A 57,534-nucleotide genomic window follows, 5' to 3' on the forward strand; every position below is an offset into this window, starting at 1 on the left:
GTCAGGCTTCTATCCCAACGCCCCGGACTCCTTGAGTCCGGGGCGTTTTTCTTTGCGTGATCCAAACCGCGCCAGCTAGCGACACCTTCGGAGGGCTACCGTCCACGCGTCCTCAGTCTGAGTCGAGTTATCCCCAAGCGGTTTCATTGAGTTGGGCACGAGTACAAAGGCGAACTTGCTGTGGATAACTCATCGGCAAGCATTGACCCGATGACGCTGATCGCGGACAAATTTCCGTCAATTCCTCTCTAATTAGGAGGAATTAGGGAAACCCTCCAAAACGCTGGATGATTCTGGGCTCACTGTCTACCTTGTCAGTGCCATGAATGGAATAGTCGCCAAGGAGAATCACGTATGCGATCCGATCTGCTGAAGAAGATGGCCATGGCCATGATGCTGGGCATGATGGCGTTTGGGGTGGTGGCATGTGATAACGACGAAGGCCCGGCCGAGGAAGCTGGCGAATCGGTTGACAATGCCGTCGACGATGCCGGCCAGGCAATGGAAGATGCCGGAGATAACATTCAGGACAAAGCAGAAGAGCAGTAACTCTGTCATACCGTGCTGATACGGTGGGATTAAAAAAAGCCGGGCCATGAGCCCGGCTTTTTCATTGCTATCGTAGGTTAACCGATCAGGTTCCTGGATTCTGCTCGATTCCCTGGACATACCAGGGAGCCCCATCTCGCATGTCCCGTTTCAGGTGCCAGGTTTCGTTGAACTCGGTTTCCTCACCGTTTTCCTCGAGGATTCCGTGGAAAATGACGCTAGCTTCGGCTTCGTTGTCAAATTCCTGAACGTTGCCTAGCTCGACGAACAGGCGCACGACTTCCGTGCGGTTGTTCGCTGGCTGCTCCATCCGCTCCGCTTTCAGCACATTATAGAGTTCCGGCGTCACGTATTCCTGGATGCGGCTGAGATCATTATTATCCCAGGCCCGCTGCAACGTCATGAAATGCTCCTTGGCTCCCGCTAGAAAGCGTTCACGATCGAACCATGCCGGCTCACTGCCAATCCCGGAGGACGACTGGCTGGAAGAGCCACCGCCCATGAACGGCGTCGGCTGGGCGCGAGACGCTTCGCGAGAATGAGGATCGCTGGCATGCCCGGCATGGGCGTGTCGCCTGCGTGCGGCGAAGAAGCGAAGCGCGATCCAGAGCACCACGGCAATCAGCAGAATGTCGAACATTCGAATGCCATCGAAGGCGCCACCGAAGAACAGCGACGCCAGCAGGCCTCCTGCCAGCAATCCGGCAAACGGACCGGCAAAGCGTGAGAGCCCGGCGCTTGGCTGACGTGGCGGCGTGGCGGCACTGCTACGGGTGGTCGAAGACGCCGTTGGTTGTGCCGAGCGCGAGTAGGAACCGAAGCTCTTGGCCCCGCCGAAGCGCTTGGCCTCGGCGTGGTCGATCGCTGTGGTAAAGCCGAGCAGGCCAACCAGCAGCATGATGAATAGGTTTCGCACGGATGGATCTCCAGTATGCGGGGCATGGAACCGACGAACGTGAAAACGTCACGGCTCGCCGCAGGTTAGCGGTTATCGAACGTTCAGTCGCGGTCCTTCTCGCGGCGCCGGAAAACCGGCTTGTCGGGTTGGGACTCGTCGGCGGCGTATCGGTAGCCTGCGACATCGAATTCAGTCAGCGCATCGGGTTCGCCGACCCGCTCGCGGATCAGCCAGGCGGCCATCAAACCACGTGCCTTCTTGGCATAGAAGCTGATGATCTTGAACTGTCCGTTCTTCTCGTCCTTGAACACCGGCGAGACCACGTCGGCCTTGAGCTTTTTGAACGCGATCGCCTTGCTGTACTCGTTGGAGGCGAGGTTGACCAGCACAGGACTACCGCTTGCGGCGACGGCCTTGTCCAGGTCCTGGGTCAGTCGGTCCTGCCAGTAGGCGTAAAGATCCTTGCCCGCCGAATTCTCGAGCCGAATGCCCATTTCCAGGCGATAAGGCTGAATCAGATCAAGTGGCCGCAGCAAGCCGTAGAGACCGGAGAGGATCCGCAAGTGGTCCTGGGCAAAGGCGTTATCGGCCTCGTTGAAAGTCTCGGCTTCCAAGCCGATGTAGACGTCGCCCTGAAACGCCTGCGCCGCCGGCTTGGCATTGTCCAGCGTGAACGGTGGTTTCCACTCGGCATAGCGCGCGGCATTGAGGCCGGCGAGCTTGTCACTGATGCCCATCAGCTCGGACAGCTGTTGCGGGGAGTAGCCGCGCAAGATGTCGATCAGTTCCCGACTCTGCTTGAGGTAGTCGGGCTGGGTGACGTGCCGGGTGGTCGAAGGCGTCTCGAAATCCAACGTCTTGGCCGGGGAGATGATGCTGAGCATGCATGCCTTCCTTTATAGAAAATTGCAAATCAGGGGCAGGGGTTGGAGATGCGACGATGTACGTTTTCGATTGCCTCGAGTACCTCGGCGGAAAGCTCGAGCGAGTCGCTCTCGATATTGGCATCGAGTTGCTCGAGCGTCGTGGCGCCAATGATATTGCTGATCACGAACGGGCGGGAAGTGACGTAAGCCAATGCCATCTGCGCCGGGTCGAGTCCATGCTCGCGAGCGATGCCGACGTACGCTTGCACTGCCTCCTGAGCGAGTTCGGAGGTGTAACGCGAGAAGCGTTCGAACAGCGTCAAACGGCCCCTGGCCGGGCGCTGGCCATTCAGGTACTTGCCCGACAGCACGCCGAAGGCGAGAGGGGAGTAGGCCAGCAGGCCGACCGATTCGCGATGGGCGATCTCGGAGAGGCCGATTTCGAAGCTGCGGTTGAGCAGGTTATAGGGATTCTGCACGCTGGCAACGCGCGGCAGACCTTGCGTCTCCGCCAGGTGAAGGCAGCGCATCACGCCCCACGGGGTATCGTTGGAAAGGCCGATGGCGCGGATCTTGCCGGCATCCACCGCCTCCTTGAGTGCGCCCAGGGTCTCCTCCAGCGGCGTGGCGTTACTGTCGTCACCCGGCAAATAGCCCAACTGGCCGAAGCAGTTGACGTGACGGTCGGGCCAATGCAACTGATAGAGGTCGAGATAATCGGTCTGCAGGCGCTTGAGGCTGGCGTCCAGCGCCTGGTGGATCTGCTCGCGGGTATGCCGCGGGCCGCCACGCAGATGCTCCATGCCACGGCCGGCGCCGGCGGCCTTGCTGGCGATGATCAGGTCGTCGCGCTTGCCGCGACGCTTCAGCCAGCTACCGATATAGGCTTCGGTACGCCCCTGGGTTTCCGCCTTCGGCGGTACCGGATACATCTCGGCAGTATCGATGAAGTTGATATCGGCGGCGATAGCGCGGTCGAGCTGCTCGTGGGCTTCGGCTTCGGTATTCTGCTCGCCGAAGGTCATGGTGCCGAGACACAGGCGGGAAACCTGCATGCCGGTCTTGCCAAGGGGGCGTCGCTGCATGTTGCGCTCCAGAAATTAGCGTCGAAAAACCTATGTTAATGGGGCCGTCACAAGGCGGCAAACCGCACTTGAAACGCAGGGGTTGAGTCGCCAACTGGGTAGGCGTATCCTTGCGGCCTTTCGCTGCTTGGCCTCGGCCGAGCGAGCCTGCGAAGCAGTCGATTCCGACGTGATAGATAGCCGTGTTGCAGCAGAACAAGAGGCGTCCAGATCGACAGGGTAGCCCGGACCTCCATCGGTCTTGTCATCAAGGTCACTGTCAGTTATGCCACAGACGTTTTCTCTCTTTACGCGTTTCGAGTTTCATCTGGCCACTCAGCTCTGCCATACCCGCTGGATGACACGCTCGCCCGGCAAGCAGCGTCTGATGCTGCGCTGGTTCAAGCGCTGCGCCGACGCGGGCCACGTGCCGGCACGCTCTCTCTACGGTCGTGTCCTGCTGCACCGTGGCGTCTCTCCTCGGGACAAGTCCACCGGGGCGCGTTACGTGCTGCAGGCGGCGCAGCAAGGCGATCGTCATGCCCAGTATCAAGCGGGGCGCATCTACGAGTTGGGCTGCTCCCAGTATCAGCCCAACTTTCAGCACGCGGTGACTTGGTACGCCCGCGCGGGGGAGAGTGGCCACGGCCTGGCCGCCGAGCGATTGGCTCTCGCCTATCGTCAGGGCGAGCTGGGGCTGCCGCACGATCCTGCGCGTGCCGACGAATGGGCCCAGCGGGCGCGAAACTGCGCGGAACACGACGTCATCGAAGAACCGCAAGCAGCGCTCGTCACGCACTGACGATCGACCAGCAACCGAGGCGGTGCCGGGCTCCGCTACTTTCCCGATGGCGGGATGAACTCCCGCGCCAACGCTGTCATGATGGCGCATCATCGGCGTCGCAAGATGAGACGGCATCATGAAGAGGGAGCCCGCAACGTGTTGCTGCCCACCCTGCTAGACATCGAGGCATCCGGTTTCGGTCGTGGCAGTTATCCCATCGAAGTCGGCCTGGCGCGCGCCGACGGCAGTCGCTGTGCCTTCCTGATTCAGCCTGCCGAAAGCTGGACCCACTGGGATCCCAAGGCCGAGTTGCTCCACGGCATTTCGCGGGCACGTCTGATCCGCGAAGGTCACCCCGCGATCGAGGTGGCGCGCTGGCTCAACGGCGAACTCGCGGATGTCGGCATCGCTTACAGCGACAGTTGGGGATACGACAACACCTGGTTGTCGCTGCTGTTCGATCAGGCCGGAATGCTGCCGCGCTTTCGGCTGGAGGCGTTGCGGCGCCTGTTGTCGGAAAGCCAACTGGCGCGCTGGAACGAAACCAAGGAGCGCATGGTGAGCCTGCATGGCATTCGCCGCCACCGTGCCGGTGACGACGCCCGCCTGTTGCAACTCACTTATGCCGCGACGCAAAGCGCCGCCGAATAGCGCCCGCGGTGGCCGGTCGGCGTTCAGCCCTGACCGCCGACGCTCAACAGCACCTTGCCGATGTTGGCGTTATCGATGAGATACTGCATCGCGCTCTCGGCCTCCTGCACCGGCCACGTGCTGGCGATCAACGGCTCGATCTCGCCACTGGCGAGCTTTGGCCACACATGAGCGTAGAGAGCATCGAGTATCGCCCCCTTGGCTTTGGCCGAACGCGAACGCAGGGTCGAGCCGATGATCCGCTGACGCTTCACCAGCAGACGCCCGAGCGATACCTGGGTCTCGGCGCCGCCCATCAGGCCGATCAGCACCAGCCTGCCGTCGACATTCAGCACCGCCAGATCCTGGGCGATGTAATCCCCGCCCACCGGATCGAGGATCATGTCGGCGCCCCCCCACTGCTTGACCGCATCGACGAAACTGCCGTCGTGGCGATTCCAGCCGGCATCCGCTCCCAGGCGATAACAAGCCTCGAGCTTGTCCGAACTACCGGCGGTCACGAAGCAAGGATTGCCGAACGCCCGGCACAGTTGAATCGCGGCGGTGCCGACACCGCTGGCAGCCGCGTGTAGCAACACGCGCTGGCCGGGCTGGACCGCGCCTTCCATGTAGAGATTGAGCCAGGCGGTGGCGAACACCTCCGGCAGCGCCGCGGCTTCCCGCAGCCCGAGGCCATGCGGGATCGGCAGCACCTGGGCTTCGTTGACCACCACCTGTTCGGCGTAGCCGCCACCCGCCAGCAGCGCGCAGACACGGTCGCCGCGACGAAAGCGCTCCACGCTCCTGCCGACCTCGACCACCGTACCGCTGACTTCCAGTCCGGGGATCTCGGACTCCCCCGGCGGGGGCGGATAATTGCCGGCACGCTGCATGAGATCGGCGCGGTTGACCCCCGCCCAGGCGATATCGATGCGCACGTCCTCCGCCTCCAGAGGGCCCGGGTCCTCGTGCTCGCGCCAAACCATCCGCTTCTCTTCGATCGCTATGCCTTGCATGTCTCGCTCCTTGACGATGTTTCATCCACTTTAGGGGCTGCCGACGTTTCATGCACGACCGTGCCGAAACCTCAGCGGCTCCTGTCCAGCGCCATGTCCTTGTCATATGGCGACGTCATGCTACGGCTCGCTGCCGGATAGAGGGATACGCCACATGATCGATACCGCCGCCTGGAACGGGCCCCTGGCACGAATGGCGCCATGGGCTCGAACTGGGCCGCAGCTTCGTCCAGCCGCGCTACTGGGGGCGCCGCAGCCTGGACTACCTGTGGCAGGGGCTGGGTGCTTATCTACGCCGTCATGGCGAGGTGCGCTGGCTGTTCGGGCCGGTGACCCTGTCGGCGGCGCTGCCGTTGCGGGCCCGCGAGTTGCTGGTCAGTTACTACCGGCACTATTACGGCGATCTGTCGCAATGCGTACAGGCCAAAGCGCCGTTCGCGCTGTCGAGCGCCGCCCGGCTGGAAGCGGAGCGACTGTTCGACGGTCATGACCGCGAAGGCGATTTCCTGCGCCTGCGGGAGCAACTCGAGGGGATGGGAGTCAGCGTGCCGGTGCTCTACAAGCAGTACTGCGAGGTGGCCGAAGTCGGTGCCGTGCATTTCATGGACTTTGGCGTCGACGCTGACTTCGGCTACTGCCTCGATGGCTTGGTGGTGGTCGATGTCTCCCGGCTCAAACCGGAAAAGCGGCGCCGTTACCTGCAGGAAAAGCCGCACACCGAGGCCGGCGAGATGACGACGATTCCGGAATCCGGCGTCACGCCTGCCCAGCCGCAGCCGCTGACTTGAGCCGGTCGAGCAGCGTCTCGATATCGCTATCGGCCACCAGCGCCCGGCGCGTTTGCCTATCCAGAAAACCATGCTCGACGGTGCTGTCGAGGAAAGCGAGCAGCGGAGAGTAGAAATCGGCCACGTTGAGCACGCCAATCGGTTTGGCATGCAGGTCCAGATAGTACCAGGTCCAGATCTCGAACAGCTCTTCGAGCGTGCCGATGCCGCCGGGCAGCGCCACGAAGGCGTCGGCGTGAGCGGCCATGGTCGCCTTGCGCTCATGCATGCTGTCGACCCGGATCAGGCGGGTGAGGCGCTGGTGAAACACCTCGCGCTTGACCAGATGCTCGGGCATCACGCCGGTGACTTCGCCGCCCTCGGCCAGGCAGGCGTTGGCCAGCCGACCCATCAGGCCATTGCGGGCACCGCCGTAGACCAGGCCCCAACCGCGCTTGGCGATCGCGGCGCCGAGCGCTTCGGTGGCTTCGATGAAGCGCGGATCGTTGCCCTCGCGCGAGCCCAGGTAAACACAGATTTGCACGCTATCACTCCCTCGCAGAACGGATGGAAAACGGAACCCATGAAACGGCGATCAAGGGATGTCGGCGGCGACGCCATACTCGGCATCGAGCCAGCGGCCGATCGCGTTGTCGCCGCACAGATGGTGGGCATATTGCGTGTGCAGGCAGCGCACCTGATCCCAGTTGGCGATGCCGCCGACGCCGCGTTCACGCATCAGCCGGGAAAAACCGCGCCGCTCGACCGTCTCGCGCTGTTCATCGCTCATGAACTCCCACCGCTGGCGCACGTAATCGGCGTGGCTGGCATGGTAGCTGGCGAGCCATTCGGGATCGGTCTGCAGACGCGCTTCCAGTTGTTTGATCACGCCGCTGGCCTCGAGCCGTGAGAGCACCACCTTGAGACGCTCGCAGGAGAGCCAATAGAGCGTCGGGAAGGGCGCGTCATCGACGATCGGCGCCATGCGCAGCACCAGCGGGCGGCCATGGCTGTCGGTGGCAGCGACCGCTTCCAGGCCGCGTGGCTGGCGTCCCAACTGCTCGCTGATCACGCTCAATTGTGCCTCAGTCGGTGTCTGATCGGTGCGAATCACCATGCTGAAAATCCAGTATGACCTTGTTGGAGCGAGCCACGGCGCGGTAGAAGGCCTGACTCAACTGCATCGGCGTGGGTGAATAGGCGTATTCGTGCAGGCTGTGGTCGCGGGCCCGCTCGACCAGGGCCGCATGCAGGCGATTGAAGGGCGCATCATAGTCGTAGGGATCCGGGCCCGGCAAACGCAGATGGGGAAAGTCCGCCAGACGCTCCATGAACCAGTGCTCGAGTGCCGCCTCGGCCGCGCGATGGCGCTCGCGATCGTCGGGGTCGATCCATAGGTCGAAGTCGATTGCCATCGGGCATCAATGCCTGGCCAGCGCACTGGCACGAGCATCCGTCAGCGCCACCAGATCCGCCGGCGCCAGCGAGATCTCGAGACCGCGCCGGCCGCCACTGACATGCATGACCTCGAGCGCCAGCGCACTCTCGTCGATGAAGGTCGGCAGACGCTTCTTCTGACCCAGCGGACTGATGCCGCCGACCAGATAGCCGGTGGTGCGTTCCGCCACGGCAATCTCGGCCATGCGCGCCCTGCGTGCTCCGGCGGCCTTGGCCAGCGCCTTGAGGTCGAGCATGGCATCGACCGGCACCAGTGCCACCACCAGGCGTTCGTCATCCAACTGGGCGAGCAACGTCTTGAACACGCTGGCGGGAGGCAGTGCCAACGCCTCGGCGGCATCGCGCCCATAGGAAACGGATTCGGCGCCGAGTTCGTAGCTGGTCACCTCGTGGGCGATACCCCGGGCTTTCAACAAGCGCACGGCGGGCGTCATGCGGAGCGCCGTGCCGGGGTTCGAGAGAGTTGCCGAAACTGGGCCGGTGTTTCTATGCTGGTCACGCTATGGAGACTCCTTGCCGTTGTGCGCTGTGCGGGCGCGCCACGCCGTTGACGCGGCATCATCTGATTCCTAGAACGTTGCACCGCAAACCGCGCTATCGCAAGCGTTATGGACGCGATTATATGCAGACGGCGGTGCTCTGGATCTGTCGCCCGTGCCATTCTCATCTGCACCGGACCCTGAGCGAGCGTGAACTGGCCGATCAGTATGCAAGCCGCGAGGCGCTGCTGGCGCATGCCGACATCCGTGCCTTTGCCGAATGGTTGACGTCCAAGCCGGATGGTTTCGTTCCCAAGCGCCGAGCCCGGCGTCGACGTGGTTGATCAGCGACCGATTCGCCGGGCAGACTCCTATATCAGCCGCTGGCCCCGAAAGTCCTGCCAGGCGTCTTCCAGCGGGGTGGCCAAGGCTTCGCGCAGATGCTCGGGCAGGGCGGCGCGAGCGCTCTCCAGAGACTCGAATTGGCGATTGCGCAGCCAGCAATAGGCCCAGGCACAGGCCTCCTCGTCGTCCCGAGGCTCGGGCCGGGCCGGCATCTGTACCAGCAGGAAGAGCGCCGTTCTCGCCGCCCAGCGCGGCGGCATGGCATCTCCGCTCCAGGCCATCAGCGTACGGCCGTCGGGGGTCGCTTCCGGCTCACCGAGTTTGGCGATACGCGCCGTATCGGCCAGAATCATCGCCAGTCGGTCGGGATCGGCCTGCCCCAGCAATAGCCAGTGCCCGACCAGTTTCGAACTGCCGGCCATGACCCGGACATAGAACGAACGCTCCGCTGAGGGGAGTGGCTTCGAAAATCGTTCGCGCATGTCCGTTCCTTTACCGATGACAGATGAGAAAACGCTCGTGAACTTCGATTTTGCCACGCACATCGACCGCCGCCAGCATCCGACGAAAAAATGGCAGCAGTACGACGAGGACGTGCTGCCGCTATGGGTTGCCGACATGGACTTTCGCTCGCCGCCGGCGGTGCTCGAGGCACTGGCGCAGCGTGTCGAGCACGGCGTGTTCGGTTACGGCGACGTCTCCGAGGAACTGCGGCACACGCTGTGTCAGTGGAGCCGCCACCACTACGACTGGTCGATCGACGCCGACTGGCAGTACTGGGTACCGGGCGTGGTGCCGGCGCTCCACCTCGCCGCCATGGCGTTCAGCGAACCGGGCCAGGGCGTGCTCACCGCGACGCCGATCTATCCGCCATTCTTGAGTGTCGCCAAGCATGTCGGCCGCGAATCCCAGACTTTCGAACTGGCCGAGCCGAATGCTCCCGGCGAGCCGTGGCAGCTGGATCTGGCGGCGCTCGAAGCGGCCATACGCCCCAATACCCGCGTGCTGCTCTGGTGCCATCCGCACAATCCCACCGGGCGGGTGTGGTCGGCGGAGGAGCTTCGAGGGCTGGCCGAACTGGCGGAGCGTCACGATCTGATCCTCGATCCGGCGCAGCCGCACCGACCGCTGGGTCGCCTCTGTCCCGAACTGGCCTCGCGGCTGATCACGTTGTGGGCGCCTTCCAAGACCTTCAATATCGCCGGGCTCTCTTCCGCCTGCGCGATCATCGCCGATGGCGACCTGCGGCGGCGCTTCAAGGCGGCCGCCGGCGGCTTGCTGCCCGGTGTCAACGTATTGGGGCTGAGCGCCTCCCAGGCCGCCTATGCCGCATGCGAGACCTGGCGCCAGGCGCTGTTGCATGAGCTGCGCGGCAATCTGGCGCGGGTCGAAGCCCATGTCGCCCGCTGGCCGGGCGTCTCGATGACGCGGCCCGAGGCCACCTACCTGGCCTGGCTGGATCTGCGGCGGAGCCCGGTGGCCGACGATCCGCAGCAGCGTCTGCTCGGGGAGGCGCGGGTCGCGCTCTCCGATGGCGCCGACTTCGGCTGGCCGGGATTCGTGCGGCTCAATTTCGGCATGCCGCGCACCTGGCTCGAGGAAGCGCTGATTCGGCTGGACGGGGTGCTGGCCCACTGACCGAGGGCCGGACATGAAGATGCCCGGCATCCCCAGAGAGAACGCCGGGCATCGGACATGCCGAAGTCCTATGATCAGTAGAGCATCGCGAACAGGCGGCGGCGGTAGGCCACCGTCAGCGGATGCTCGGCGCCGAGGGCATCGAATACCCGCAACAGGGCCTTGCGCGCGGCGTCATCGCCATAGGTGCGATCACGCTTCATCAGCGCCAGCAGGGCTTCCAGACCCGCTTCGTACTGGCCATCGGCGACCTGGCGCATGGCACGCTGGTACTGCGCTTCGCTGTCGTCACGCCCGCCGAGTGCGTCGATGTCGGCCTGGCTCCAGGCTTTCTCGCCGAACTCGATACGCGCCCTGACGCCGCGTGCCTTGGGCGCATCGCGGTGCTCCGGTGGCAGGTCGTCGAGAAGCTGCCTGGCGTCCGCCGTCTGGCCCGCCGCCACCAGCACGCCGGCCAGATCGATCCGGTAATCGTAATGCTCGGGATACTGCTGGATCAGTTCCTGATAGATCGCCTGGGCGGTAGCGGTATCGCCGGCAGCCAGCGCGGCCTCGGCCTGCTCTTCGGGACTCTGTGCCGCCTCGGCCGGGGCTTCTATGTACTTGCCCAGCCACTCGCGCACCTGCTTCTCCGGCAGGGCGCCCTGAAACTGATCGTAGAGTTGCCCCTGGGCGATCAGCTTGACATCCGGGACCGAGCGCACCCCGAGCTGCGAGGCGATCTGCGGGTACTCTTCGATGTTGAGCTTGGCCAGCACGAAGGCGCCGGCGTACTCCCTGGCGAGCTTTTCCAGTACCGGTTTGAGGTTCTTGCACGGCTCGCACCAGTCAGCCCAGCTCTGCAGCAGCACGGGACGTTGCATCGAGCCTTCGAGGACGACCTGCTGAAAGTTCTCCAGCGTGACGTCGACGATGACGTCATCGGCAGCGACGCCCGTGTCGGCGCTGGGGGCGCTGTTGTCGGGGCCGGTGAGTGGTGCGCCCGTGCGGGGATCGACGATAGCCATGCGGAAAACCCTTGATGTCCGGTTCGAGATTGGTGAGTGTTATGTGGGTGACGCGCCGCCGATTCAACCCCGGCGGCCTAGATAAACATAAGCTTCGGTCCCCCTCCCTCGATGAACCTATCCCGCTTGCTGAAGCGTGCATCCCGAATCGGGCTGACGTTGGCTGGCCTGCTTGTCGTCCTGCTGCTGGGGCCGGCCTACATGTTGGCTTCTCAGCAAGTTCCCCTGCATGGTGACTGGCATACCGCCGGGCGAGATTCCAGCGGCCTGGCGCCGGACCCGGCCAGGGTCCACCAGGCCGTGGTGCAGGTCTATGCCGCCCGCGCCTTCGAATGGCGTGGCGCCTTTGGCGTGCATACCTGGATCGCCACCAAGGCGGCGGGAGCCAGTCGCTACCGCGTTTATCAGGTGCTCAGCTGGCGCCGGCCGACGGTGGAAAGCGGTTACGCGTCGCCGGATCGCCAGTGGTACGGCAACCCGCCGACGTTGCTGGCGGACATCCGCGGCGAGCGGGCGGCGCGTGCCATCGCGGATATCGAGGCGGCCGTGCCGAACTATCCCGAGGCCGATCGCTACCGGATCTGGCCAGGGCCCAACAGCAACACCTTCGTCGCCTGGATTGTGCGCCAGGTGCCTGAGCTGTCGGTCGATTTCCCGCCCAACGCCCTGGGCAAGGATTACCTGCCCGGCGCGATGATGGCGACAACGCCGACCCACACCGGCTATCAGTTCTCGCTCGGCGGACTGTTCGGCCTGCTGCTGGCGTGGGACGAAGGCTTTGAGCTCAATCTGCTCGGTTTGACGGTGGGGGTCGACTGGCAGTCGCCGGCGCTCAAGCTGCCCGGCATCGGGCGGGTCGGCATGGCCCAGCCGACCGGCAACCGGGGGCAGCGAGAGGTCGATCAGGATGCGCCGCTCGCTGCGGCTGCTTCACGGTAGTCGGCCGATACATCTCACCTGAACGCATTCGGTGCTGTGACTAGCGCTTCGTCCACGTCAGTTCTTGCAAGACTCGCAATGCCTCTTCGGCCTTTTGTGAGGGCACGAAGATATGGTCGTGGTAATAAGCCGCCACGACATTGGCGCTTATGCCATGTGCGGCCAGCTTCGTCGACACCGCTGCCGTCAAGCCTACTGCATTCAGGCTGGAATGAACGCTCAGGGTTATCTGCCTGAAGCGGCTGTCGATGTTGAATCCTTCCTGCGCGGCGACTTCGGCGGGAAGAATGAGCGTCAGACCCTCCGTCTCCCGGAACGTCGCAAGCGGGGCGAGATGGTCATAGTCAGCCGGTCTCCCCGGCGCGCAACAGAATACATACTCTTTCTCCTGTATTTCCGGAGACATGGAGTTCAGCAGTTCATCCAGCTCGACGACTCCCGCCATTGGCGACACTTCCTCTATTCGATTGATTCATCAACAATGTTGGCGCGCAGCATAGCGCATCGAGCCGGAGAGGGCGCCAGCGGGGGGCCTGAACTGAAGAGGCTTACCTGGAAATGGGCACAAAAAATCGCCGGGAGCGATTTTTGACGTCGCGCAGCGACGGCCCGAAGGGGGCCTGCCAAGGATGGCGGGCACAAAAAAGCCGGGAGCGATTTTTGACGTCGCGCAGCGACGGATGCCTGCCAGGGATGACGGGCACAAAAAAAGCCGGTGCCTGAGGAAGGCACCGGCGAAAGAATGGTGGTAGCGGGGGCCGGATTTGAACCGACGACCTTCGGGTTATGAGCCCGACGAGCTACCAGGCTGCTCCACCCCGCATCAATGTGGCGCAAATTATACGGAAGTATTAGTGGTTGTCAATACCTTGATGCTGTTCCGTATGGCCGAGGCGGGCCAGCAACGCATCGAAGGATGGCGCGTAGCGCTCCCAGGTCGCGGCGGACAGGGGGGCGATCGAGAGCAGTCGCAACAAGGTCTGTTCCAACTCCTCCGGCGGCGTGGGCGGTCTGCCCAAACCGTCGTTGAGGCGGGCGACCTGAACCTCGAGCCTCAGCGGCTCCAGCTCGGCCGGGATGGGCTCTCCCGCCAGCAGCGCCAGCTGTACCAGGCAGCGCTGCACGGCTTCCTCGGCCTGGGGCTCGGACTGCTCGTGTCGCTGCGCCTCGCGGGCTTGCAGGGCCTGCGCAACGGGCGCGGGGGCATCGGTGACCGGTTCCTCGGCGATTGCCTGCGTGAGCCAGCGGCGATACTCGGGCCATTGCCGGGCCCGCTCGACCAGGGCGAGGCGATCGAGCGTTACCTCGCGCGCATGCACGATGCCCTGCCAGCGCTTCTCCATGCCTTCGCTACGCCGGCTGCGCGGCAGCGGCGCCAGGCGCTGCGCCTCCGCCAACGCGGATTCGAGCACGTGTCGCTCGTCGGCGCGCGTGGGTTGCCAGGCATCGAGGTGATCGATCAGGGTCTGCATCTCGTCGAAGCGTTGCTGCTCGCCGCGGATGCTCTCGCGGGCGGCAAAGATGGTGTCGCAGTGGTTGCGGAACTGCCGCCACAGGGTCTGCTCGACTCCCTTGGGCGCGCGGCCGAGTTCGCGCCAGCGCTGCTGCAGGGCCTTGGCCTGTTCGGCGCGCTGCTGGGCGGGCGCGTCGTCTTCGGCCAATCGACGCGCCTGCTCGACCAGCTCGCGCTTGTGGCTGGCGATGTCGCCGGCGCGCTCGTCGATCAAGGATTGCAGCCGATGACGGAGCCGGGCATAGCGTCTGCCGGTCGAGGCGGCCTGGCGGCGCGGTACGGGCCAGTGCTGATCCCACTGTTCCTGCGCCGCGTCGCGGATACGGCGCAGACCGTCCGGATCGGCATCGGCGGCGGGGTTGTCGAGCAGTGTCTCCAACTGCTGACACAGCGCCTCCCGGGCAGCGAGATTGTCGCGCTCGCGCGCGGCGAGTTCGGCTTCCCATTGGGCCAGCTGTTCATGCAGGGCATCCGAGGCGGCGCGGAAGCGCTGCGCCAGTTCCCGCGTCGCGGCGGCGTCTCCCAGTTGTCGCCACTCCCGAATCAGTTGCTGATGCTGACGGTGACGCTCGGCATCGCTGCGCTCGCGCGCCTCGACCAGCGCCTCGATCATTGCCACCAGATTCTCGCGTTTGGGGGCGGCGACGAAACCGCGCCAGTCACGCAGTTCGGCCAGGCGCGCGGTTTGCTGTTTCCAAGCCTGCTCGAGCGCCGGGGGCAAGCTCTGACCGCTGCTTTCCAGGTGCTGACGTAGCCGGCGATGGCTTTGCGAGGCAGGGCGGTAGCGACCATTGTCGAGATCCTCGCGCAACTGCTCGAGCAGCGCCTCGATCTCGGCGACGGACCAGTGATCGTCGTCGCCGCCGTCATTCGGCGTGGCATCGGCCCTGCGCTGGTTGGTCAATGCACGGCGCTGGGCGTCTAGCAGCAGCTCCGTCGGTGGTAGGGCCGCCGGCCAATCCAGGCGCTCGAGAATCGGACTGATGTCTTCGTCGCGTTCCAGGGCTTCCCGCAACGGCTGAGCTTGCTGTTGCAGCCGCTCCCAGGCTTGCCAGAGCGTTTGCGCTTGCTGATTCAGCGCCTCATAGCGCTGCTGGTAGCTGTCGCTGACGCCGTAACGGTCGGAGATGTCCTGCCAGCGCTCGCTCTGCAGCCGCCACTTGGCATGCAGTTCCTGCATGGTGTCCGACGTGAGCTGCGGTGCCTCCTGGACGATCGCCAACGCATGGCTCAGCGCCTCGAGAATACCTTCGCGGGTCATCTGGGCTTCGGCTTTCTCGCGCTGGATCCGCTCCGCTTCCCGGTGTTGACGCTCGTGTTCGGCGATTCGCTGGCGGCAGTGCGTCACGGCGGCGTCGAAGCGCTCGATCTGTTCGGTGCTGGCGCTGCTGGTCAGGGCCTCCCAGACATTGATCCAGTGCTTCAGGCGCGCCTCGTACAGCGGTTCCCAGGGCCGGTGTGCCTGCGCTTCGAGGGTCTCCAGCAGGCGTTCGCGCTCGGCTTCCGCGGCCGCCTGCTGTTCGGCGTCGGCGCGCTGGCGGGCGAGCCGTTCACGCGCAAGACGCGCGACCTGCTTGTCGCGTCGCGCGCGCTTGGCCAGCAGGCTCAGGCCTTCCATGCTGGTCACGCGCTCGGCCGCGGCATGTCTCACGGCGGTGATGCCGTTGTCGCTGGCGTGATCGATCAGCCGCGCCTCGTCGTCGATGCGGGCGAGCGCGGCCAGGCGCAGCGATTGGTTATCGCCCTGGCTCACCAGCGCGTCGAGCAGTGCCGGGTCGTCGAGCTGGTCGATCAGCGACAGACGCCTGCCCAGATCGGGGCAGGGAGAAACGCGGCCGCCGATCAGGTCGACCAGGCGTTGAAAGGATTCCTCGCTGGGTGCCCGACGGTGCCATTCGAGAAGACGCTCGAGATCGTCGAGGCGGTCGAGCGCAGCGCGACGTACATGCGCCGAGTCGTCCCGTGCAAGCGCCTCGAGCGCCACGAGATCGCCCGCGTCCAGCTGTGAGGCGGCGCGAGCGCGGACGGCGGGATCCTTGTGCCGCCAACGGGGAGAAAACAGACGTTGAAAGAGTCCTGGCATGGCCGGTGTGGCATCCTGAAAACGACGGGCTGGCGGTGGCCGACGCACATTCGATCCGGCGTCGACGGCAACTGTCTATCTAACCATTTGACGGCCGGCGGTAAAAGAGCGCAGAGCGGGTGGCGTCGGCCGTCGGCGACACCTGACAAAAGGTCTAGCTGGCCGTATGATCGGTTGCAGCGACGTCCGCCCTCGCTTAGCTTAGGCCTGTGAACGCTATTCACACGGCGCATGGCGTTAACAGACCCTAACACCCATTTCCCCGCTGCGGAGTTCGGTCATGAGTCTCAACAGGGATCGGGCAGAAATTGCCTTCACATTCAAAGGCGGCATGCTGCCCATGACGGTCATGGAACTGGCCAGTGGCGACCCGGAGCGCATTCGCGCCCAGTTGGCCGGCAAGGTCAGCCAGGCGCCGGCCTTTTTCCAGCATACGCCGGTGGTGCTGAGCGTGGAGCAGCTCGACGAGCCGCACCTGGCGCTGGAGCGCATCTGCGCCGTGTGCCGCGCGCACAAGCTGCTGCCGGTGGCGGTGCGTGGCGGGGCGGACCCGGTCAAGCAGTCGGCCTGGGCGCTGGGGCTGGGCTGGTTCCCGCCGCAGGAGACCCGCCCCCGAGCGGTCGACAGTAAGCCGGCGGAAGTTCCCGTCGAGGCCGAAGCCGAGTTGCCGACGCCGGAAGCGACAGGGCAGGCCGGTGGCCGGATCCATCGCGGGACGGTGCGTTCGGGGCAGCAGGTTTCCGCGCCGGAGGGCGATCTCGTGGTCATCGGCGCGGTCAATCCCGGTGCCGAGGTGCTCGCCGCCGGCAGCGTGCATGTCTACGGGCCGCTACGCGGGCGGGCCCTGGCCGGCATTCACGGCGACCGCGAGGCGGGTATCTTCTGCCATGACCTGCATGCCGAGCTGTTGTCCGTGGCGGGAACCTACAAGCGTCTGGAAGACATCGATCCGCGGATGTTGGGCCGCTCGGTCCAGGTACAGCTCAAGGAAGACCAACTCAGGATTTCGGCGCTGGTCTAGACCAAGGACGCGCGAGTATTTAATGCAGCATCTCCCGGGGTGGCGTGGGAGCGATCAACAACCTATTGGGTAACAGGAAGTTCATCTTGGCCAAGATCATCGTTGTAACCTCCGGTAAGGGTGGCGTCGGCAAAACGACCAGCGCAGCGGCCATTGCCACGGGGCTGGCCTTGCGCGGCAACAAGACCGTGGTCATCGATTTCGACGTGGGTCTGCGTAACCTCGACCTGATCATGGGCTGCGAGCGTCGCGTGGTCTATGACCTGGTCAATGTCATTCAGGGTGAGGCCGGACTCAACCAGGCGTTGATCCGTGACAAGCGCTCGGAGAACCTGCATATCCTGCCGGCTTCCCAGACCCGCGATAAGGATGCCCTGACCCTCGAGGGTGTCGAAAAAGTATTGGGCGATCTTTCCGAAGATTTCGACTATATCATCTGCGACTCGCCCGCCGGGATCGAGCGCGGCGCCCAATTGGCGATGTATTTCGCCGACGAGGCGGTCGTCGTCACCAATCCCGAGGTCTCGTCGGTGCGCGACTCCGACCGTATCCTCGGCCTGTTGTCCTCCAAATCCCGCCGCGCCGAGCAGAACCGCGATCCGGTCAAGGAACATCTGTTGATCACCCGCTACAATCCCAATCGGGTCGACGACGGCGACATGCTCAATCTCGAAGACATCCGCGAGATCCTGGCCATCGATCTGATCGGTTTGATCCCTGAGTCCGAGGCCGTCCTGCGGGCCTCCAACCAGGGGGTGCCGGTCATTCACGACGACAAGAGCGATGCCGGTCAGGCTTATGCCGATACCGTTTCCCGCCTGATGGGCGAAGATGTGCCGCTACGTTTCCATTCGGCGCAGAAGCGGGGCCTGATCGCACGCATGTTCGGAGGAGGGGCCCGCCGGTGAGACTACTCGATTTTCTCAAGGGCGAACGCAAGAAATCCGCCTCGGTCGCCAAGGAGCGGCTGCAGATCATCGTGGCGCATCAACGCGGCCATCGAGGACAGCCGGACTACATGCCGATGCTCGAGCAGGAATTGCTGGAAGTCATTCGTCGTTACGTCCAGGTGGAACAGGACGCCATCAATATTAGCCTCGACAGCGACAACGACTGTTCGGTGCTCGAACTCAACGTGACCCTGCCCAACCGCGGCTGATGTCGTCGGTCAGGGCAGGGCGCCGCATCGCATGAGTCGCGCCGCGGCCTATGCTAGGCTTGCCTTTTTGCGCAGGCGGAGAGCCCAATGGCCCGGAGCGGAACAGCCCAACCCCAGGCAGAGCTCACTTTTCTCTGGCATGACTACGAGACCTTCGGCGCCGACCCGCGCCGACATCGGGCGTCGCAATTCGCGGCGATCCGCACCGATGGCGATTTCAACGAGATCGGCGAGCCGCTGACGCTCTACGCAAGGCCGGCGGATGACGATCTACCGCATCCCCAGGCTTGTCTGATTACCGGCATCACGCCCCAGGCGGCGCTGCGCCGCGGCCTGCCGGAGGTCGAATTCGCCGCGCGCATCCACGCCGAGATGAGCGTGCCGGGTACCTGCTCCCTGGGATACAACAGTCTGCGCTTCGACGACGAGGTGAGCCGGCACCTTTTCTACCGCAATCTGTTCGACCCCTATTCCCGCGAATGGCAGAACGGTAATTCGCGCTGGGATCTGATCGATGCCGTGCGCGCTTTCCACGCCCTGCGCCCCGACGGCATCGAATGGCCCAAGCGCGACGACGGCGCACCCAGCTTCAAGCTCGAGCATCTCAGCGCTGCCAACGGTATCGCCCACGAGGGCGCTCACGACGCGCTGGCCGATGTGCGCGCCACGATCGGTCTGGCGCGGCTTCTGCGCAGCCGCAACCCCAAGTTCTTCGACTACCTGCTGTCGCTGCGTGACAAGCGTCGGGTGGCGGGCTTGCTCGACCTCAACGCACGCAAGCCGATGCTGCATGTTTCGCGTCGCTATCCCGCCAGTCGCGGTTGTAGCGCGCTGGTCGTGCCGTTGGCGATGCATCCGTCGAATCCGAATGGTGTGATCGTCTACGACCTGGCCGTCGATCCCTCGCCGCTGTTTTCGCTCTCCGCCGAGGAGATCCGCGCTCGCGTCTTCGTCAGCGAGAGTGAGCTGGCCGAGGGCGAGGCACGAATTCCGCTCAAGGTCGTGCATCTCAACCGCAGCCCGGTACTGTTGCCGATCGCCGCTGCCGACGAAAGCGTCGCCAAGCGTCTGGGTATCGATCGCCCGCTATGCGAGCGCCACTGGCAGGCCGTGGTCCAGAACCCGGAATCCGCCAGCAAGGCGGCGATGGCGTTTGCCGGCGCACCGGCCGAACCGCCGCGGGACCCGGATCTGATGCTCTATTCCGGCGGTTTCTTCTCGCCGCATGACCGCCAGGCGATGGAACGCGTGCATGCCACGCCAGCCGAGGCTCTCGGTGCGACCGTTTTCGCCTTTCAGGACCCGCGCCTCGAGGAAATGCTGTTCCGACTGCGGGCGCGCAGCTATCCGGAAACGCTGGAGAGCGAAGAGAAGTCGCAGTGGGAAGCGTTCCGCTGGGCACGCATGAACGATCCCCAGAGCGGGGCGTTGACACTCAAAGAATTCGCCCGCGAGATCGAACGTCTCAACCAGACGCCGTTGAATGACCGCGAGCGCCAGATTCTGGAAGAGCTGGTGATGTACGTCGAATCGATCATGCCGGAGCAGGCGTTCGACGCTTATTGAGCTACGGACTTGTGCCGGCTCGGGGCGCTGTAAAAGCGGCTACGAGCTACGAGCGGGACTTGCNNGCAAGTCCCGCTCGTCGTTTTTTTGCGGCTTATTTCGGCAGCGGCGCGAAGTGGCGTGTCAACGCATCCACATCGCTGGGTTGGTCGCCGGCATCGGCGCTGATGGTCAATGGCGCGCGACGGCGCAGTTCCTGCCAGGTCTCGCGGATGTCGTCGGGCGTCAGCGCTGCGACGTGCTCGGCGAGGCGTTCGCGGCGCGCGAAATCGACATCGGGGTAGGCCAGCGTCTGCCACAGTCGATCGGCACGTTCGGACAGCGACTGATCGCGTTGCAGGAGCTGCTGACGGACGGCCTGGCGATAGGGCTGGAGCTCGGCGTCACTGAGCGAGGCGATGTGCTGGTCGAACGTGTCGAGGAAGGCGTCGATTCGCTCCCCGATGATGTCGCTGCCGGTATTGGGCGACTGCACCAGCATCATCAATCCCGGCGCGTCCAGCAGCGGCGCGTAGCCCGCCGTGACGATATAGCCGAGCTGCTCGTCGGTGCGCAGGCGTGCGAAGAAGGGCGTGCCGATCAACTGGCCGATCACCGCCAGGCGTGCCTGGCTCTCCAGCGAGCGATCCGGCCCCTGCAGATAGCGCAGCAGCGCCGAGTCGCCCCGGGCGGTTGCCGGATGCAGCACCGGTGGCTGGGAAGGCACGGCCAGCGCGGTCAGGCGCGGAATGTCACTGGCGCGCAGCCGCGGTTCGAGCGCATTGGAGACCAGCAGACCCTCGCGCTTGGCCAGCGCCGCATCCAGGTTGCCCACCGCCAAGGCCTGGACGTAAAGCCGGCTCAGGAAGTCGCGGCGGTAGTCACGCACGTCTTCGACGCTCAGATCGTCGATCGCCGCGAGCATGGCGCGGGTGCTGACCTGGGGCCGCATCAGCGCTTCCCCCAGGGTGCGTTGCATCTGTTGATAGAGCGCGTCCCGGGGCGCGTTCTGCCAGCGACGCTTCAGCCCCTGTTTGACCCGTGCGATGCTGTCGGCGCTGATCTCGCCGCGCTGCAGTTGTTCGATCACCGTTTGCATCAACCTTTCCTGACGATCGCGCCAGCCGGAAAAAGCCAAGGTGATGCCACGACCGTGGGCATAGGCCATGAAATCCTGGCCGGCGAGCGTTGCCGGGTAGAAGCGCTCGTTGAGCCCATCGTTCAACCAGCCGGCCAGCAGTCGGGTCAGCACGGCATGGCGGGCATCGATGGAGGCCCCGGGATTCTGCAGGCTGAAGCGCCATTCGACCCTCGGGGCGCCGAACTCGCTATCGGCCTGGTGCCAGATCTCGACGTTGGGCGAGTCGACGATACGCGCCGGCTCGGCGCTGTCGAACGCCTCGACGCTCAGATCCTCGGCGATGTAGGGGTTGGGCGCCGGCAGGTCGAGGCCGTCGAGCGGCGTTGCCTCGGGCCAGTCCGAAATCCGCTTCAGGGTGTAGGGGGCGCCGAAGTACCGGGTCGTCTTCTCGCCTTCGACGTCGGGGCCGCTGTAGACCCGCAACAGATTGTCCGGCGTCAGCCGCGACAGGATGTCGTCGATCGCGTCAGCATCGAATCCGTCCATGCGATAGGGCGCGTACTGAACGTCCTCGAGCGGATAGTGGGCAAGGTTCATGGCCAGTCCGCTGACGGTCTGGATCGGCTCGCCGCGCTGCTGGAAGCGGAAGGTTTGCTGCGCCAGCCTGGCCTGTTCCGCGTAACGCCAGGCATTCATGCCGTGCTGGCGAATGCGCCGGATCTGATCGAACAGACTCGCCTGAATTTCATCGATATGCCGCTCTCCGCTCTCGGTCAGGCTGATCGAGATATCGAACAGCGCGTGCTTGCCGTCGGCGTGACTGGTGCCGGCGGAAAGCCCGTCGGCCCAGCCCGCTTTGCGCAGCGCGGCCAACAGGCTGCCTTCGCCTTCGTGACCGAGCAGGTTGGCCAGGTAGCCGTCCGGTTTCTCGGTGTAGTCGCCGATCGGATCGGCGATGGGAAACAGGAATTCGAGCTGGTGGCGGTCTTCGTTGGTTTTGACGCGCAGGCTGGCCGGTAGCTGGCCCTCGGTGGCCAGCGGCTGATCGACGACCGGTTTCTCCAGGCCGCGGTCGGGCACCGCGTCGAAGCGCTGTCGCACCTGTCGTTCCAGCGTATCGAGCGATTCGGGCGCACTCACCGCCAAATGCATGACGTTGGCATCGTAGTGCTGGTGATAGAAATCCAGCAGCGCCTGCCGCAGCGGGCGCTTGTCGCTGTTGAGCGTCTCCAGGCTGCCGACCGAGAAGTGGTTGATCGGATGCTCGGGATTGAGCGCCTTGCCCAGCGCTTCGTCGATGCGTCGGGCGTCGTCGTCGCGGCGTGCCTGATATTCGGAGTTCACCGCGTGACGCTCGCGATCGACGTACTCCGGGTTGAACTGTGGCGAAATGAAGAACTGCGAGAAGCGGTCGAGTGCCTCGGGGAAGGCCTGCGGCTCGACATCGAAGAAGTAGTTGGTGTCGCGGTCGGCGGTGAAAGCGTTGTGGGAGCCACCGTGCTGATTGATGAAGCGCTGATAGCCATCCGGATCGGGATAGCCTTCGGTGCCCAGAAACAGCATGTGCTCGAGAAAGTGCGCCAGCCCCGGCATGTCGGCGGGATCGTTGTCGCTGCCCACCGAGACGTCCATGGCTGCCGCGGCCTTGTCGGCCTCGGGATCGCTGACCAGCAGCACTTCCAGTCCGTTGTCCAGCGTGATCGCCCGATACTCGCGGTCGTCATTAGGGCTTTGGGTCAGGGGGCCCCGGATCGGGGCGACGGCCTCGGTCGAAGCCGCTGTCGTCTCGCCTGCCGCCTGGCTTTGGCAGCCGCTCAGGACAACGAGTAGACAGAGCGACACCAGCCACGCCCAGAGCGGTAATGGCTGGGCTTTGGTCTCACGCATAAAGACTCCTCAGGAAGATGGATGACGGAAAGATCGACGAAGGAAACGCTGCATAAATGTCTGCGCAGGCGAATCGCTGCGTTGCGCGGTGCTCGAAGACTTGCCTAACCCCATGTTATGTCTCGCCTTCTGCGCTCCGTGCGCCTTGCGCTTCATCCTGCTCGTCGATTTATTCAGCATTTCCCGAAGCCGATCTACAAGTTCATGGCGTCCAGACGTGCATCGGGCCGACCGGATAGGCACAGGCCCAATCCTGTTGCGCGGGATCGTTCACACGCTTTGATACCGGAAAGGCGCCCAACAGTTCCCTCGGCGCCGGTTCGAGCGAGCCGCGCAGCTGTTCCGGCCCGGTGTGTGGATCGAGCCACGCCTCGAGCCGCTCGGGGGCGAGGATGGCCGGCAGGCGGTCGGTGAGTGGTGCGATGAACTCGGAAGTCGGCACGGTGATCAGCGCGAAAGAATCACGCGGCTCGCCGCTGTCCAGGCTGTACTGGCTCCACAATCCCGCCAGCAGCAGCGGCGCGCGGTCGGTGCGCGTGACCAGATAGGGCTGCTTGCCGCGCAGGCCGGCCTGCCAGATGAAGACGCCGGTGACCGGCACCACGCAGCGGCGCTCGGCCAGGGCCTGGCGGAACATCGGACGTTCGTCCAGCGATTCCACCCGGGCGCAGTGAGGGGCATGATCGAGGACCTGGAGCCACGAGGGCGTCAGCCCCCAGAAAGCGTTGCGCAGCACGGTGTCATCGGCTTCCCGGCGCAGAATCGACAGCCAGCGGCGGGGCGCCAGGTTGGGGCTCAGCACCGGCTGGGCGGCCTGCGTGAACCGCGGCAATTGCCGATAGCGGGTCCAGTCATCGACATGTAAGCGACCGGCCATGGGCTCTCCTAGATCAAGCGGGCGGGTGATCGATGGGCGATGCCAGCCGGACGGACCAAGCCGCCGTGAATGATTTGGCCCAGGATAGCGGGATGCCGTCCAGAATGCCGCCCGGAGAAGCAAAAGTCTCGCGAAATCGTTGTGTTAATGACATGGTGCTTGCGTTTGCGCGGATTGGCGATATGCTGGAAAACGCTGTTCGATTTTAATTCGGCAGTTCGGTTTCAAATCGATAACAAAGATTTTCCGGTTTACGGAGATCGGCAGCGACTCAACATCATGCCGAGCGAGGAATTCGATGGCTCGACCGCGTCAGCACGCTCCCGAAGCACTCCATGCCCAGGTCATGGCGGCCTGTGATGCCTGGTTGCGCGACAACCCCGTGCACACGCTGTCGTTGCGATCTCTCGCGCGTGACGTGGGTTGCGCGCCAAGCACCTTGCTCAAGCTGTATGGCAGCTTCAGCAACCTGCTGCAGTACGTCAATATCGAAACGCTCGATCGCATGGGGGCCGCCGTCGCCGATCTGGGCGACGCGGAACCCGAGCCTCAGCTCCGGGCGCTGGCCACCGCCTACTGGCAGTTCGCGCGCCATGAGCCCTACCGCTGGCAGATGCTGTTCGAGTATCCGCTGGCCGAGGAGGGCGAGCTCGACGAGCGTCAGAGTCACATCATCGAAGCGCTGTTCCTGCGCGTCGAGGCCGCCCTCAAACGCCATCAGCCCGCTCTCGACGATGCCGGCGCCAGGCGCATGGCGCGGACGCTGTGGGGCAGCGTGCACGGGCTGGTCCAGCTTGGCCTCAACGACCGTCTCGGTTATTGGCAGGGCCAGCCGATGGAAGTCGGCGAGCTACTCGATCAACTGCTCATGACGACACTGAACGGTCTTCGCCATCTACCGGAAGCCACGTGATCGGGGGATTCCTGACGCAGCGTCGTTTCGCGCCGTTCTTCTGGACCCAGGCGCTGGGCGCGTTCAACGACAATCTGTTCAAGAACGTCCTGCTGCTATTGCTGACCTTCGTTGCCGTGCCGCGTTATGGCTGGGATACGGGATTGCTCAACAACTTGGCGGCGGGGCTTTTCATCCTGCCGTTCTTTCTCTTTTCCGCCTGGGGCGGCACCCTGGCCGATCACCTCGACAAGCAGCGCCTGGTGCGTCGGCTCAAACTGCTCGAACTCGTGACCATGATCGCCGCAGCGATTGCCGTGTGGTTCGAACTCTTCGGCCTGCTGCTGGCATTGCTGTTCATGATGGGCACGCAGTCGGCGCTGTTCGGGCCGGTGAAGTACGCGATTCTGCCGCAGCATCTGGCGGCCACCGAGCTGGTGAAGGGAAATGCCTGGGTCAATCTGGGTACCTTCGTCTCGATTCTGCTGGGTACGCTGCTGGCCGGGGTGCTGGCGTCGCTCGAAGGCGCGCTGGGTCGCGGCGCCATTGCCGTTTCGCTGATCCTGATCTCGCTGGCGGGGGTGATCGCGAGCCTCGGCATCCCGGCGGCGCCGCCGAGTGCCGCCGGTCGCGTCACCTGGCGTCCCTTCGCGGGAACGTTACGGATCATGCGCGACGGCCTGCGCGAGCGCCGCTTGCGTCTGGCCCTGGTGGGAATCAGTTTCTTCTGGTTCCTGGGAGCCTGCTATCTGACCCAACTGCCGGCCTGGGTGCGCGACGTGGTCCACGGCAGCGAGGGCGCGGTGAGTTTCCTCCTCGGTGCCTTCGCGCTCGGCGTCGGGCTGGGGGCGCTGCTCTGCGCGCGGCTTTCCGCCGGGCGCCTGGAACTGGGGCTAGTGCCGATCGGGGCATTGGTGATCGGTGTCTCCGGCATCGAGCTGGCGGCGCAGTCGATCTCCGCCGAGCAGCCGCTACGGCTGGGTGAGCTGTTGGCACTGACCGAGTTCTGGCGCATGAGCACGCTGCTGGCGCTGGTCGGATTGGGCGGTGGGCTCTACAGCGTGCCGCTTTATACCTTGATGCAGTTGGCCAGCCGCGAGGATCGCCGGGCGCGGATGATCGCCGCCAACAACATACTCAATGCGCTGTTCATGATTCTGGCGGCGGGCTTCGGCATCGTCGTGCTGAGCGTACTGGGACTGTCGATCAGCGTGCTGTTCTACTGCCTCGGCGGGCTGGCGCTGCTGGTGGGAATCGGCGTGCTGATGCGTAATCCCCGATCGGTGCTGCGCCTGGCGATCTTCGTGCTGATCCGCCTGCTCTATCGCCTGCGCTGTCGCGGGCGTCAGCACATCCCGGCCACCGGCCCGGCGTTGGTGGTATGCAACCACGTCAGCTTCATGGATGCGCTGGTGCTGGGCGGGGCCTGTCCGCGGCCGCTACGTTTCCTGATGGATCGCCCGATCTACGAAACGCCCTGGCTCAATTGGTTCTTCCGCATTGCCGGCGCGATCCCGGTGGACTCCGACCGTCGCGATCCGGGCGGTGTGCGCCGGGCGCTGGAAGAGGTCAGCCGGGCATTGCGCAACGGTGAAGTGGTGATGATCTTCCCCGAAGGCCGGTTGACGCCGGATGGCGAAGTGCAGGCTTTTCGGCGTGGCCTGGACCTGGTGCTGGCACGGGATCCGGTTCCGGTGGTGCCGGCGGCGTTGGCTGGTTTATGGGGTTCCTGGACCTCCAACAAGGATGGCAAGGCGCTGACCAAATGGCCGCGCCGACTGCGTGCACGCGTGCTGCTGGTCTTCGGAGAGCCGATCCCGGCGGGTTATTCGCCGCGCAGAACCCTGGAGCGACGGGTGCGCGGTCTCAAGCGCGCGGCCGACAAAAGCCTGGACAGACGGCTTGGCGGCCCGATCTAGGAAACCTCTGATTAACTATTCCGCTGGGCAATACGGCGTTAAAAATCAACTCAACATGCTCATTTACACCCCGTAAACTCCGCTGTTTCGTTAATTTTGATTCGCTACGCTCACCCTTCGGGCCAGCCTTCGGCTGTTACTCCCTACGGTCGTTGCGCCTTGTCTTGCCTGCGCTCATGACGTTAATCAAAGGCTCCCTAGGCTTATCAATACTCTTCGCGGCTCGTGGCGCATAGCGTTAACGCATTAGTCGGCGGTGCGCCGCCTGACGTTCTGCTGCCAGCAGCGCGCGGAAGTGATCAGGTTGTCCTTGATTTCCAGGATCTCCAGGCGCGTGCCGCCGATCTGCAGGCAGGCCGGGGCGTCCGGAAACGCCTCGAGATGCTCGAGAATCAAGCCGTTGAGCGTCTTCGGTCCATTGGTGGGCAGTTGCCAGCCGAGCGCCTTGTTGAGCTCGCGGATATTGGCGGTGCCCTCGATCACGTAGCCGCCATCGGTCTGCGGATGGATGTCGCGATAGGTCCCTGCGACATCGGTAGTGAACTCGCCAACGATCTCCTCGAGAATATCTTCCAGCGTCGCCAGCCCCTGGACGTCGCCATATTCATCCACCACCACGCCGATACGCCGCTTCTGCTGCTGAAAGTTGAGCAGTTGGGTATGCAGCGGCGTCGACTCGGGAATGAAATAGGGCTCGCGGGCTTCCTGGACGATCGCCGCCTTGTTGAGGTCCGGCTTGGTCAGAAAGCGCGAGGCGTTGCGCAGGTGCAGGATGCCGATGATGTTGTTGATGTCGCCTTTGTAGATCGGCAGCCGATTGTGCTGGCTCTGCCGGATCTGGGCCAGCAGGGTCTCCAGGTCGTCATCGAGATCGAGACCGACGATCTCGTGGCGCGGCACCATGATGTCGTTGACCGTGACATTCTCCAGGTCGAGGATCGACAGCAACATGGCCTGGTGGCGGCTGGGAATCAGCGGGCCCGCTTCATGCACCACGCTGCGCAGCTCGTCGCGGGTCAGGTTGTCCTTGCCGGCATTCAGGTTGCGTACGCCGAGCAGGCGCAGCAGCGTGTTGGAGATGACGTTGACCAGCCATACCAACGGGTAAAACAGTTTCAACAATGGCGCCAGCACCAGCGAGGCGGGCATGGCGATGCGATCGGGCTTGATCGCGGCATAGGTCTTGGGCGTCACCTCGCCGAAGATCAGTACCACGACAGTGAGTGCCAGGGTGGCGATCGCCGGCCCCGAAACGTCACCGAAGAAATGGATGGCGACGATGGTGGCGATGGAAGCGGCAAGATTGTTGACCAGGTTGTTGCCGATCAGGATCACGCCGAGCAGGCGGTCCGGGCGTTCGAGCAGTTCGGCCACCCGCTTGGCCGCGCGCACGCCACTGTTGGCCTGGTGGTTCAACCGGTAGCGGTTGATCGACATCATGCCGGTTTCGGAGCTGGAGAAGAACGCCGACAGGCAGACCAGAATGAAGAGCAGGCCCAGCAGCAGGCCCAGGGGAATGTCGTCATTCAAGACGGATGGTTCCTCGATGCGGTTGTCAGCTTGTTGTAGGGGCTCGGCGGGAAACTGTCAAAGCCGAAATCCATCGCCGGCCATCGCGATGCCGGGCCCGATCGCCATCAAGCGTTATAATGGAAGATATATTCGAGCACGAACTTGGTGCCGAAGAACGCCAGCACCAGCACGCCCACGCCGACCAGCGTCCAGCGCACCGCCTTGGGGCCGCGCCAGCCGAGGTAGTGGTGGCCCGCCAGCAGCCCGGCGAAGATCAGCCAGGCCAGTAGCGACAGGATGGTCTTATGGGCCAGATGCTGGGCGAACAGGTTGTCGACGAAGACGAAGCCGCTGACGATGGCAACGGTCAGCAGCAGCATGCCGCACCAGATCAGTTCGAACAGCAGCTGTTCCATGCGTGTCAGCGGTGGCAGGACCTGAACGATGCCGATCGTATGACGCCGTTTGAGTGCCTGGTGTTGAAACGCCAGCAGGACGGCCTGGACGGCGGCGATGGCGAAGAACGAGAACGCGGCGATCGAACTCAGGATATGGAAATAGAGACCGGGCGATACGCCGGATTCGGTCATCGTGCTCGGCATGCCGATGACGCCGACGATAGTCACCGCGGCCAGCGGGAAGACGCAAACCCCGGCGTTGAGCACCGGCTTGAACAGGCTGACCACCAGCAGCAGCGCCACCACCAGCCAGCCGACCAGGGCCGCGCTCTGGGTCAAACCCAAATGCAGGCCATGTGGCCCCATGATCGTGAATCCGACGATCACGCTATGGCAGATCAAAGCAATCAGCCCGATGCCGCGCACCCAGGTCGGGCGCTCGGCGACACGCCGGGCCAGGCTCAGGCTTTGCCAGAGTCCGGCGGCGAGATAGCAGACGATAGCGACAAGGGCGAAAGGAAGCGCCGGCATCGATGATTCAACCTCGTTGCGCGACCGGGGCGGTCGCGATGGACGGTGCCACTATACCCAATCGCCGCCGCGATACCCAACTACCATAAATGGAGACCGGCCACGGGCGCATGGAGCCTGAGCGCTTGCATGCGTATAATACCCGCCCACATTCTTTTTGCGGCGCCGCGATCTCGCTACCGACCCCGTCTCGTTGACGATTTAGTGGCGCCCGGCATCGCCGCCTGGAGCGTTCCATGTTCGAAAGTCTCTCCAATCGCCTGTCGCAGACGCTCAAGTCGATTACTGGCCAGGCGCGTCTGACCGAGGACAACATCAAGGACACCCTGCGCGAGGTCCGGCGTGCCTTGCTGGAAGCCGACGTCGCGCTGCCGGTGGTCAAGGAGTTCGTCGATCGCGTGCGCGAGCGCGCCGTGGGCCAGGAGGTCTCGAAGAGCCTCTCGCCGGGTCAGCAGTTCGTCAAGATCGTCCAGCAGGAGCTGGAATCGATCATGGGCCAGGCCAACGAGGCGCTGACGCTCAGGGGAAGTCCGGCGGTCGTGCTGATGGCCGGCCTGCAGGGGGCGGGCAAGACCACCTCCGTGGCCAAGCTGGCGCGCTACCTGCGCGAGCGCGAAAACAAGAAGGTGCTGGTGGTTTCGGCCGACGTCTATCGCCCGGCGGCGATCGATCAGTTGGAGACGCTGGCGCGTGAGGTCGAGGTCGACTTCTTCCCCTCCACCAGCGCCGAGCAGCCGGTGGCGATCGCCGAGGCGGCGATCAAGCACGCCAGGATCCAGTTCCACGACGTGGTGATCGTCGATACCGCCGGACGGCTGGCGGTGGACGAGGCGATGATGGCGGAGATCCAGGCGCTGCATCGAGCGATTCAACCCCAGGAGACGCTGTTCGTCGTCGATGCCATGACCGGCCAGGACGCCGCCAACACCGCCAAGGCGTTCCACGATGCGCTGCCGCTGACCGGGGTCATCCTGACCAAGGCCGACGGCGATGCGCGTGGCGGTGCCGCGCTGTCGGTGCGCCACATCACCGGCAAGCCGATCAAGTTCATGGGCATGGGCGAGAAGGTCGACGCCCTCGAACCGTTCCACCCGGATCGCGTCGCCTCGCGCATCCTGGGTATGGGCGACGTGCTGTCGCTGATCGAGGAAGCCGAACGCAACGTCGACAAGAGCAAGGCCGAAAAACTGGCCAAGAAGGTCAAGAAAGGCCAGGGCTTCGACCTCGAGGACTTCCGCGACCAGCTCCAGCAGCTCAAGAAGATGGGCGGTATGGGCGGCCTGATGTCCAAGCTGCCGGGCATGGGGCAGATGGCCGAGCTGGCCCAGAACAAGGGCGCCGAGCAGGAGTTCGGCAAGCTCGAGGCGTTGATCAACTCGATGACGCCGAAGGAGCGCCGCAAGCCCGAGATCATCAACGGTTCGCGCAAGCGCCGCATCGCGGCCGGGGCCGGGCTACAGGTGCCGGATCTCAACCGGCTGCTCAAGCAGCACAAGCAGATGCAGAAAATGATGAAGAAGGCCGGCCAGAAGGGCGGCATGCAGAAGATGATGCGTGGCATGTCCGGCATGATGGGCGGCGGTGGCCCGGGTGGTCCCGGCGGCATGGGGGGAATGGGTGGCGGCGGTTTTCCGCGGCGCTGATTTACCCGTATGGCGGCAACAAAAGGTTTCCAAGACACGGTGTTTTCCGTAGAATGCTGCGTCTTCGTCTCGGGCGTGCGCCCGGGAAGACACGATTCCGTGGCGTAAAGATTAACTTAACCGAAGGATTATCAGCGCAATGGTTACCATTCGTCTGGCACGTGGTGGCGCCAAGAAGCGTCCCTTCTATCACCTGACCGTCAGCGACTCTCGCGTTTCCCGCGATGGCCGCTTCATCGAGCGCGTCGGCTTCTTCAACCCGATCGCCCGTGGTCAGGAAGAGCGTCTGCGCGTCAATCTGGACCGCGTCGCTCACTGGCAGTCCCAGGGTGCGCAGGTTTCCGACCGCGTGGCCGAGCTGGTCAAAGAAGCACGCAAGGCCCAGGCCTGAGTTCGATCGTCATGTCCGACGCGGCTCGTGACAGCGTCAATGACGGCGAGACGCAACATGTGGTGCTGGGGCGTCTGACCAGCCCGCACGGCGTGAAAGGTTGGCTCAAGGTCTATTCGTACACCAGTCCGATCGAGGGCATCTTCGACTACCCGCACTGGGTGCTATCGAGGCGCGGACAGCTCGAAACACGGCGTCTGCTCGACGCTCGCCCGCAGGGCAAGAGTCTGGTGGTACGACTGGAAGGTATCGACACGCGCGAGCTGGCCGAGCAGTGGGCCGGCGCCGAGGTGTTGATGGAAAAGACGGCGCTACCCGAACTGGATAGCGGCGAATACTACTGGCATCAGTTGGAAGGACTCGAAGTGGTGACCCGCGACGGCGTCAAGCTGGGGCGTGTCGACTATCTGTTCGAGACCGGCGCCAACGATGTCATGGTGGTCAAGCCCGGCGAGGGCAGTTTCGATGACCGGGAACGGCTGCTGCCGTTTCTTCCCGACGATGTCATCGTCGAGATCGATCTGGACGATGGACGCATGACGGTCGACTGGGACCCAGAGTTCTGAACCGAGAGTTCTGAGCCGAGAATTCTAAGCCGAGCGGCTCGCGACCCGGTACATCGAGTGGCAAGGCGAACGACCGCCGGCAGGGGAGGAGAAGCGTACCGTGTGGATTGGTGTCGTCTCCCTGTTCCCGGAGATGTTCGAGGCCATTACCCGGCATGGCGTCACCGGACGCGCCGTGGAGCGAGGCTTGCTCGAAATGGCCTTCTGGAATCCTCGGGACTACGCCACGGACAGACATCGCACGGTCGATGATCGCCCCTACGGCGGCGGCCCCGGCATGCTGATGAAGGTCGATACGCTGCGCTGCGCATTGCGCGAAGCGCGGGCCGGCGCCGAGGCTTCGGGGCATCGCCCCACGGTGATCTATCTCTCGCCCCAGGGGCGTCGCCTCGATCAGGCCGGGGCGCGGGAGCTGGCATCTCGCGATGGCCTGATCGTGGTTGCCGGGCGTTATGAAGGCATCGACGAGCGCGTGGTCGAGGCCGATATCGACGAAGAGTGGTCGATCGGCGACTACGTGCTGAGCGGCGGCGAACTGCCGGCGATGGTAATGATCGACGCCTTGGCCCGGGAGGTTCCGGGCGTGCTGGGGCACCGGGATTCGGCCAGCGAGGACTCTTTTGCCGACGGCCTGCTCGACTGCCCGCACTACACCCGCCCCGAGGTGATCGACGGTCATCGGGTGCCGGAGGTACTGCTGAGCGGCAACCACGCAGCGATTCGTCGCTGGCGCCTGAAGCAATCGCTCGGACGCACCTGGCTCAGGCGTCCGGATCTGTTGGAGAGCCGAACGTTGGATCGCGAGCAGCGGATGCTGCTGGATGAATTCATCGACGAACACGTCGCGAGAAGCGAGTCTTCCGGCGACGGCGGTGCATGAGACGGTCGATCTTCGAGTATGAATCCTCGAATGGATAGGTCGTCGGCATGCGTCACTCACCAGTCCGATTCCGCGCCGGTTCACTGAGACCAGCGCCGGGATCACGGAATGTCCCGACACGGACAACCCCAATGAGGAGCAAGACATGAGCAGCAAGAACAAGGTGATCCAGGCGCTCGAAAGCGAGCAGATGAACAAGGAAATCCCGGCGTTCGCCCCCGGCGACACCGTGGTCGTCCAGGTCAAGGTCGTCGAAGGCAACCGCGAGCGTTTGCAGGCCTTCGAAGGCGTGGTCATCGGCAAGCGCAGCCGCGGCCTGAACTCCGCTTTCACCGTGCGCAAGATCTCTCACGGTGTCGGCGTCGAGCGTACCTTCCAGACCTACAGCCCGCTGGTTGCCGGCATCGAAGTCAAGCGTCGCGGTGACGTTCGTCAGGCCAAGCTTTACTACCTCCGCGAGCGCAGCGGTAAGTCTGCCCGTATCAAGGAAAAGCTGGCCTGATCCGACGCGTTTTCCTGTTTGCCAGAGGGAACAGGAGACGCTCGGTCAGTCTGCACGGGAAACCCCGCGGGCCGTTCGGCTCGCGGGGTTTCCGCGTTATGATGGGTGGATGGAAAGCTGTCGATCCAAAGGCTGGAAATGGACGCCATGAACGACCACGACCAGCGTGATGCCTTTCTCGATGCGCTGTGGTTGGAGCGCGGGGTCAGCGAGCATACGCTGAGTGCCTATCGTCACGACCTGTCGGCCTGGATCGCCTATCTCGACGTCCAGGGGCAGCGCCTGCTGTCGCCGGGCGAGACGACCCTGATCGAGTTCATCGAAGCGCGGCGCGAACGCTATCACGCCCGCTCGATCGCGCGGCTGCTCTCCTGCCTTCGCCGCTTCTACCGTTGGGCACTGGCCGAAAGCCTGATCGGCCACGATCCGCTGGCGGAGATCCAGCCACCGCGCGTGCGGCCCGGGCTGCCCTCGACCCTCGACGAGCGGGAGGTCGAACGCCTGTTGGCGGCTCCCGACGTGGAGAGCGCGCTGGGCCTGCGCGATCGCGCCATGCTCGAAGTGCTCTACGCTTGCGGACTACGCGTCTCGGAACTGGTCGGTCTGACGCTCGCCACGGTCAATTTGCGCCAAGGCGTGGTACTGGTGCGCGGCAAGGGCGACAAGGAGCGCCTGGTGCCGCTGGGCGAGGAGGCGCTGGCATGGCTCGAGCGCTATCTGCGTCAGGGGCGCAGCGAGTTGATGCGGGACATCCGCCAGCCACCGCTGTTTCCCGGCCGCAACGATGGTTTCATGACGCGTCAGACCTTCTGGCACCGTATCAAGCACTACGCGCAGCTCGCCGCCATCGACAAGCCGCTGTCGCCGCATACGCTGCGCCACGCTTTTGCGACGCATCTGTTGAATCATGGTGCCAATCTGCGTGTCGTACAGTTACTGCTCGGTCACAGCGATCTTTCGACCACGCAGATCTATACGCACGTGGCCCAGGCGCGCCTGGAAGCGCTGCACGCCCAACACCATCCAAGAGGTTGAAGATGAGAAGTCGTTCGTTGCCGTCCGCACTCGCCCTGGTGGGCCTTTCTTTCCTATCCGCTCTGGCACCCGCTGCCTTCGCCGAGCCGCCGGCCGACCTGGCCGACAAGCTCAATGCCCACGGCGGCCAGCCGTTGCCGATCGAGTCGATCGACGACTCGCCGGTGCCGGGGCTCTTTGAGGTGCGTCTACGCGGTGGCAACACGCTCTATTCGGATGCCGAGGGCAAGTATCTGATCGTTGGCGATCTCTATCAGAATGCCGATGACGGCATGGTCAACCTGACCGAGCAGGCGGCCAATAAGCGGCGCAAGGCGCTGGTCGACGCCGTGCCGAGTGATCAGCGCGTGGTCTACAAGCCGGCAGGCCAGGTCAAGGCCAGGCTTACCGTGTTCACCGATACGACCTGTCCTTACTGCCACAAGTTGCATGCGGAAATGTCCCAGCTCAATGACTTGGGCATTGAGGTCGACTACCTGGCCTTTCCGCGCATGGGGCCGAACTCCGAGGCGGCACGGCAGCTGACCCGGGTATGGTGCGCCGACAATCGCTCCGAGGCGATGAGCGCCGCCTTCCGTGGCGACTCGCTGGATACCCCGGCCTGCGATGCACCGATTGCCCAGCAGTATCGCCTCGGCGTCGAATCCGGCATTCAGGGCACGCCGGCGATCATCTTCCCGGACGGCAAGATGGTGCCCGGCTACCTGCCCGCCGACCGGCTGGCGGCCATGCTGGGAATCGATACGGGCGCGGACGGCAGCGAAGGCTGAGAACCTATCTACGATCTGCTACGCGTCGGCCAAACATTGAGCCGAAGCGCAGCGGAGACAACAGCCGTAGGCTGGCCCGTAGGGCGAGCGAAGCGAGTCAAATACTTTCGGAATGCTCATTTAACCCCATGTAAACTCGTACGCGAGCCCGGTCCTTTCCTCAAGTGTTTTCGCCTCGTTTGGCTCTAGCTCGCTAGATCGTAAACAGATTCTGACCGCGTCCGAGCCCCAGCTGGCTCGGCTGCGGGATGCTTCGGTCCGGCTTGACAGCGGCCTCAGGGCTTTCTACCGTGACCGCCCTTCACAGCGCTTCATGCGCGCCGGAGGGCGGTTGGTCAGCGCATACGGGCGTCTATCGAAACGTCCATAGAACACAGGGGAGCGACATCTTGGATCCGGTGAGAGTGGGTATCTGCGGCTTGGGCACCGTGGGCGGTGGCACCTTCAACGTCCTGACGCGCAACGCCGACGAGATCGCGCGTCGCGCCGGTCGTCCGATCGCCATCGAGCAGATCGGTGCCCGTCGCGACAACCCCGACTGCGACACCTCCGGGATCCAGATGACCAGCGACATCTTCGAGGTCGCGCGTAACCCCAACGTCGATGTGCTGGTCGAGCTGATCGGCGGCTACGATGTCGCGCGTGAACTGGTCATGACCGCGATCGAGAACGGCAAGCACGTGGTCACCGCCAACAAGGCGCTGATCGCCGTTCACGGCAACGAAATCTTCCGCGCCGCGCACGAGAAAGGCGTCATCGTTGCTTTCGAGGCAGCAGTGGCCGGCGGCATCCCGGTGATCAAGTCTCTGCGAGAGGGCCTTGGCGCCAACCGGATTCAATGGCTGGCCGGCATCATCAACGGCACCGGCAACTACATCCTCACCCACATGCGCGACGAGGGCCGGGCCTTCGAGGACGTGCTCGCCGAGGCCCAGGCATTGGGCTATGCCGAAGCCGATCCGACCTTCGATGTCGAGGGGATCGACGCCGCCCACAAGTTGACCATTCTCGCCTCCATCGCCTTCGGCGTGCCGCTGCAGTTCGAACGCGCCTACACCGAAGGCATCGCGCGTATCACTGCCGAAGACGTCGAACAGGCCGACAATCTCGGCTATACCATCAAGCATCTGGGCATTACCCGGCGCGGCGACCATGGCGTCGAGCTGCGTGTGCACCCCACGCTGGTTCCCAAGGAGCGGCTGCTCGCCAATGTGCACGGCGTCAAGAACGCCATCGCGGTGATGGGCGACGCCGTCGGTCCGACGCTCTATTACGGTGCCGGCGCGGGTGCCGAGCCGACCGCCTCGGCAGTGGTCGCCGACCTGCTCGATGTCGCCCGCGATATCGCCACCGATCATCACTATCGGGTGCCATACCTGGCCTTCAGCGGCATCAACGACGAGGCCAACGCGCTGCCGATCCTGCCGATGGAAGAGATCGTCACCGCCTACTATCTGCGCTTGCTGGCGGTCGATCGGCCCGGCGTGCTGGCGCGGGTGGCGACGATCCTCTCCGAGCAGGGAATCTCGATCGAGGCGATCATCCAGAAGGAAGCCACCGAGGGCGAATTGGTGCCGATCATCCTGATGACCCACCGCACCCGCGAGCAGCACATGAACGAAGCGATCCGCCAACTGGAGTCGCTGGCGGATATCGCCGGGCCCGTCACGCGTATTCGCGTCGAATCGCTCGATGAGCAGGAATAAACCAAGAGGGAAGAGATAAGAAGGAAGAGGTAAGAAGGAAGGGGAAGTGTATATGTTTTTCTTCTCTCTTCAGGCGCGCAGCGCCGTTCTTCCGCCTTCAAGCGGCGCAGCCGCGGTCTGTCAGGGTAAGGAATTGATCATGCGCTATATCAGTACTCGCGGCCAAGCGCCCGCGCTGAGTTTCGAGGAAGTGGTACTCACCGGAATGGCCGCCGACGGCGGGCTCTACGTGCCCGAAGACGTGCCGCAGCTTTCTTACGATGAACTGGCCGCGATGGCCGGGCTGTCGTACGCCGAGATCGCCTTCCGGGTGATGAAGCCGTTCGTCGGCGGCGAGATCGACGACGCGACCTTCCGCGAGCTGGTGCGCGATGCCTACGCCACGTTCAGTCACGATGCCGTGGTACCGCTCAACCAGCTCGACGCCAACCATTTCCTGCTCGAGTTGTTCCACGGCCCGACGCTGGCGTTCAAGGACGTCGCGCTGCAACTGCTGGGCCGTATTCTCGACCACTTCCTGGCCAAGCGTGGCGAACGTGCGGTGATCATGGGTGCCACCTCCGGCGATACCGGCTCGGCGGCGATCGAGGGCTGCCGTCACTGCGATCATCTGGATATTTTCATTCTGCATCCGCACAACCGGGTATCGGAAGTGCAACGCCGCCAGATGACCACGGTGCTCGCCGACAACGTCTTCAACATCGCCATCGAAGGCAATTTCGACGACGCCCAGGCGATGGTCAAGGCGAGCTTCGCCAACCAGGCGTTCCTGAATGGCACGCGGCTGGTGGCGGTCAACTCGATCAACTGGGCGCGCATCATGGCTCAGATCGTCTACTACGTCGCCGCCGGCGTGGCGCTCGGCGCGCCGCACCGCGAGGTCAGCTTCTGCGTACCGTCGGCCAACTTCGGCAATGTCTTCGCCGGTTACATGGCCTACAAGATGGGGCTGCCAGTGAAGCAGTTCATCATCGCCACCAACGCCAACGACATCCTGCACCGCACGCTGGCCGACAACGACTTCTCCAAGCGCGAGCTAGCGGCGACACTGGCGCCGTCGATGGATATCGTGGTGTCCTCGAACTTCGAGCGCCTGCTGTTCGACGCCTACGATCGCGATGGCGCCGCCGTGCGCGATCTGCTCGAACGCTTCCAGCGCGAGCCGGCGGCACTCGCCGACGCGCCGCTGGCCAGGCTGCGCGAAAAGTTCGCAAGCCACAGCGTCGACGACGCGACCATTCTCGAAGTGATCCGCGACGCCCATCACCGCACCAAGGAACTGCTCGATCCGCACACCGCGACCGGCTACCGCGCCGCCGAGCGAGTGCGGGCCGATGCCGTCACGCCGATGATCACGCTGGCCACGGCGCATCCGGCCAAGTTCGCCGAAGCGGTGGTCAAGGCGGGCTTTGCCGGCGTGCCGCTGCCGGCCCACATGGACGACCTGCTCGAACGCGAGGAGCGTTACAGCGTGCTGCCGGCGGAACTCGAAGCGGTGCAGGCCTTCGTTGCCGAACATCGTCGCTAATGTCGTCCATGGTGCAGGCTGTCTCAGGCGCATCCGATTTCGCCCGTCGCCGCATCATGCCGCGGCGACGCGACGAAGCGCTTTATCGACGGGCGCTGGCCGCGGGCCTGAGCGAGCTTCAGGCGCGTATTCTGGCCGGCCGGTTGCACGGCCACCAGGGGCCGCTGGAAGCGCTGACCGAGCCGGCACTGCGCTATCTCTGCCATCCCGAACGTCTGCGGGATGCCCGCAAGAGCGCCGAGCGTATCGCCCGCGCGGTCAGCGAGGGCGAACATATCGGCATCCTCACCGACTATGACGTCGACGGCATCACCTCTCACGTGGTGATACTGCGCTCGCTGACCGAACTGTTCGGCGTGCCGTCCGCGAAGCTGCACAGTCTGATCGGTCACCGTATCAACGACGGCTACGGCATCAGCCTGCCGCTGGTGGAACGCACCCTGGCGCTGACGCCCCGCCCGAGTCTGGTGATCACCGCCGACTGCGGCTCTTCCGACGAGCCGCGCATCGCCCGGCTGCGCGCGGCGGGGATCGACGTCATCGTCACCGATCACCATGCGCTGCCGCTCGACGGCCCGCCCGCTTCGGCCTACGCCACCATCAACCCGACCCGCGACGACTGCGACTATCCCGACAAGACCATCGCCGGCTGCATGGTCGCCTGGCTGACGATGTCGTTGACCCGCTCGGTGCTGATCGAGCAGGGCGTGCTGTCGCCATCGACGCCCAAGCTGTCGCCGTGGCTCTCCTACGTGGCCCTGGGCACGGTGGCGGATTGCGTGTCGCTGGGTGCCAGCGCCGCCAATCGCGCCGTGGTGACCTACGGGCTGCGTCTGATCAACCGCATGGAGTCCGCCTGCTGGCGGGTAATGGCCGAGCGCCTGGGCGCCGACAGCGTGCCGTTCGATGCCGAGACCCTGGCGTTCCAGATGGGGCCGAGGATCAACGCCCGCTCCCGGCTCGACGACCCGTATGCGGCGCTGCACTTCATGCTGGCGGCGGATGACGTCGTCGCCCGGCGTCAGTTGCAGATCCTCGACGACGACAACCAGGCGCGCAAGGCGCTCGAGGCCGACATGGTCGAAACCGCGCGCACACTGGCGCAGCCGCAGTTGGCGGAGAACCGGCCGGCGCTGGTGATCCACCTGCCGGAAGGCCATGCCGGGGTGCAGGGCATCGTCGCCTCGCGCCTGGTGCAGGCCTACGGGCGGCCGACCGTGGTGCTGACGCCGGCGACTGCGCCCGACATGCTCACCGGCTCCGGGCGCTCGATCGACGATCTGCATCTGCGCGACGCCCTGCAGCGTGCGCACGAGCTGGCTCCGCAGAGCCTGCCGCGCTTCGGCGGCCACCGTGGCGCCGCCGGCGTCGGCGTGCCGCTGGGCGAACTGGAGACCTTTCGCGGCGCCTTCCTGCAGGCGGTGAGCGAGCAACTCGGCAGCCGGGAACTGTTTCCGATCGTCTGGACCGACGGTGAGCTCGGCGCGCAGCAGTTGGCGATGGCCACGCTGGACGAGCTCGACGCACTGGCGCCGTATGGGCGGGAATTCGACGCGCCGCTGTTCGAGGCCGAATTCTTCGTCGAACAGCTTCGCCCCGTGGGTGCGGAGGGCAATCACCTGATGCTCGAGCTCTCCGTCGATGCGGTGGTCAACCGGGCGATCTGGTTCCGCGCGCTCAATCCCGGAGAACCGGCGCCGATCGCCATCGGCGATCGGGTGCGCTGCGCCTTCAAACTCTCGCGCAATCGCTGGAAGGGGCGCGAGTCGCTGCAACTGATGATCGAACACGCCGAGCGACTGGCCGACGCTCGCGCTGGCTGAACGCTCCTCGTCCGACGCATTTCCTGCCTTCCTCCCGTCGCGCTGCCGCCAGTCGACGATATAATGAGTTTCAGACTTTTGTCTGGCTTTGCCGCGACAAGGCCGAAGGTGCCACAAGCGCTGACTTCGATGACGCTGCCTACCCGGCGGCGGATCATAACAATGACATCCAGGATGACACCGATGGATACCCCCAACCGTCACCGTCCCTACGAGGACGTGCTCGCCATAGCGCTGGGCTCGGCATGCGCGGCACTAGGCCTCGCGCTCTATCATCATTCGCAGATCCTGATCGGCAGCACCGCCGGCATGGCACTGCTGGTCACCTACGTGACCGGCTGGAGCTTCGGTCCGGTGTTCTTCGTCATCAACCTGCCGTTCTATTGGCTGGCCTGGCGACGCATCGGCCACGCTTTCACCCTCAAGACCTTTGCCGCCATCGCACTGCTCTCGTGGCTTTCGTGGCAGATGCCGGACTGGCTGGAGATCGGCGAGGTGAATCCGCTGTTCGCGGCGCTGGTCGGTGGCAGCCTGATCGGCCTCGGCGTGCTGTTCCTGTTCCGCCACCGGGGCAGCCTCGGCGGGTTCAATATCCTCGCCGTCTATCTCCAGGACAAGCACGGCTGGCCGGCGGGCAAGGTCCAGTTGGGGCTGGATACGCTGATCATGCTGGCGGCCTGCTTCGTGCTGCCGCTGGAAAACGTCGTCTACTCGGTCATCGGCGCCGTGGTGCTCGGCGCGATCCTGACCATCAATCATCGTCCGGGGTTGTATACCGGTGTCAGCCAGAGCTAACCGGTTCAATAATTGGGCCACAATCCCGGCGTCACCAGTTCGAGCAGGTGGTCGTCGGGATCGCGGAAGTAGAGGCTCACGCTCCCTTTCGGCCAGTGGGTGCGGCCTTCGATCTCGACATTAATGGCGGCCAGATGGGTTTCCCACGCGTCCAGGCTGTCGGCGGGAATCGCCAAGGCCAGATGCTGGCGACCGGCGCCGTCGTGAGGCGGGATCGTGCCCATGCCGTGCGGCAGATGAACCGTTTCGTCGGTCTGGCCGCGTTGGAATATCAACAGCATGTTGTCGCCGGTCGGGTAGGCGAGGAAACGCTCGTCCTCGAGATGCGGCGTCAGTCCGAGCACGCGGCAGAAGAACTCGCGCGCGCGTGCCTTGTCGTCGGTATAGAGCACGCTTTCGATCACGCCGCCGAGCGGCGGCGCTTGGCTGTTATCCGGCATCCATTCTCCTCCCGGTGAGCGGTTCAACTGCAGTGTCGCTTAGAGCCCGTTCACGATTTCGCGAGCTAGGAACAAACAAGGCGAAAACGATTGAGGGAGCAGAGTGTACATGGGGTAAATGAGCATCCCGAAAGCGTTTGACTCGCTTCGCTCACCCTACGGGCCAGCCTTCGGCTGTTATCTCCGCTGCGCTCCGGCTCAACAATGTTTGGCCGACGCGCAGCACATTGTGAATGGGCTCTTAGCCACGCAGCCAGAACCACCAGACGATAAACAGAACCACGGCAATGCCCAGGGTGTTGAGTAGCAGCGTCACGATGTGGACTCCATGGCATGGGGCGCGCTCGTGCCGGTCATTGCCGGCGTGCGCTCGGGGCGAAAGAAGCGTAGCCGGTTGGCATTGCTGACCACCGTGACCGAAGAGAGCGACATGGCTACGGCGGCGATCATCGGCGACAGTAGCATGCCGGTGACCGGATAGAGCACACCCGCGGCGATCGGGATGCCCAGCGCATTGTAACCGAACGCCCCCCATAGATTCTGCTTGATGTTGGCGAGCGTGGCGCGGCTGATGGCGATGGCATCGGCGACGCCGTGGAGCGAGTTGCGCATCAGGGTGATCCCGGCGCTCTCGATGGCGACATCGGTACCCTGGCCGATGGCGAAACCGACCTCGGCCTGTGCCAGCGCCGGGGCATCGTTGATGCCGTCACCGACCATGCCGACACGTTCACCGCGTTGCTGCAGCTCGGCAATGGCCTGTTGCTTGTCGCCGGGCATCAGTTCGGCGCGAACCTCGTCGATGCCTGCTTCCCGGGCGATGGCTTCGGCGGTGGCGCGATTGTCGCCGCTCAGCATCACTACGGTCAGACCCTCGGCCTTCAGCCGCGAGATCGCGGCGCGGCTGTCCGCCCTCAACGCATCGCGAATACCATAAAGGGCTGCCAGCTCGCCGCCGATGGCGAGGTAGATCACGCTGCTCGCCTGCGCCTGCCACTTTTCGGCATCGGACGCGGCAGTGGCCACATCGATGCCGTGCTCTTTCATCAGCGCGGCATTGCCCAAAAACACCCGGCTGCCGTCATCCAGCGCCGCGCTGACGCCGCGACCGGTCAGGCTCTGGAAATCACGGATCGCCACCTCGTCCGCCGTATCGCCGACGTGCGTCAGCAAGGCGTCGGCCAGCGGGTGCTCCGAGCCGCGCTCCAGGGCGGCCACCACGGCATCGACGCGCGTTTGCTCCAGCCAATAGCGGCTGTCGGTGACCCGCGGCTTGCCCTCGGTCAGGGTGCCGGTCTTGTCGACCACCAGGGTGGTCAACTGGCTCGCGGTCTGTAGCGCTTCGCCGTCGCGAATCAGAATGCCGTACTCGGCGGCCTTGCCGATGCCGATCATGGTCGAGATCGGTGTCGCCAGGCCCAGGGCGCAGGGGCAGGCGATGATCAGCACCGTGGTCGCCGCCACCAGCATGTGCACCAGCTGCGGCGCCGGGCCGAAGTCGAACCAGAGCAGTGCGGTGACGACAGCGGCGATCATTACGCTGGGCACGAAGATCGCCGAGACCTTGTCTGCCAGCGCGCCGATGGGCGGCCGTGATTCCTGGGCGCGGGAGACCTGGTCGACGATGCGTCCCAGCCGAGTGTCGTCGCCGACATGGCTCGTGCGATAGACGAGGGTTCCCTTGCCGTTGACGGTGCCGGCGCTGACCCGATCTCCGGCCGCCTTGCGTACCGGTTCCGGTTCCCCGGTGAGCATCGACTCGTCGATGAAGCTCTCTCCCTTCTCGACGTCGCCATCGACCGGCAGGCGTTCGCCCGGGCGCACCCGGATTCGATCGTTCACCTGAACCTGCTCGATCTCGATATCGCGCTCTTGTCCGTCACGGATCACTCGGGCCGTCTTGCTTTGCAGGTCGAGCAGACGGGACAGCGCCTGGCTGGTACGTCCCCGAGCCTTGAGTTCCAGCGTCTGGCCGATGCCGATCAGACCGATGATCATCAACGACGCCTCGAAATAGAGATGCCGCGATCCCTCGGGAATCACCGTCGGGAACAGCACCACGGCCATCGAATAGAGCCAGGCGGCGGCACTGCCCAGGGCGATCAGGGTGTCCATGTTGGCCTGATGATGGCGGAACGCTTTCCAGGCGCCGTCGAAGAAGCGACGACCCGCGGTAGCCAGCACGCCCAGCGTGGCCAGCCCCAGGAGCAGCCAGATCCAGCGTTCGCCGCCCTCGAGCTGCGGCGTATGGACGAACATCGCCAGCATCATCGGTACGCCCAGCGCCAGGCTGACCGCCGATTCGATCGCATGGCGCCGGGCCTGCCGGGCGACGTTCTGCTGGCGCTTGGCGGATGCCTCGCGCAGATCCTCGATCGGCGAGGCGCCATAGCCGACGTTCTCGACCGCCGCGATCAGATCGGCGATGCTGGCCTGGCCGCTGACCTGGGCCGTCTCGCTGGCGAAGTTGACCTGGGCATGCTGGACGCCGGGGGTTTTCGAGAGCGCTTTCTGCACCGCGTTGACGCAACCGGCGCAGGTCATGCCGCTGATCGATAGCCGTTGCAGCTCGCCGGCCTCCGTCGGCTCGTCCGCCCGGCTATCGGATGGAGCGGCGGCGTCGGATGGCTGGGTATCGTCGGTCCGGTCGGGCTCGCCCTCACGCACCTCGGCCTCACGCGCCTCGTCTGCGGGGGGATAGCCCGCATCGGTCAGCAGTCGGGCGATCCGATCCCGTGGCAGCGTGCTGTTTATCTGCAGGTGATGGTCGGCCGGCTCGCCGCTGACTTCGGCCGAGGCGTCCTCGGCCTGAATGCCTTCGCGCATGCGCTTGACGCAGCCCTGGCAGCTCATCGCAGGGATGGTGAAGCCGTGGGACCCGTGCTCGGCGGCCGGGGGATAGCCGGCATCGGTCAGCAACTGAGCGATCCGATCCCGTGGCAGCGTGCTGTCGACTTGAAGTCGATGATCGGCCGGTTCGCCGCTGACTTCGGCTTGGGCGTCCTCGGCCTGAATGGCTTCGCGCATGCGCTTGACGCAGCCCTGGCAATGCATGGCATCGACGCGATATTGGTAGCGGTTCATGCGTTCCTCCTTGCCGGAGCGCAGCACTCATCGGGAGTATCGGGCGTCTGCTCGATCAATCGGCAGATGCTGTGGCCATCGGGCGTGCCATCCGGCAGTCGTGACCAGTCGTTCATCGCTCGCTCCATACGATCCGCCAGCGCCTGGAGTTCGCGGATGCGAGCGTGGATCTGGGGCAGGCGGGCCGCCAGCAAATCCCGCACCAGCGGACAGGGAGAATCACCCTGGTCGGCATGTTCGAGAATGTCCGCGATCTCCTTGAGGCTGAAACCCAGGGTTCGCGCCCGTTGGATGAAGCGCAGCCGATTCAGATCCCGCTGATCGAAGAGCTGATAGCCGTTGTCCGGGTCGCGGACCGGATTGAGCAACCCCTGGCGGGTGTAGTGACGCACGGTCTCGGCGGTAACGCCTGCGGCTCTGGCAAGCTCGGTGACTTTCATCGATACCCCCTCGATTCTCGGCAGTGACCCGAGTCTAAAACCTAGGTGTAACACCATGGTCAAGGTGACGACTTGCATCCGGGTGGATTTACTACCAAAGCCGCATAGCGCTTGGTATTAAGACTAAAGAAATCTCAATAACCCGATTAAAACGACCGTTTGCGGATTGACCCGCATTACCGCTTGCGTCAAAACGGGAGGCGAAAAGTCGGCTCGCTCAGCAGATAAGCGAGATCGAAAAACAGCGTAACGGTCGACCGCGTGGCTCGAGAACCTTCGATAACCAGGGCCTCGCGGACGACCTTCAGGGTCTAGGGGATACCGTCATGTCTTATCGCTACAATCGCTTGTCACTGGCCATCGTACTGATCGGCGCCACTGCTTCGGGGCAGGCCATGGCGGGTGCATTTCAGTTGCAGGAACAGAGCGTCAGCGGTCAGGGCACGTCCTGGGCGGGACGGGCATCCAATGTCCAGGATGCCACCATCGTTTTCGGCAACCCGGCGGGAATGTCTTTTCTGGACAGGGCGCAGTTGACTGCGGGCACCCATTACATTGATGCCAGTTCCGATATTCGCAACCAGAGTGGCAGCCAGCCACAGGGCATGACGGGACTTACCCAGACTACTGGCAGTGAAGACGGTGACATGATCCCGCACAAGGCGATTCCCTTCGGCTACTACGTTCAGCCGCTTGATGATCGCTGGAGCTTCGGCCTTGGTGTTTACGCTCCTTTCGGGCTGATCACCGACTACAATGACGATTTCAAGGGACGTTATTTTGGCAACTACAGCGAAGTCGAAGTGATCACCGCGCAGCCGACCCTCTCCTATCGTTTCAATGAACAGTTCGCCATCGGTGTCGGCATCACCTACAACACCATCAATGGCGAACTCGAGAGCAAGACACCTAATCCGACGGCGCCTTCGGCCGCTGGCGACGGTACGGTAAACGTCGACGGCGATGACGAAGCCTGGGGCTACAACATCGGCTTGATCTACCGGCCGGTGGAGTCGACTACCTTGGGGCTGACCTACCGCTCCAAGGTCGATTACACCCTGGACGGTGATATCCACGCGGACAATGTCTTCGGCTACCCTGACCAAAATGCCAGAGGCGATGCCTCGCTCGATATCACGTTGCCGGAAACCATCGACTTCTCGGTCACGCATCAGCTCGACGATCGCTGGACCGTCATGGCGGGAGCGACGTACATTCGCTGGAGTCGCTTCGACGAGCTCGTGGTCGATAACAACCTGAACATCCCCGTCGAAGAGCAGCAGGATTACGAGGACGCCTGGCAGTACTCCGCCGGCCTTTCCTATCAACCCAATCCGCAATGGGTCTTTCGTGGCGGCATCGCGTATGACGAGTCGCCCATCAAGGACAGCGTGCGTACCGTGCGCGTGCCGTCTGCCGACCGCACGCTGGTTTCTATCGGCGCAGGCTGGACACCGATTCCCGACCTGACCATCGATGCCGCCTACAGCTACATCTGGGAAGATCGCGCCGACGTCGATCTGCAGGACGAAAACGGTAACTCCTATCAGGCCGAATACGACAACTCGCTCAACCTGTTCGGCGTGCAGGCGACCTATCGCTTCTAGGCCCTGGGTTCGTCTATCGACGATCCCGCTCGACCACTCTGCGACCCCGGCCTTGGCCGGGGTCGTCGCGTAATGGCGGGCGTGTCGGTCTGGCGGCGCATCGACGCCAGCCATATGGCGCTCGAATCCGGGGGCGATGATTAAGATGCACAACCGTCGTCAGTCGTTTCCGAACCGTTACACAATGAAAAATTTGGTCACTCATTCGCCCTCCATGGGCGATGGAGAGGCGAGATACTAAATGAACTCCAGGCAGACGACTCAGGCCTCCCTTTCCATCAAGGAGACTATCGATGGCCCCTTCCGTGAACTCAGATCGCGAAATCGAGACACCGGATACCGCTGGCGCACCGGCGGACTCTCCGCAGTGGGTGTCGACGCTGGTCAGGGCCATCGCCTCGGGCAAGACCGACGGCGAGACAGAAGAGACCGACGCTGCGGAGAAGCCCGAGCAGACCTCCGATACGTCGCTGAGCGCCGAGCAGATACGTGAAAAGTACGACATCCCCGACTTCAGTCAGGATGGCCTGATAGAGATCAAGGTCGACGGTGACAAGACCGTCGGCGAGAAGGCCGCCGAGGATTTCATCCAGGGCATCCGTGACGACGTGGAGAGCGGCAAGCTGAGCGAAGACTCCGACGAGGCCAAGCTGGTCGATCTGATCGACGCCCAGGGCGCCGTCGACAACGGCTACGACCTCTATGGTTATGTCGAGCTGATGGAATCCGGCGGCTCGACCTATCGGGAATCCCAGATCGATCCAACCCACCTGACCAGCGAAGATGCCAAGGCACTCATCGACGAAGACGAACTCGCCAAGCAGATTTCCGAGCTGATGCAGAAGGAGGACATCGGCAAACGCTACAATGACGCACTGCAAGGCGCCATCGAAGACATTCCCGGCGACAAGCTCGATGATGTGAAGAGCAAGGTCAACGAAGCGCTATTCGAGCCGGACAGCGACGACCCCAACCTGGATTTCGAGGACTACGTCATCGCCGTGAAGGAGAAGGCGGAGGCGACGGACGATGAGGAACTGTCGGACAAGATCCAGACCGAGGTCGATAACTACTTCGAAGCGCTGCAGGCGCTCGACCCGGACAGTTACGAGGCCCGAAAACAGACCTTCGACCAGAACATGATGACGCATCAGCTCGACGGCTACATGGAGCATCCCGAGTCGGTCGATGCGGAAAATGTCAGGACTGGCCTGCGTGACACCATCGACATCGTGCAGGGCGGCATCAACAGTGTGCTCCAGCATCTGGACAAGACCGACAAGTCCTATAACGCCTATCAGACCCTGAATCGCGATCTGGAATCGTTCAAGTCCTCCCTATCCAACCTGTCGGCGGGCGAGCACAAGAAACTCGCCGAATCCCTGCGCCTGGCGACTGAGGTCACCAACCGGCCGGGTATCAGTCAGGCGGAAAAGGACAAGCTGTTCCAGAAGATCGTCAACGACAATCTGACAGCGTTGCCAGAGGCGGAAAAAGGGACCTTCAAGAAGGTTCTCGATTCGGCCAGCTCCAGCGGCACGCTGGGTGCCATGAGCGGGATGATGAGCCTGATCAGCGGTGGCATGCAGATATCCAATGGCGGCTGGGACGAGATGACCACCGATGAGCGGGTGGGGGCCGTCCGGGACTTGGTGGGGGCGCTCAGTTTCGGCAACGATTTTGCCAAGTTCGGTTCGAATCTCATCGAGACGCTGGGCGGAAAGCGCGAGGTGCCCGGCATCGAAGGCGGCGTGCCGCGCGCCAATGCGACCGCCTGGCTTGGGCTGCTGGGCGACAACTTCCCTGACATCTGGAGATCCGGCGCCGACGTCAAGGCCGATCTCTTCGCCGAAAACATCAGTCTGCGCGTGGACAACGGGTCCCGGAGTCTCGGCAATCAAGGCATTCCACTCGACGATCTCGATGAGAACGGGCGGAGAAACTTCGACAAGCTGGCGGAAAATCTGGGCAACCAGATGATCGACACCGGCACCAGGACCTCGGGCACCGACATCGCCAAGAAGGTGGGGCGCTCGTATCTGCGCTTCATGGGGGGCGCGGGCCTGGATATCACCGGCGGCGTCATGGATCTCGTCACCGGCGTCAAGAAGCTCAAGGACGCCGATACGGCGCTGGAGAGAGCCGGCGCCGGTATTCAGATAGGGCTGGGCTCCTCGACCACCGGCATGGCGATCGCCAACACGGTCTCGATGTTCGCCCCCAGTGGCAGCAACCTTGCCGCCAACCTCGGTGGTATCGGCACCCGCGTGATGAGCGGGATCTTCATGGGGGCGCGCGTGGCTGGTCCCATCCTGGGCGTCGTCGGCACCGTCTTCGGCGTCGCCGGAACGCTGATCGCCGAAGCGATCAATCATCAGAAAATGCAGAAGCTGACCGACTCCCAGGGAGAGTTCTTCAAGGATCTCTCCGAGTACGGCGTGACCGAGGAGGATTGGGGCGACAAGCTCGAGTTCGCCCGCTACGAGTCCTACATGTACGGCGGCCGGGATTCGCCCGACGACCAGTCGATCTTCGACTACCAGTCGAAGGAGTGGCAGCACTTCCAGGATACCGAGGGCGAACACGGCAGCTCGCTCTCCCGGCTGGCGCCCCATCTGCACAAGGACGGTGACCCCGGCACCGAGAATCTGTGGGAGAAACATCTGACCGGTGGCACCACGCGGCAGACCGGCAAGGACCATGTCAGCAAGACCGACGACTGGCGCCCCTGGAGCGACACCGACCTGGAGGCCGGCGACGAAGGCCTGGGCACTGACGAGCTGCGTCGAAACTCCCGCATGGACGCGATGATGACGCTCTATGGCAAGGATTTCTTTGATGCCCATAAAGCAGAAATCGACACTGTCGCCGCCGTGTGGGACGACTGGAACGGCAGCGATGCCATCGTCAGCCGAGATGATCTTCGGGATATCGTGGCGGACGAGGGAAAGAGTCAGGAGGAGCAGGATGCTGCACAGTTCCTGCTGGACGAGAACGGCTTCTACGACGGGTTGGACTCGTTGAAACAGGGCGGAGACGGTGACGCCAAGATCAGCACCAACGATCTCGACACCTGGCTGGAAGAGCTCGGCGAGGACAGCGTGGAGGAGTATCGACAGACAGCGGCGGCCAACGATTATGGTTCCGCGTTCCTGCAGGATCACTCGGCCGAACTCCAAACGATCGCCGAGCGCTGGAATGACTGGAACGGCAAGGACGATATCGTCAGCCGGACGGATCTTCAGAAGATCGTCGACGATGGCGGCAGGAGCGATGCCGAGCATGAGGCAGCGAACCTGCTGCTCGACAACGAGGGGCTGTTCGACACCCTGGACACTTTCCAGAAAGGTGGCGGCAAGGATAGCAAGATCAGTACCCGGGACCTCGACGACTGGCTCGCGACCATCGGCGAAGTCGGGCTGGATGATTACCGTCGGGCCTCGGTCGTGGGGGACTACGACGTCGATTTCTATCGTGACAACGAGGAGGCGCTGACCGTGGCGATCGACAGTTGGGACGACTGGAACGGCAAGGACGATATCGTCAGCCGCGATGATCTCGAGAAGTTCGCCGATGACGAGGATCGCGACGAAAGCGAACAGGAAGCGGCGGCACTGCTGTTGGAGGATCAGGGGCTGTTCGAAGTGCTCGATACCTTCAAGAAGAGCGATGGCAGCGACGAAAAGATCAGCACCAAGGATCTCAACGCCTGGCTCGAGACGATCGGCGTCGAGCGGCGCGCCTGAGATCGTACGGCTATTCGGCGTCCGCTGACGGATTCGACCCCCGGCCATGAGGCCGGGGGTCGTCGTTCAGGCGCGTGGGAATCTTCCAGAGAAACCTACCAGATCATCACCCGCTTTTCGGGCGGCAGGTAGAGGTCGTCGCCGGGCACGACACCGAAGGCGTCGTACCACGTATCCATGTTGCGCACGATGCCGTTGACCCGGAACTGCGACGGCGAGTGGGGATCGCTCTGGACCCGATTGATCATCTCCTCCTCGCGCATCAGGCGCCGCCAGACCTGGCCCCAGGCCAGGAAGAAGCGCTGATCACCGGTAAAGCCGTCGATGACCGGAGCGGGTTCGCCATCGAGCGAGCGGTGATAGGCGCTCAGGGCGATGTTCACGCCTCCGAGGTCGCCGATGTTCTCCCCTATCGTCAACTGCGGATTGAGTGAATAACCCGGTATCGGTTGGTACTGCGCATACTGCTGGCCGAGACGCTCGGCCAGTTGGTCGAAATGCTCGGCGTCGGTGGGCGTCCACCAGTCGGTCAGCATGCCGGTGCCGTCCGACTTGCGGCCCTGGTCGTCGAAACCGTGGCTCATCTCATGACCGATCACCGCGCCGATGCCGCCGTAGTTGACCGCCGGATCGGCGTTCGGATCGAAGAAGGGCGGCTGCAGGATCGCCGCCGGAAACACGATCTCGTTGCGTGAGGGCGAATAGTAGGCATTGACGGTCTGCGGGGTCATGAACCACTCGTCCCGGTCCACCGGCCCGCCGAGCTTGGCCAGATCGTCCTGCCAGTGCCACTGGCGTGCCGCACCGACGTCGCCATAGAGATCGTCGGCGCGAATGGTCATGCCGGCGTAGGTTTCCCAGTGATCGGGATAGGCGATCTTGGCGGTGAAGGCGTCGAGCTTTTCCAGCGCCCGCTGACGGGTCCGGTCGGTCATCCAGCTCACCTGGTGTTGCAGACGATCGCGATAGGCGTCTTCGAGATTGGTGACCAGCGTCTCCATCTCGCTCTTGGCCCGGGGCGGGAAATGCAGCATCACATAGAGCTTGCCGGCGGCCTGCCCCAGGAGATCGTTGATCAGCGATACACCGCGCTTCCAGCGTTCGCGCTGCTCCGGCTGGCCGGACAGACGCTTGCCGTGGAAATCGAAGTGAGCCCGGCTGAAGTCGCTCGAGAGGTAAGGACTGTTGGCGTCCAGCAATCTAAACGTCGTATAGGTCTTGAGCGTCGAGAGCGGCGTTTCGTCATAAAGCCGTGCCAGCTCGCGAATGGCGGTGTTCTCCGCCAGCACGACCTTGTCCTGCCCGGCAAGACCGCTGGCCGAGAGCCATGGCTGCCAGGGGAAGCCGGGGGCGTATTCGGCGAGTCGATTCTGGTCTAGCGGGTTGTAGGTCAGATCGCGATCCCGCTGTTTGGCCGGTGCCCACTCGACCCTCGCCATGGCGGTCTCCAGCTCGAGGATGCGCTGCGCACTCTGCCGGGGATGGGGCTGCCCGGCCAATGCGAGCAGCCTGTCGATGTAGCCGAGGTAGGCCTGGCGAATCGCGTCGAAGCGCGGATCGTCGCCGAGATAGTAGTCCCGAGTGGGCAGGATTAGCGGAATCTGCGACAGGTAGACGGCGTAGCGATCCGGCGCCTTGACGTCGATATCGATCTCTGGCGTCACGATAGCCGGCACGCCGAGGCGGCTGTCGGCGCTGAACCGGGCCAGATCCCCCTTGCTCCCGATCGCCGCCAGGCGCTCCAGGTCCGGTATCAGCGGCGTGAGGCCCTTGGCCTCGATAGCGCCCTCGTCCATCCAGGCGTGGTAGAGATCGCCCAACCGCTGCTGGGGCGAGTTCGGCGGGGTATCGGCGCCATCGAGCTGGCGGAGAATGTCGCGCACCTGCTGTTCGGCGCGGTCGGCCAGCACGGTAAAGGCGCCGTAGTTGCTGCGGTCGGCCGGAATCGAGGTGCGTGCCAGCCAGCCGCCGTTGACGTAGTGGTAGAAGTCGTCGCCAGGGGCGACGCTGGTGTCGCGGGCGCTCAGGTCGACGCCCCAGGTTCCTAGCTTGGTAGTAGTGGTGGCCGGCGCCGACGCGTGCGATGGGGCGGATGAGCTTGAGGTTGTCGAGGATGGCGATTTGCCCTGACTGCCAGCAGCAAATGGGCTTGAACCGGCGGTACCGGCGATCACCAGGAACACGGTGGCGCGGCGGATCGCCGAAGTTGATATGAAGTGTCTATCAGTCATGATGTCTCGGTAGTTCGGATGAAAAAAGCCGCTGCACGAGTCAGCGGCAATCGATCGTTAAGGAACGCGTTGCCCGTCAGAAAGCGTAATTGAAACGGGCGTAGACTGTGCGACCCAGTGCGTCGGCGTAGCGGGCATCATAGCCGAGCTGACCAACTTCTGGCTGGTTGGAGAACGGCGGGTCGCGGTCGAACATGTTCCGTACGCCGACGGTAACTGTCGGGCCGGCCGTGAACGCGTACGAACCCAGTGCGTCCCAAGTCGTGTAGGAACCGACTTCACTGTGAGTAGAGGTGTCGTAGTCGTCATAACCCGTCATGTAATGATTGATGACACCGGCACCCCAATGACCTTTCGTCCAGTTGACGGAAAGCTTGTGCTTCCAGCGGAAGACCGTGCCGTAACCGGCGCGGTAGTGCCCGACGCGGCTGACGTAATCGCCATCTGGCGTTTCCTGGAAGTCATAGCGATCGACGTATGTGCCGGTGTAGCCCACGGTAAAGAAGCCGTAGCTTGTCGGCAGTCGATAGTTTGCCGACACGTCGACACCGTTGGTCTTGGTGGTGCCAAGGTTTTGATAGCGAACCGGAATGTAGTCGATTGACCCGTCATCGTTACGCACGATGTTGCCAGGCTCGTTGGCGATAACGTAATCGGAAGTCGGCAGGGCAACTTCGTTCTCGATCTCGATCCACCAGAAATCCAGGCCCGCCGAAAAGCTCTGGAATGGCTGATAGACGAAGCCGAGTGTCCAGTTCTTGGCCTCTTCCGGTTTCAGATCTTCGTTGCCGCCCTGCTCCTCCAGGAACTGGGTGTTACAGTCGCGACTGCCAACGCCGCCGTTGGCGGGCGAGCCACCGGGGCAAAGGAGCGGGTCATTGAGGCCGCCTGGTGAGAACGTCTGCGCTGCAGGGTCGTAGAGTTCGTAGAGCGATGGGGCACGGAAGCCTTCGCTATAGGCACCACGAACCAGCAGTTGCTGGAAGGGTTGCCAGCGGAAGGAGACCTTGGGGTTGGTGGTATCGCCCACATCGCTGTAATCGTCGTAGCGCACTGCCGCCGTGACTTCGAGCCCGTCGATGATGGGTACGTTCAATTCACTGTAGATACCTTTGACATCACGACTCTCGTTGATCGAGGCATCCGGCGAGAGTCCGCCACTGGTCGCACGAGAGGCTACGTCGGGATCGGTCTCGAGCTTCAGTCGCTCGTGGCGGTAGTCGGCACCGACGGCGATGGCCGAGGAGCCGGCCCCAAACCAGTCGCCGATTTCGCGACTGAGTTTACCGTCCCAGGCGTAGACATCGTTCTGGGCGGTCCACACCAGCCCACTGGCCTCGGCATCTGCCAGGGCCTGTTGGCCGGCGGCGGTCAGCGGGTCGGTGGAGAACGGATCGATCAGTCCATTATTGAAAGCGTCTTGCAGGTCATTGTCATCGAGATAGCCGCTGCGATAGTTCAGGTCTGTATCACTGCGGTTCCAGGAAACGGCGCTATCGTAGTTGAAACCGGAAAAATCGCCGGTGAAATCCAGCACCAGACGCTGGGCGTCGATGGTGTTGTCAGTCACCCGGGGTCCAGCGGGGATACCGCGCCAACGTACGTCGACCGGTTGCGTTGGATCGAGCGCGGGATCGTCCGGATAGAAGGGCGTCCCGGGCTGAATGACCGGACCACCAGAAGTCGGTGATGGCGCGCTCAGCGAGGTATTTTTATTCCGTGACCATAGGTAGGAGAGAGAGGCCGTATGGTTCTCCGCCAGCTTGGCCGAGGCTCGAGTGTAAAGCGACGTGTTCTCGGTCTTCTGCTGGATTTGCCCGTACCGACCGTAGTCATAGGTACAGGTGCCTCCACCGGTATCGACCAACCCCTCTCCGTCACAACCTTCTCCGGCAAGCGGGTTGCCTGCCACGCCGCCCTGGTAATAATTGCCGGGGTATGCAAAAGAGGAAGTGCCGTTGATACCGCTCGAAGGATCATAGATCTGGCGAATACTGCTACGGTCGGTGTAGTCAACGTCATCTTGCTTGCGGTATCGCATCGATCCCATGATGTTGAAACCATCTTCTTCGAGATCGCCGTTGCCCCAGGTCGCGCTGATGTCACCGCTATCGCCACCACCACTATGGGTGGGCGCGTCGTAGCCGAGTTCAACATTTCCACCAGTGAGATTTTTCTTGGTGATGAAGTTGATGACCCCACCAATGGCATCGGTTCCGTAGATTGCCGAGGCGCCATCACGCAGGACCTCGACGCGCTCGACGGCACCGAAAGGAATCGAGTTGAGGTCGACGGCACTGCCGTCCAGCGAGTTGTTGGCCAGTCGGCGACCGTTCAGCAGCACCAGTGTCTTGTCTGTGCCGATACCGCGCAGGTTGGCGAAACTGGCTCCGCCGGTAATGGCTGTGCCTGTACCAAACCCAGGCCCGTAGCTCGTGTCGTTGGCTGAAATTTGCGAAAGCAGCTGTGCGGTTGAAGTAATGCCCTGCTGCCGCATCTCTTCAGCCTCGATGATCGTCACCGGGACGGCAGTCTCGGCATCGGTCCGGGCAATTGCCGAACCGGTCACTTCCATCCGGCCGAGATCCTGAGTCGGTGCCGCTGCGGGCGCCGCGACGGCCGCAGCAGGGGCGGCAGCCGCAGCGGGTGCCGCTTCGGCAGGCGCTGCCGCTGCCGGCTCGGCAATCTCGTCGGATGCACCGGCCGGCGGGGCGACATAGTCATCGTCACTGCTCTGTGCCATGGCCAGTGGTGCCGCCGCCGCAAGAATCAAACAGGTCGACACCAGTAGTGAAGACCTTTGCCACATGGCCGGTCGCATCATCGAGAGTCGCCAGCCGGATTTTGAGCAAAGAGATTCCCTGGGATGCTTGGCATCCCAAATTTTTGGCGTTGTCATTATCAGGGTGTTCCTTGAATAGCAGTTATTGGTATTCGACGTTCAATGGCTGTTATTCGGGTGCTCTACGCGATTGTTGTCGTTGAGTGTCTATTCTCCCTTTTTAGTGAAACGAATCACGCCAGGCAGGCGTCCCGAGCGTCGCGAGGCGGTGTATCCCAGGCAATCTTTGGAGATCACTGCTGGGTGAGAACGGCAACCTTCTGGATGCCAGAACGCTCCAGCGCCGCCATGGCCTTGGCAACGGTGCCGTACTCCACCCCTTCATCCGCCTGTAGCTGTACGGCCTGATCGGGATTGTCGTCGTGAGCCTGGACGAGCGCCTGCTCCAGGTCTTCGAAGCTGTACTCCTTTTTGCCAATGAAATAAGCGCCATCGGCATCGACGCTCACGACCATTGGCTCCTTGGTCTCGGGGGGTGCGACCGCCCCTGTCTTGGGCAGGTTGACGTGTACGGCATTGGTCATTAGCGGCGCAGTGACGATGAAAACCACCAGTAGAACGAGCATCACATCGACCAGTGGGGTGACATTCATCTCGCTGAGAACTTCATCGTCGTCGTGACTGGAAAAAGCCATTTCACATTACCTTTTCATGAGCGTATTGAGGCTGATACCGATGACTCGAGATCAACCCATTGCTGGGGAAGGCGACGGTATTTCGGGTGCAACAGGCCTGGGCGCGTGGCTTTGAAAGGCGTGCTGCTGGGCCAGGCTGTAGAAGTCGTGAGCGAAATCATCCATCAGCGAAACGGTGAGTTTCAGCCTGCGCGTGAAGTAGTTGTAAACGAGCACTGCTGGCACTGCGGCGGCGATACCGACACCCGTCGCGATCAGCGCATGGCCGATGGGGCCGGCCACGGTATCTAACCCCGCCTCGCCGGTTTCGCCGATGGTGATCAGGGCTTCCATGATGCCCCACACCGTACCGAAAAGACCGATGAACGGTGAGGTGCTGCCGATACTGGCAAGGATCGCCAGGCCGCCCTCCAGAGAGCGTCGTTCGCGCTGGATCTGCTGTCTCAACGTGCGTTCCAGACGATCGGATCGGTTGATCTTCTGAGCCAGGTCCTGATTACGGGGAGAGATGTCGCGCCCGGTGATGACGTCGAATCCTGCGCGTGCGATCGACGCCATGGTCCCCGGACGTTTTTCGCTGATCGACTCGCCCTCCTCCATGCTCTTGGCCTCCCAGAAAGCTTTCTGGAAACGCTTGTTTTCGACCCGATTACGAGCGAATTGCAGGCCCTTTATCAGCAGAATCGCCCAAGTCGCGATAGAGAAAACGATCAGCGTCCAGAGCACGCCGGGTACAATCATGGCGGTGATGTCATTGGATTCAATCATGGTGTTTTTCCTTGCTGAAAGTGTTGCATCGTTTTTGTTCGTCAATTGGGCAACTGAAACGCGATGGTCTGCAGCGCCCAGCCCTTGATCGGTGTATCGCCCCGTTTGGCTGGCTTGAACGTCCAGCCGCGAACCGTCTCGACGGCGGCTTCGTCCAGCTCCCGGTGGCCACTGGATTGAACGACCTGGACCTGACCTGCCGTGCCATCTGGCATGACCAGGATCTTCAATTGCACATTGCCTTCGTATCCGCGGCGCAGTGCGAGTGACGGATAGCGTGGCGGCGGGTTGCCCAGGCTCTGCATGCCGGATACGGCAGGTGTGACCTCGTTGCTGGACGCTGCGCTTGCGCTTTTTGTCGGCTGAGAAGGCTGGCTCGGTGTCGAGGCAGGCTCCTGGGGCGCTGGCTTGGGCGCGGGTTTCGGTTGTGGTTGTGGCTCGGGCTGAGGCTCCGGTTCGGGCTCGGGTTGTGGCTCGGGCTGAGGCTCCGGTTCGGGCTCGGGTTGTGGCTCGGGCTCAGGCTGAGGTTCCGGTTCCGGTTCCGGTTCCGGTTCAGGTTCTGGCTCAGGTTCCGGTGCCACTTCCTCTTCAGCGGGCGTGACGGCAACGTCATCCACGACTGGTGTCTCCTGAACGGTCGGCGGCGGCGGCTCGGGTGGCGGCGCGCTGGTCAAGGAGACGGTCACCTCCGATGCCTGGGATGCCTGATTCGGCAACACTTCAGCGGCAACAAGGGGTTGGCGATTCAATGACCACCAGATCAATCCATGGATAAGCACCGAGATCGCTATCAGGACCAGGATTTCAGGCCGAGATATCGAGTGTCTGTGTTTCGGCGTCACTTCCCCAGCGGGAAGCGCGTTGTCAATCGCGGTCATATGGTCTCGATTGTTCTAGTGACTGCTCGTTGGTGACTCCGCGACAGGAGCCTCATTCCCTTGTCGAAACTTGCAGCAATATATGTGCCAACAGGTGCGAATGTGGTTGGGGTGGAAAACAATATTGCCGCTGGATGGCAGTAGTAACATTGAAGATTTTATACAAAACCAAAGGTTTTAGTTTTTCCTCGAGTAAACGGTTGTTTTATTAGGGAAATGGTATTGGATATCTCAAAGATCAGCAGTCATCTAGGTTGAAGCATTGCTGGCGCGGCGTCGTAGATTTTTTAACACCTGTTATGCTGCGGTAAGTTCTGTTGCAAAGGGTTTTCTGGCTTTCAGCCAATGGGTCTTTTGTCGACAGAC

Annotated in this window: 50 protein-coding genes and 1 tRNA gene; 26 read left to right on the top strand and 25 right to left on the bottom strand. The window is 63.4% G+C overall.

Translation table 11 applies throughout. The features are described 5' to 3' along the window. Window positions 1-354 precede the first annotated feature (354 nt). The gene (locus DOM57_RS03735) at window positions 355-549 is read left to right on the top strand and encodes a hypothetical protein (protein WP_110647899.1); all 195 of its coding nucleotides are present in this window, start codon (window positions 355-357) and stop codon (window positions 547-549) included. Between the two features lie 85 nt (window positions 550-634). Here DOM57_RS03735 and DOM57_RS03740 read toward each other — a convergent pair whose 3' ends face one another. The 3 genes from DOM57_RS03740 to DOM57_RS03750 all read right to left on the bottom strand — a co-directional run bounded on the left by DOM57_RS03740 (window position 635) and on the right by DOM57_RS03750 (window position 3,398). Then, window positions 635-1,465 carry a Tim44 domain-containing protein gene (locus DOM57_RS03740; RefSeq protein WP_110647900.1) on the bottom strand — a complete coding sequence of 277 codons (831 nt, stop codon included), beginning with the start codon at window positions 1,463-1,465 and terminating at the stop codon, window positions 635-637. Between the two features lie 83 nt (window positions 1,466-1,548). After that, on the bottom strand, window positions 1,549-2,331 hold the full coding sequence (yaaA, locus tag DOM57_RS03745) for a peroxide stress protein YaaA (protein WP_110647901.1): 783 nt from the start codon (window positions 2,329-2,331) through the stop codon (window positions 1,549-1,551). Window positions 2,332-2,360: 29 nt separating this feature from the next. Continuing rightward, entirely contained in the window at window positions 2,361-3,398 is a 1,038-nt protein-coding gene (locus DOM57_RS03750; RefSeq protein WP_110647902.1) for an NADP(H)-dependent aldo-keto reductase, read from the bottom strand. A 265-nt stretch (window positions 3,399-3,663) separates the two neighbouring features. On the opposite strand from DOM57_RS03750, the gene DOM57_RS03755 reads away from it, so the two are divergent. Both DOM57_RS03755 and DOM57_RS03760 read left to right on the top strand, forming a co-directional pair. Further along, on the top strand, window positions 3,664-4,179 hold the full coding sequence (locus DOM57_RS03755; protein WP_110647903.1) for a tetratricopeptide repeat protein: 516 nt from the start codon (window positions 3,664-3,666) through the stop codon (window positions 4,177-4,179). Between the two features lie 138 nt (window positions 4,180-4,317). Further along, on the top strand, window positions 4,318-4,812 hold the full coding sequence (locus DOM57_RS03760) for a hypothetical protein (RefSeq protein ID WP_239496108.1): 495 nt from the start codon (window positions 4,318-4,320) through the stop codon (window positions 4,810-4,812). Between the two features lie 23 nt (window positions 4,813-4,835). Here DOM57_RS03760 and DOM57_RS03765 read toward each other — a convergent pair whose 3' ends face one another. Further along, window positions 4,836-5,807 (bottom strand): NAD(P)H-quinone oxidoreductase, encoded by a 972-nt coding sequence (locus tag DOM57_RS03765; RefSeq protein WP_110647904.1) that lies wholly within the window; start codon window positions 5,805-5,807, stop codon window positions 4,836-4,838. Window positions 5,808-6,115: 308 nt separating this feature from the next. Between DOM57_RS03765 and DOM57_RS03770 the strand changes: the two genes are divergently transcribed. After that, a complete protein-coding gene (locus DOM57_RS03770; protein ID WP_110647905.1) occupies window positions 6,116-6,595 on the top strand; it encodes a hypothetical protein in 480 nt (159 codons plus the stop codon). Here the strand turns inward: DOM57_RS03770 and DOM57_RS03775 are convergent. Genes DOM57_RS03775 through ybaK form a run of 4 tightly spaced genes read right to left on the bottom strand, consistent with a single transcriptional unit; the run spans window position 6,564 to window position 8,466 of the window. Then, the gene (locus DOM57_RS03775; protein WP_162619442.1) at window positions 6,564-7,118 is read right to left on the bottom strand and encodes an LOG family protein; all 555 of its coding nucleotides are present in this window, start codon (window positions 7,116-7,118) and stop codon (window positions 6,564-6,566) included. The two genes, DOM57_RS03770 and DOM57_RS03775, sit on opposite strands and share 32 nt — an antisense overlap. Window positions 7,119-7,169: 51 nt before the next feature. Continuing rightward, window positions 7,170-7,691 carry a DUF501 domain-containing protein gene (locus tag DOM57_RS03780; RefSeq protein ID WP_110647906.1) on the bottom strand — a complete coding sequence of 174 codons (522 nt, stop codon included), beginning with the start codon at window positions 7,689-7,691 and terminating at the stop codon, window positions 7,170-7,172. Next, window positions 7,660-7,989: a hypothetical protein gene (locus DOM57_RS03785; protein ID WP_110647907.1), complete on the bottom strand. Its 330-nt coding sequence runs from the start codon at window positions 7,987-7,989 to the stop codon at window positions 7,660-7,662. Before DOM57_RS03785 ends, DOM57_RS03780 begins: the two co-directional genes overlap by 32 nt. 6 nt (window positions 7,990-7,995) lie before the next feature. Then, entirely contained in the window at window positions 7,996-8,466 is a 471-nt protein-coding gene (ybaK, locus tag DOM57_RS03790; protein WP_110647908.1) for a Cys-tRNA(Pro) deacylase, read from the bottom strand. 68 nt (window positions 8,467-8,534) lie between these two features. Here ybaK and DOM57_RS03795 point away from each other — a divergent pair, with 68 nt between their 5' ends. Further along, a complete protein-coding gene (locus DOM57_RS03795) occupies window positions 8,535-8,855 on the top strand; it encodes a hypothetical protein (RefSeq protein WP_110647909.1) in 321 nt (106 codons plus the stop codon). Between the two features lie 27 nt (window positions 8,856-8,882). Here the strand turns inward: DOM57_RS03795 and DOM57_RS03800 are convergent, their stop codons facing one another. Then, entirely contained in the window at window positions 8,883-9,338 is a 456-nt protein-coding gene (locus DOM57_RS03800; protein ID WP_110647910.1) for a hypothetical protein, read from the bottom strand. Between the two features lie 37 nt (window positions 9,339-9,375). Between DOM57_RS03800 and DOM57_RS03805 the strand changes: the two genes are divergently transcribed. Next, the gene (locus tag DOM57_RS03805; RefSeq protein ID WP_110647911.1) at window positions 9,376-10,494 is read left to right on the top strand and encodes a MalY/PatB family protein; all 1,119 of its coding nucleotides are present in this window, start codon (window positions 9,376-9,378) and stop codon (window positions 10,492-10,494) included. Window positions 10,495-10,568: 74 nt separating this feature from the next. On the opposite strand, the gene DOM57_RS03810 is transcribed toward DOM57_RS03805, so the two are convergent. Then, the gene (locus tag DOM57_RS03810; protein WP_110647912.1) at window positions 10,569-11,501 is read right to left on the bottom strand and encodes a tetratricopeptide repeat protein; all 933 of its coding nucleotides are present in this window, start codon (window positions 11,499-11,501) and stop codon (window positions 10,569-10,571) included. A 126-nt stretch (window positions 11,502-11,627) separates the two neighbouring features. On the opposite strand from DOM57_RS03810, the gene DOM57_RS03815 reads away from it, so the two are divergent. Next, on the top strand, window positions 11,628-12,440 hold the full coding sequence (locus DOM57_RS03815) for a DUF3750 domain-containing protein (protein ID WP_338056456.1): 813 nt from the start codon (window positions 11,628-11,630) through the stop codon (window positions 12,438-12,440). A 40-nt stretch (window positions 12,441-12,480) separates the two neighbouring features. Here DOM57_RS03815 and DOM57_RS03820 read toward each other — a convergent pair whose 3' ends face one another. The 3 genes from DOM57_RS03820 to DOM57_RS03830 form a co-directional block, all read right to left on the bottom strand. After that, window positions 12,481-12,885, bottom strand: a complete 405-nt coding sequence (locus DOM57_RS03820) for an ACT domain-containing protein (RefSeq protein ID WP_110647914.1) — start codon at window positions 12,883-12,885, stop codon at window positions 12,481-12,483. Window positions 12,886-13,186: 301 nt separating this feature from the next. After that, window positions 13,187-13,263 (bottom strand) — tRNA-Met (locus tag DOM57_RS03825). Between the two features lie 28 nt (window positions 13,264-13,291). Continuing rightward, entirely contained in the window at window positions 13,292-16,036 is a 2,745-nt protein-coding gene (locus tag DOM57_RS03830; RefSeq protein WP_110647915.1) for a DUF349 domain-containing protein, read from the bottom strand. Window positions 16,037-16,316: 280 nt separating this feature from the next. Between DOM57_RS03830 and minC the strand changes: the two genes are divergently transcribed. From minC to sbcB, 4 genes are all read left to right on the top strand, one after another. Continuing rightward, window positions 16,317-17,057 carry a septum site-determining protein MinC gene (gene minC, locus DOM57_RS03835; protein ID WP_110647916.1) on the top strand — a complete coding sequence of 247 codons (741 nt, stop codon included), beginning with the start codon at window positions 16,317-16,319 and terminating at the stop codon, window positions 17,055-17,057. Between the two features lie 86 nt (window positions 17,058-17,143). Next, window positions 17,144-17,965, top strand: a complete 822-nt coding sequence (gene minD, locus DOM57_RS03840; protein WP_110647917.1) for a septum site-determining protein MinD — start codon at window positions 17,144-17,146, stop codon at window positions 17,963-17,965. Beyond that, complete coding sequence (minE, locus tag DOM57_RS03845) at window positions 17,962-18,216, top strand: cell division topological specificity factor MinE (RefSeq protein ID WP_110647918.1); 255 nt, start codon at window positions 17,962-17,964, stop codon at window positions 18,214-18,216. Before minD ends, minE begins: the two co-directional genes overlap by 4 nt. 87 nt (window positions 18,217-18,303) lie before the next feature. Further along, a complete protein-coding gene (gene sbcB / locus DOM57_RS03850; protein WP_110647919.1) occupies window positions 18,304-19,782 on the top strand; it encodes an exodeoxyribonuclease I in 1,479 nt (492 codons plus the stop codon). A 94-nt stretch (window positions 19,783-19,876) separates the two neighbouring features. Here the strand turns inward: sbcB and DOM57_RS03855 are convergent, their stop codons facing one another. Beyond that, the gene (locus tag DOM57_RS03855) at window positions 19,877-22,729 is read right to left on the bottom strand and encodes an insulinase family protein (protein WP_110647920.1); all 2,853 of its coding nucleotides are present in this window, start codon (window positions 22,727-22,729) and stop codon (window positions 19,877-19,879) included. Between the two features lie 202 nt (window positions 22,730-22,931). After that, the gene (locus DOM57_RS03860) at window positions 22,932-23,606 is read right to left on the bottom strand and encodes an SOS response-associated peptidase (RefSeq protein ID WP_110647921.1); all 675 of its coding nucleotides are present in this window, start codon (window positions 23,604-23,606) and stop codon (window positions 22,932-22,934) included. 298 nt (window positions 23,607-23,904) lie between these two features. Here DOM57_RS03860 and DOM57_RS03865 point away from each other — a divergent pair, with 298 nt between their 5' ends. Continuing rightward, window positions 23,905-24,519: a TetR/AcrR family transcriptional regulator gene (locus DOM57_RS03865; protein WP_110647922.1), complete on the top strand. Its 615-nt coding sequence runs from the start codon at window positions 23,905-23,907 to the stop codon at window positions 24,517-24,519. Next, a complete protein-coding gene (locus DOM57_RS03870) occupies window positions 24,516-26,417 on the top strand; it encodes an MFS transporter (protein WP_110647923.1) in 1,902 nt (633 codons plus the stop codon). The genes DOM57_RS03865 and DOM57_RS03870 overlap by 4 nt, the downstream gene beginning before the upstream one ends. A gap of 246 nt (window positions 26,418-26,663) precedes the next feature. Here DOM57_RS03870 and DOM57_RS03875 read toward each other — a convergent pair whose 3' ends face one another. After that, window positions 26,664-27,947, bottom strand: a complete 1,284-nt coding sequence (locus DOM57_RS03875; protein ID WP_110647924.1) for an HlyC/CorC family transporter — start codon at window positions 27,945-27,947, stop codon at window positions 26,664-26,666. 107 nt (window positions 27,948-28,054) lie between these two features. After that, window positions 28,055-28,858 carry a cytochrome C assembly family protein gene (locus DOM57_RS03880; RefSeq protein WP_110647925.1) on the bottom strand — a complete coding sequence of 268 codons (804 nt, stop codon included), beginning with the start codon at window positions 28,856-28,858 and terminating at the stop codon, window positions 28,055-28,057. A 236-nt stretch (window positions 28,859-29,094) separates the two neighbouring features. On the opposite strand from DOM57_RS03880, the gene ffh reads away from it, so the two are divergent. From ffh to DOM57_RS03935, 11 genes are all read left to right on the top strand, one after another. Next, window positions 29,095-30,501, top strand: a complete 1,407-nt coding sequence (ffh, locus tag DOM57_RS03885; RefSeq protein ID WP_110647926.1) for a signal recognition particle protein — start codon at window positions 29,095-29,097, stop codon at window positions 30,499-30,501. A 139-nt stretch (window positions 30,502-30,640) separates the two neighbouring features. Further along, entirely contained in the window at window positions 30,641-30,892 is a 252-nt protein-coding gene (rpsP, locus tag DOM57_RS03890) for a 30S ribosomal protein S16 (protein WP_110647927.1), read from the top strand. Window positions 30,893-30,903: 11 nt separating this feature from the next. Then, window positions 30,904-31,458, top strand: coding sequence for a ribosome maturation factor RimM (gene rimM, locus DOM57_RS03895; RefSeq protein ID WP_110647928.1), 555 nt, complete (start codon window positions 30,904-30,906; stop codon window positions 31,456-31,458). A 100-nt stretch (window positions 31,459-31,558) separates the two neighbouring features. Continuing rightward, window positions 31,559-32,338 carry a tRNA (guanosine(37)-N1)-methyltransferase TrmD gene (gene trmD / locus DOM57_RS03900; RefSeq protein ID WP_110647929.1) on the top strand — a complete coding sequence of 260 codons (780 nt, stop codon included), beginning with the start codon at window positions 31,559-31,561 and terminating at the stop codon, window positions 32,336-32,338. 145 nt (window positions 32,339-32,483) lie between these two features. Beyond that, window positions 32,484-32,840, top strand: coding sequence for a 50S ribosomal protein L19 (gene rplS / locus DOM57_RS03905; RefSeq protein ID WP_110647930.1), 357 nt, complete (start codon window positions 32,484-32,486; stop codon window positions 32,838-32,840). A 147-nt stretch (window positions 32,841-32,987) separates the two neighbouring features. After that, window positions 32,988-33,875, top strand: coding sequence for a site-specific tyrosine recombinase XerD (gene xerD, locus DOM57_RS03910; RefSeq protein ID WP_110648164.1), 888 nt, complete (start codon window positions 32,988-32,990; stop codon window positions 33,873-33,875). 2 nt (window positions 33,876-33,877) lie between these two features. After that, complete coding sequence (locus DOM57_RS03915; RefSeq protein ID WP_110647931.1) at window positions 33,878-34,645, top strand: DsbC family protein; 768 nt, start codon at window positions 33,878-33,880, stop codon at window positions 34,643-34,645. Between the two features lie 389 nt (window positions 34,646-35,034). Next, a complete protein-coding gene (locus tag DOM57_RS03920) occupies window positions 35,035-36,351 on the top strand; it encodes a homoserine dehydrogenase (RefSeq protein WP_110647932.1) in 1,317 nt (438 codons plus the stop codon). A 139-nt stretch (window positions 36,352-36,490) separates the two neighbouring features. After that, entirely contained in the window at window positions 36,491-37,879 is a 1,389-nt protein-coding gene (gene thrC / locus DOM57_RS03925; RefSeq protein WP_110647933.1) for a threonine synthase, read from the top strand. 56 nt (window positions 37,880-37,935) lie between these two features. Then, entirely contained in the window at window positions 37,936-39,702 is a 1,767-nt protein-coding gene (locus DOM57_RS03930) for a single-stranded-DNA-specific exonuclease RecJ (RefSeq protein ID WP_239496109.1), read from the top strand. A gap of 183 nt (window positions 39,703-39,885) precedes the next feature. Further along, entirely contained in the window at window positions 39,886-40,497 is a 612-nt protein-coding gene (locus DOM57_RS03935; protein WP_338056457.1) for a YitT family protein, read from the top strand. Window positions 40,498-40,502: 5 nt separating this feature from the next. On the opposite strand, the gene DOM57_RS03940 is transcribed toward DOM57_RS03935, so the two are convergent. The 3 genes from DOM57_RS03940 to DOM57_RS03950 all read right to left on the bottom strand — a co-directional run bounded on the left by DOM57_RS03940 (window position 40,503) and on the right by DOM57_RS03950 (window position 44,461). Beyond that, a complete protein-coding gene (locus DOM57_RS03940; RefSeq protein WP_110647935.1) occupies window positions 40,503-40,937 on the bottom strand; it encodes a VOC family protein in 435 nt (144 codons plus the stop codon). A 312-nt stretch (window positions 40,938-41,249) separates the two neighbouring features. Next, on the bottom strand, window positions 41,250-44,021 hold the full coding sequence (locus DOM57_RS03945) for a heavy metal translocating P-type ATPase (protein WP_338056458.1): 2,772 nt from the start codon (window positions 44,019-44,021) through the stop codon (window positions 41,250-41,252). Then, a complete protein-coding gene (locus tag DOM57_RS03950; protein ID WP_110647936.1) occupies window positions 44,018-44,461 on the bottom strand; it encodes a MerR family transcriptional regulator in 444 nt (147 codons plus the stop codon). The genes DOM57_RS03945 and DOM57_RS03950 overlap by 4 nt, the downstream gene beginning before the upstream one ends. A gap of 326 nt (window positions 44,462-44,787) precedes the next feature. Between DOM57_RS03950 and DOM57_RS03955 the strand changes: the two genes are divergently transcribed. Both DOM57_RS03955 and DOM57_RS03960 read left to right on the top strand, forming a co-directional pair. After that, entirely contained in the window at window positions 44,788-46,068 is a 1,281-nt protein-coding gene (locus tag DOM57_RS03955) for an OmpP1/FadL family transporter (RefSeq protein ID WP_110647937.1), read from the top strand. A 293-nt stretch (window positions 46,069-46,361) separates the two neighbouring features. Then, window positions 46,362-49,814: a hypothetical protein gene (locus DOM57_RS03960; RefSeq protein WP_110647938.1), complete on the top strand. Its 3,453-nt coding sequence runs from the start codon at window positions 46,362-46,364 to the stop codon at window positions 49,812-49,814. A gap of 95 nt (window positions 49,815-49,909) precedes the next feature. Here the strand turns inward: DOM57_RS03960 and DOM57_RS03965 are convergent, their stop codons facing one another. The 5 genes from DOM57_RS03965 to DOM57_RS03985 form a co-directional block, all read right to left on the bottom strand. Next, window positions 49,910-52,045 carry a M13 family metallopeptidase gene (locus tag DOM57_RS03965; protein ID WP_110647939.1) on the bottom strand — a complete coding sequence of 712 codons (2,136 nt, stop codon included), beginning with the start codon at window positions 52,043-52,045 and terminating at the stop codon, window positions 49,910-49,912. Between the two features lie 76 nt (window positions 52,046-52,121). Beyond that, window positions 52,122-54,944: a TonB-dependent receptor gene (locus tag DOM57_RS03970; protein WP_204352852.1), complete on the bottom strand. Its 2,823-nt coding sequence runs from the start codon at window positions 54,942-54,944 to the stop codon at window positions 52,122-52,124. A gap of 176 nt (window positions 54,945-55,120) precedes the next feature. Beyond that, window positions 55,121-55,522 (bottom strand): ExbD/TolR family protein, encoded by a 402-nt coding sequence (locus DOM57_RS03975; protein WP_110647940.1) that lies wholly within the window; start codon window positions 55,520-55,522, stop codon window positions 55,121-55,123. 51 nt (window positions 55,523-55,573) lie between these two features. After that, window positions 55,574-56,290 (bottom strand): MotA/TolQ/ExbB proton channel family protein, encoded by a 717-nt coding sequence (locus DOM57_RS03980; protein ID WP_204352853.1) that lies wholly within the window; start codon window positions 56,288-56,290, stop codon window positions 55,574-55,576. Window positions 56,291-56,331: 41 nt separating this feature from the next. Then, window positions 56,332-57,168 carry an energy transducer TonB gene (locus tag DOM57_RS03985; RefSeq protein WP_110647941.1) on the bottom strand — a complete coding sequence of 279 codons (837 nt, stop codon included), beginning with the start codon at window positions 57,166-57,168 and terminating at the stop codon, window positions 56,332-56,334. Between the last annotated feature and the right edge of the window lie 366 nt (window positions 57,169-57,534).

Source organism: Salinicola peritrichatus (genome assembly GCF_003206715.1).
Taxonomy (GTDB): Bacteria; Pseudomonadota; Gammaproteobacteria; order Pseudomonadales; family Halomonadaceae; genus Salinicola; species Salinicola peritrichatus.

What these genes read in the sequence shown, in the direction of transcription:
- DOM57_RS03735 (WP_110647899.1), top strand. Translation starts at nt 355, where the DNA reads ATGCGATCCGATCTGCTGAAGAAGATGGCCATGGCCATGATGCTGGGC.
- yaaA (WP_110647901.1), bottom strand. Translation starts at nt 2,331, where the DNA reads ATGCTCAGCATCATCTCCCCGGCCAAGACGTTGGATTTCGAGACGCCT.
- DOM57_RS03750 (WP_110647902.1), bottom strand. Translation starts at nt 3,398, where the DNA reads ATGCAGCGACGCCCCCTTGGCAAGACCGGCATGCAGGTTTCCCGCCTG.
- DOM57_RS03755 (WP_110647903.1), top strand. Translation starts at nt 3,664, where the DNA reads ATGCCACAGACGTTTTCTCTCTTTACGCGTTTCGAGTTTCATCTGGCC.
- DOM57_RS03765 (WP_110647904.1), bottom strand. Translation starts at nt 5,807, where the DNA reads ATGCAAGGCATAGCGATCGAAGAGAAGCGGATGGTTTGGCGCGAGCAC.
- DOM57_RS03780 (WP_110647906.1), bottom strand. Translation starts at nt 7,691, where the DNA reads ATGGTGATTCGCACCGATCAGACACCGACTGAGGCACAATTGAGCGTG.
- DOM57_RS03785 (WP_110647907.1), bottom strand. Translation starts at nt 7,989, where the DNA reads ATGGCAATCGACTTCGACCTATGGATCGACCCCGACGATCGCGAGCGC.
- ybaK (WP_110647908.1), bottom strand. Translation starts at nt 8,466, where the DNA reads ATGACGCCCGCCGTGCGCTTGTTGAAAGCCCGGGGTATCGCCCACGAG.
- DOM57_RS03795 (WP_110647909.1), top strand. Translation starts at nt 8,535, where the DNA reads ATGGAGACTCCTTGCCGTTGTGCGCTGTGCGGGCGCGCCACGCCGTTG.
- DOM57_RS03800 (WP_110647910.1), bottom strand. Translation starts at nt 9,338, where the DNA reads ATGCGCGAACGATTTTCGAAGCCACTCCCCTCAGCGGAGCGTTCGTTC.
- DOM57_RS03810 (WP_110647912.1), bottom strand. Translation starts at nt 11,501, where the DNA reads ATGGCTATCGTCGATCCCCGCACGGGCGCACCACTCACCGGCCCCGAC.
- DOM57_RS03820 (WP_110647914.1), bottom strand. Translation starts at nt 12,885, where the DNA reads ATGGCGGGAGTCGTCGAGCTGGATGAACTGCTGAACTCCATGTCTCCG.
- DOM57_RS03830 (WP_110647915.1), bottom strand. Translation starts at nt 16,036, where the DNA reads ATGCCAGGACTCTTTCAACGTCTGTTTTCTCCCCGTTGGCGGCACAAG.
- minC (WP_110647916.1), top strand. Translation starts at nt 16,317, where the DNA reads ATGAGTCTCAACAGGGATCGGGCAGAAATTGCCTTCACATTCAAAGGC.
- sbcB (WP_110647919.1), top strand. Translation starts at nt 18,304, where the DNA reads ATGGCCCGGAGCGGAACAGCCCAACCCCAGGCAGAGCTCACTTTTCTC.
- DOM57_RS03855 (WP_110647920.1), bottom strand. Translation starts at nt 22,729, where the DNA reads ATGCGTGAGACCAAAGCCCAGCCATTACCGCTCTGGGCGTGGCTGGTG.
- DOM57_RS03860 (WP_110647921.1), bottom strand. Translation starts at nt 23,606, where the DNA reads ATGGCCGGTCGCTTACATGTCGATGACTGGACCCGCTATCGGCAATTG.
- DOM57_RS03865 (WP_110647922.1), top strand. Translation starts at nt 23,905, where the DNA reads ATGGCTCGACCGCGTCAGCACGCTCCCGAAGCACTCCATGCCCAGGTC.
- DOM57_RS03880 (WP_110647925.1), bottom strand. Translation starts at nt 28,858, where the DNA reads ATGCCGGCGCTTCCTTTCGCCCTTGTCGCTATCGTCTGCTATCTCGCC.
- ffh (WP_110647926.1), top strand. Translation starts at nt 29,095, where the DNA reads ATGTTCGAAAGTCTCTCCAATCGCCTGTCGCAGACGCTCAAGTCGATT.
- rpsP (WP_110647927.1), top strand. Translation starts at nt 30,641, where the DNA reads ATGGTTACCATTCGTCTGGCACGTGGTGGCGCCAAGAAGCGTCCCTTC.
- rimM (WP_110647928.1), top strand. Translation starts at nt 30,904, where the DNA reads ATGTCCGACGCGGCTCGTGACAGCGTCAATGACGGCGAGACGCAACAT.
- rplS (WP_110647930.1), top strand. Translation starts at nt 32,484, where the DNA reads ATGAGCAGCAAGAACAAGGTGATCCAGGCGCTCGAAAGCGAGCAGATG.
- xerD (WP_110648164.1), top strand. Translation starts at nt 32,988, where the DNA reads ATGAACGACCACGACCAGCGTGATGCCTTTCTCGATGCGCTGTGGTTG.
- DOM57_RS03915 (WP_110647931.1), top strand. Translation starts at nt 33,878, where the DNA reads ATGAGAAGTCGTTCGTTGCCGTCCGCACTCGCCCTGGTGGGCCTTTCT.
- thrC (WP_110647933.1), top strand. Translation starts at nt 36,491, where the DNA reads ATGCGCTATATCAGTACTCGCGGCCAAGCGCCCGCGCTGAGTTTCGAG.
- DOM57_RS03930 (WP_239496109.1), top strand. Translation starts at nt 37,936, where the DNA reads ATGCCGCGGCGACGCGACGAAGCGCTTTATCGACGGGCGCTGGCCGCG.
- DOM57_RS03935 (WP_338056457.1), top strand. Translation starts at nt 39,886, where the DNA reads ATGGATACCCCCAACCGTCACCGTCCCTACGAGGACGTGCTCGCCATA.
- DOM57_RS03940 (WP_110647935.1), bottom strand. Translation starts at nt 40,937, where the DNA reads ATGCCGGATAACAGCCAAGCGCCGCCGCTCGGCGGCGTGATCGAAAGC.
- DOM57_RS03945 (WP_338056458.1), bottom strand. Translation starts at nt 44,021, where the DNA reads ATGAACCGCTACCAATATCGCGTCGATGCCATGCATTGCCAGGGCTGC.
- DOM57_RS03950 (WP_110647936.1), bottom strand. Translation starts at nt 44,461, where the DNA reads ATGAAAGTCACCGAGCTTGCCAGAGCCGCAGGCGTTACCGCCGAGACC.
- DOM57_RS03955 (WP_110647937.1), top strand. Translation starts at nt 44,788, where the DNA reads ATGTCTTATCGCTACAATCGCTTGTCACTGGCCATCGTACTGATCGGC.
- DOM57_RS03960 (WP_110647938.1), top strand. Translation starts at nt 46,362, where the DNA reads ATGGCCCCTTCCGTGAACTCAGATCGCGAAATCGAGACACCGGATACC.
- DOM57_RS03965 (WP_110647939.1), bottom strand. Translation starts at nt 52,045, where the DNA reads ATGACTGATAGACACTTCATATCAACTTCGGCGATCCGCCGCGCCACC.
- DOM57_RS03970 (WP_204352852.1), bottom strand. Translation starts at nt 54,944, where the DNA reads ATGACAACGCCAAAAATTTGGGATGCCAAGCATCCCAGGGAATCTCTT.
- DOM57_RS03975 (WP_110647940.1), bottom strand. Translation starts at nt 55,522, where the DNA reads ATGGCTTTTTCCAGTCACGACGACGATGAAGTTCTCAGCGAGATGAAT.
- DOM57_RS03980 (WP_204352853.1), bottom strand. Translation starts at nt 56,290, where the DNA reads ATGATTGAATCCAATGACATCACCGCCATGATTGTACCCGGCGTGCTC.
- DOM57_RS03985 (WP_110647941.1), bottom strand. Translation starts at nt 57,168, where the DNA reads ATGACCGCGATTGACAACGCGCTTCCCGCTGGGGAAGTGACGCCGAAA.